Annotated in this window: 50 protein-coding genes (1 of these 50 only partly in view); 26 read left to right on the top strand and 24 right to left on the bottom strand. The window is 59.5% G+C overall.

All coding sequences use genetic code 11. The annotated features are described in order from the left end of the window. Positions 1-58: 58 nt before the first annotated feature. Together MRBLMR1_RS00485 and MRBLMR1_RS00480 are read left to right on the top strand one after the other, a co-directional pair. On the top strand, positions 59-1,879 hold the full coding sequence (locus MRBLMR1_RS00485; protein WP_148145167.1) for a sensor histidine kinase: 1,821 nt from the start codon (positions 59-61) through the stop codon (positions 1,877-1,879). Between the two features lie 174 nt (positions 1,880-2,053). After that, a complete protein-coding gene (locus tag MRBLMR1_RS00480) occupies positions 2,054-3,865 on the top strand; it encodes a carbon starvation CstA family protein (protein ID WP_148145168.1) in 1,812 nt (603 codons plus the stop codon). Between the two features lie 110 nt (positions 3,866-3,975). Here the strand turns inward: MRBLMR1_RS00480 and btsR are convergent, their stop codons facing one another. From btsR to MRBLMR1_RS00450, 6 genes are all read right to left on the bottom strand, one after another. Then, complete coding sequence (gene btsR / locus MRBLMR1_RS00475; RefSeq protein WP_148145169.1) at positions 3,976-4,692, bottom strand: two-component system response regulator BtsR; 717 nt, start codon at positions 4,690-4,692, stop codon at positions 3,976-3,978. Between the two features lie 9 nt (positions 4,693-4,701). Continuing rightward, the gene (locus tag MRBLMR1_RS00470; RefSeq protein ID WP_148145170.1) at positions 4,702-4,995 is read right to left on the bottom strand and encodes a hypothetical protein; all 294 of its coding nucleotides are present in this window, start codon (positions 4,993-4,995) and stop codon (positions 4,702-4,704) included. Further along, positions 4,971-6,488: a UxaA family hydrolase gene (locus MRBLMR1_RS00465; protein ID WP_148145171.1), complete on the bottom strand. Its 1,518-nt coding sequence runs from the start codon at positions 6,486-6,488 to the stop codon at positions 4,971-4,973. The genes MRBLMR1_RS00470 and MRBLMR1_RS00465 overlap by 25 nt, the downstream gene beginning before the upstream one ends. Before the next feature lie 114 nt (positions 6,489-6,602). After that, complete coding sequence (locus MRBLMR1_RS00460; RefSeq protein WP_148145172.1) at positions 6,603-7,313, bottom strand: GntR family transcriptional regulator; 711 nt, start codon at positions 7,311-7,313, stop codon at positions 6,603-6,605. A gap of 112 nt (positions 7,314-7,425) precedes the next feature. Further along, positions 7,426-8,616, bottom strand: coding sequence for a mannonate dehydratase (gene uxuA, locus MRBLMR1_RS00455; protein WP_148145173.1), 1,191 nt, complete (start codon positions 8,614-8,616; stop codon positions 7,426-7,428). Positions 8,617-8,662: 46 nt separating this feature from the next. Then, positions 8,663-10,180, bottom strand: a complete 1,518-nt coding sequence (locus tag MRBLMR1_RS00450) for a mannitol dehydrogenase family protein (protein WP_148145174.1) — start codon at positions 10,178-10,180, stop codon at positions 8,663-8,665. Between the two features lie 976 nt (positions 10,181-11,156). Between MRBLMR1_RS00450 and uxaC the strand changes: the two genes are divergently transcribed. From uxaC to MRBLMR1_RS00430, 4 genes are all read left to right on the top strand, one after another. Beyond that, entirely contained in the window at positions 11,157-12,566 is a 1,410-nt protein-coding gene (gene uxaC / locus MRBLMR1_RS00445; protein ID WP_183685288.1) for a glucuronate isomerase, read from the top strand. A 142-nt stretch (positions 12,567-12,708) separates the two neighbouring features. Further along, positions 12,709-13,695, top strand: a complete 987-nt coding sequence (locus MRBLMR1_RS00440; protein ID WP_148145176.1) for a TRAP transporter substrate-binding protein — start codon at positions 12,709-12,711, stop codon at positions 13,693-13,695. A gap of 155 nt (positions 13,696-13,850) precedes the next feature. Next, the gene (locus MRBLMR1_RS00435; protein WP_148145177.1) at positions 13,851-14,390 is read left to right on the top strand and encodes a TRAP transporter small permease; all 540 of its coding nucleotides are present in this window, start codon (positions 13,851-13,853) and stop codon (positions 14,388-14,390) included. Beyond that, positions 14,381-15,664 carry a TRAP transporter large permease gene (locus MRBLMR1_RS00430; RefSeq protein ID WP_148145178.1) on the top strand — a complete coding sequence of 428 codons (1,284 nt, stop codon included), beginning with the start codon at positions 14,381-14,383 and terminating at the stop codon, positions 15,662-15,664. The genes MRBLMR1_RS00435 and MRBLMR1_RS00430 overlap by 10 nt, the downstream gene beginning before the upstream one ends. 176 nt (positions 15,665-15,840) lie before the next feature. On the opposite strand, the gene MRBLMR1_RS00425 is transcribed toward MRBLMR1_RS00430, so the two are convergent. Beyond that, complete coding sequence (locus MRBLMR1_RS00425; RefSeq protein ID WP_148145179.1) at positions 15,841-16,179, bottom strand: cupin domain-containing protein; 339 nt, start codon at positions 16,177-16,179, stop codon at positions 15,841-15,843. Positions 16,180-16,522: 343 nt separating this feature from the next. On the opposite strand from MRBLMR1_RS00425, the gene MRBLMR1_RS00420 reads away from it, so the two are divergent. The 7 genes from MRBLMR1_RS00420 to MRBLMR1_RS00390 all read left to right on the top strand — a co-directional run bounded on the left by MRBLMR1_RS00420 (position 16,523) and on the right by MRBLMR1_RS00390 (position 24,456). After that, on the top strand, positions 16,523-17,620 hold the full coding sequence (locus tag MRBLMR1_RS00420; RefSeq protein ID WP_148145180.1) for an ABC transporter ATP-binding protein: 1,098 nt from the start codon (positions 16,523-16,525) through the stop codon (positions 17,618-17,620). A gap of 4 nt (positions 17,621-17,624) precedes the next feature. Next, positions 17,625-18,548 (top strand): ABC transporter permease, encoded by a 924-nt coding sequence (locus MRBLMR1_RS00415; protein ID WP_500063398.1) that lies wholly within the window; start codon positions 17,625-17,627, stop codon positions 18,546-18,548. After that, a complete protein-coding gene (locus MRBLMR1_RS00410) occupies positions 18,541-19,350 on the top strand; it encodes an ABC transporter permease (RefSeq protein WP_148145182.1) in 810 nt (269 codons plus the stop codon). The genes MRBLMR1_RS00415 and MRBLMR1_RS00410 overlap by 8 nt, the downstream gene beginning before the upstream one ends. 15 nt (positions 19,351-19,365) lie before the next feature. Next, positions 19,366-20,400, top strand: a complete 1,035-nt coding sequence (locus MRBLMR1_RS00405; protein WP_148145183.1) for an extracellular solute-binding protein — start codon at positions 19,366-19,368, stop codon at positions 20,398-20,400. Between the two features lie 76 nt (positions 20,401-20,476). After that, the gene (locus tag MRBLMR1_RS00400; protein ID WP_500063396.1) at positions 20,477-21,637 is read left to right on the top strand and encodes a serine hydrolase domain-containing protein; all 1,161 of its coding nucleotides are present in this window, start codon (positions 20,477-20,479) and stop codon (positions 21,635-21,637) included. Between the two features lie 9 nt (positions 21,638-21,646). Next, entirely contained in the window at positions 21,647-23,326 is a 1,680-nt protein-coding gene (locus MRBLMR1_RS00395) for an amidohydrolase (protein ID WP_148145185.1), read from the top strand. A gap of 110 nt (positions 23,327-23,436) precedes the next feature. Then, positions 23,437-24,456 (top strand): Ldh family oxidoreductase, encoded by a 1,020-nt coding sequence (locus MRBLMR1_RS00390; RefSeq protein ID WP_148145186.1) that lies wholly within the window; start codon positions 23,437-23,439, stop codon positions 24,454-24,456. 115 nt (positions 24,457-24,571) lie between these two features. Here the strand turns inward: MRBLMR1_RS00390 and MRBLMR1_RS00385 are convergent, their stop codons facing one another. From MRBLMR1_RS00385 to MRBLMR1_RS00360, 6 genes are all read right to left on the bottom strand, one after another. After that, positions 24,572-26,218 carry an ABC transporter ATP-binding protein gene (locus MRBLMR1_RS00385; RefSeq protein WP_148145187.1) on the bottom strand — a complete coding sequence of 549 codons (1,647 nt, stop codon included), beginning with the start codon at positions 26,216-26,218 and terminating at the stop codon, positions 24,572-24,574. Next, complete coding sequence (locus tag MRBLMR1_RS00380) at positions 26,215-27,150, bottom strand: ABC transporter permease (protein WP_500063393.1); 936 nt, start codon at positions 27,148-27,150, stop codon at positions 26,215-26,217. Before MRBLMR1_RS00380 ends, MRBLMR1_RS00385 begins: the two co-directional genes overlap by 4 nt. Beyond that, positions 27,150-28,157 carry an ABC transporter permease gene (locus MRBLMR1_RS00375; RefSeq protein ID WP_148145188.1) on the bottom strand — a complete coding sequence of 336 codons (1,008 nt, stop codon included), beginning with the start codon at positions 28,155-28,157 and terminating at the stop codon, positions 27,150-27,152. The genes MRBLMR1_RS00380 and MRBLMR1_RS00375 overlap by 1 nt, the downstream gene beginning before the upstream one ends. Before the next feature lie 97 nt (positions 28,158-28,254). Next, positions 28,255-29,847 (bottom strand): ABC transporter substrate-binding protein, encoded by a 1,593-nt coding sequence (locus tag MRBLMR1_RS00370; protein ID WP_148145189.1) that lies wholly within the window; start codon positions 29,845-29,847, stop codon positions 28,255-28,257. Positions 29,848-29,898: 51 nt separating this feature from the next. Further along, a complete protein-coding gene (locus MRBLMR1_RS00365; protein WP_183685290.1) occupies positions 29,899-30,579 on the bottom strand; it encodes an AroM family protein in 681 nt (226 codons plus the stop codon). Positions 30,580-30,754: 175 nt separating this feature from the next. Further along, positions 30,755-31,711 carry an AroM family protein gene (locus MRBLMR1_RS00360; protein ID WP_500063390.1) on the bottom strand — a complete coding sequence of 319 codons (957 nt, stop codon included), beginning with the start codon at positions 31,709-31,711 and terminating at the stop codon, positions 30,755-30,757. A gap of 145 nt (positions 31,712-31,856) precedes the next feature. On the opposite strand from MRBLMR1_RS00360, the gene MRBLMR1_RS00355 reads away from it, so the two are divergent. The 3 genes from MRBLMR1_RS00355 to MRBLMR1_RS00345 all read left to right on the top strand — a co-directional run bounded on the left by MRBLMR1_RS00355 (position 31,857) and on the right by MRBLMR1_RS00345 (position 35,630). After that, complete coding sequence (locus MRBLMR1_RS00355; RefSeq protein ID WP_148145191.1) at positions 31,857-32,936, top strand: S-methyl thiohydantoin desulfurase family protein; 1,080 nt, start codon at positions 31,857-31,859, stop codon at positions 32,934-32,936. Continuing rightward, on the top strand, positions 32,933-34,495 hold the full coding sequence (locus MRBLMR1_RS00350) for a hydantoinase/oxoprolinase family protein (protein ID WP_148145192.1): 1,563 nt from the start codon (positions 32,933-32,935) through the stop codon (positions 34,493-34,495). The genes MRBLMR1_RS00355 and MRBLMR1_RS00350 overlap by 4 nt, the downstream gene beginning before the upstream one ends. Before the next feature lie 94 nt (positions 34,496-34,589). After that, a complete protein-coding gene (locus MRBLMR1_RS00345; protein ID WP_148145193.1) occupies positions 34,590-35,630 on the top strand; it encodes a zinc-dependent alcohol dehydrogenase family protein in 1,041 nt (346 codons plus the stop codon). A gap of 90 nt (positions 35,631-35,720) precedes the next feature. On the opposite strand, the gene MRBLMR1_RS00340 is transcribed toward MRBLMR1_RS00345, so the two are convergent. Beyond that, a complete protein-coding gene (locus tag MRBLMR1_RS00340) occupies positions 35,721-36,629 on the bottom strand; it encodes a LysR family transcriptional regulator (protein ID WP_148145194.1) in 909 nt (302 codons plus the stop codon). Positions 36,630-36,815: 186 nt separating this feature from the next. Between MRBLMR1_RS00340 and MRBLMR1_RS00335 the strand changes: the two genes are divergently transcribed. The 7 genes from MRBLMR1_RS00335 to mmsB all read left to right on the top strand — a co-directional run bounded on the left by MRBLMR1_RS00335 (position 36,816) and on the right by mmsB (position 44,320). Beyond that, complete coding sequence (locus MRBLMR1_RS00335; RefSeq protein WP_148145195.1) at positions 36,816-38,018, top strand: ABC transporter substrate-binding protein; 1,203 nt, start codon at positions 36,816-36,818, stop codon at positions 38,016-38,018. Continuing rightward, entirely contained in the window at positions 38,018-38,800 is a 783-nt protein-coding gene (locus MRBLMR1_RS00330; protein WP_148145196.1) for an ABC transporter ATP-binding protein, read from the top strand. Before MRBLMR1_RS00335 ends, MRBLMR1_RS00330 begins: the two co-directional genes overlap by 1 nt. Continuing rightward, positions 38,800-39,504, top strand: coding sequence for an ABC transporter ATP-binding protein (locus tag MRBLMR1_RS00325; RefSeq protein ID WP_148145197.1), 705 nt, complete (start codon positions 38,800-38,802; stop codon positions 39,502-39,504). Before MRBLMR1_RS00330 ends, MRBLMR1_RS00325 begins: the two co-directional genes overlap by 1 nt. A gap of 377 nt (positions 39,505-39,881) precedes the next feature. Continuing rightward, positions 39,882-40,769, top strand: coding sequence for a branched-chain amino acid ABC transporter permease (locus MRBLMR1_RS00320; protein ID WP_148145198.1), 888 nt, complete (start codon positions 39,882-39,884; stop codon positions 40,767-40,769). A gap of 13 nt (positions 40,770-40,782) precedes the next feature. Further along, a complete protein-coding gene (locus MRBLMR1_RS00315) occupies positions 40,783-41,790 on the top strand; it encodes a branched-chain amino acid ABC transporter permease (RefSeq protein WP_148145199.1) in 1,008 nt (335 codons plus the stop codon). 12 nt (positions 41,791-41,802) lie between these two features. Further along, a complete protein-coding gene (locus tag MRBLMR1_RS00310; protein WP_148145200.1) occupies positions 41,803-43,398 on the top strand; it encodes a GMC family oxidoreductase N-terminal domain-containing protein in 1,596 nt (531 codons plus the stop codon). 34 nt (positions 43,399-43,432) lie between these two features. Further along, positions 43,433-44,320 carry a 3-hydroxyisobutyrate dehydrogenase gene (gene mmsB, locus MRBLMR1_RS00305; RefSeq protein WP_148145201.1) on the top strand — a complete coding sequence of 296 codons (888 nt, stop codon included), beginning with the start codon at positions 43,433-43,435 and terminating at the stop codon, positions 44,318-44,320. Positions 44,321-44,382: 62 nt separating this feature from the next. Here mmsB and MRBLMR1_RS00300 read toward each other — a convergent pair whose 3' ends face one another. From MRBLMR1_RS00300 to MRBLMR1_RS00260, 9 genes are all read right to left on the bottom strand, one after another. Continuing rightward, positions 44,383-45,987, bottom strand: coding sequence for a fucose isomerase (locus MRBLMR1_RS00300; protein WP_183685291.1), 1,605 nt, complete (start codon positions 45,985-45,987; stop codon positions 44,383-44,385). Between the two features lie 17 nt (positions 45,988-46,004). Beyond that, on the bottom strand, positions 46,005-47,639 hold the full coding sequence (locus MRBLMR1_RS00295; protein WP_148145203.1) for an FGGY-family carbohydrate kinase: 1,635 nt from the start codon (positions 47,637-47,639) through the stop codon (positions 46,005-46,007). Between the two features lie 116 nt (positions 47,640-47,755). Continuing rightward, positions 47,756-48,817 (bottom strand): sn-glycerol-3-phosphate ABC transporter ATP-binding protein UgpC, encoded by a 1,062-nt coding sequence (locus MRBLMR1_RS00290; protein ID WP_148145204.1) that lies wholly within the window; start codon positions 48,815-48,817, stop codon positions 47,756-47,758. A 40-nt stretch (positions 48,818-48,857) separates the two neighbouring features. Then, a complete protein-coding gene (locus tag MRBLMR1_RS00285) occupies positions 48,858-49,679 on the bottom strand; it encodes a carbohydrate ABC transporter permease (protein WP_183685316.1) in 822 nt (273 codons plus the stop codon). A gap of 11 nt (positions 49,680-49,690) precedes the next feature. Then, complete coding sequence (locus MRBLMR1_RS00280; RefSeq protein ID WP_148145206.1) at positions 49,691-50,629, bottom strand: carbohydrate ABC transporter permease; 939 nt, start codon at positions 50,627-50,629, stop codon at positions 49,691-49,693. Continuing rightward, positions 50,629-51,960 (bottom strand): ABC transporter substrate-binding protein, encoded by a 1,332-nt coding sequence (locus MRBLMR1_RS00275; RefSeq protein ID WP_148145207.1) that lies wholly within the window; start codon positions 51,958-51,960, stop codon positions 50,629-50,631. Before MRBLMR1_RS00275 ends, MRBLMR1_RS00280 begins: the two co-directional genes overlap by 1 nt. Positions 51,961-52,013: 53 nt before the next feature. Next, positions 52,014-52,688 carry a GntR family transcriptional regulator gene (locus tag MRBLMR1_RS00270; RefSeq protein WP_148145208.1) on the bottom strand — a complete coding sequence of 225 codons (675 nt, stop codon included), beginning with the start codon at positions 52,686-52,688 and terminating at the stop codon, positions 52,014-52,016. A 31-nt stretch (positions 52,689-52,719) separates the two neighbouring features. Continuing rightward, positions 52,720-53,601, bottom strand: coding sequence for a dihydrodipicolinate synthase family protein (locus MRBLMR1_RS00265; protein ID WP_148145209.1), 882 nt, complete (start codon positions 53,599-53,601; stop codon positions 52,720-52,722). A 202-nt stretch (positions 53,602-53,803) separates the two neighbouring features. Beyond that, positions 53,804-54,817: a zinc-binding alcohol dehydrogenase family protein gene (locus tag MRBLMR1_RS00260; RefSeq protein ID WP_148145210.1), complete on the bottom strand. Its 1,014-nt coding sequence runs from the start codon at positions 54,815-54,817 to the stop codon at positions 53,804-53,806. 116 nt (positions 54,818-54,933) lie between these two features. Between MRBLMR1_RS00260 and MRBLMR1_RS00255 the strand changes: the two genes are divergently transcribed. Further along, on the top strand, positions 54,934-55,326 hold the full coding sequence (locus tag MRBLMR1_RS00255) for a winged helix-turn-helix transcriptional regulator (protein ID WP_148145211.1): 393 nt from the start codon (positions 54,934-54,936) through the stop codon (positions 55,324-55,326). A 13-nt stretch (positions 55,327-55,339) separates the two neighbouring features. Here MRBLMR1_RS00255 and MRBLMR1_RS00250 read toward each other — a convergent pair whose 3' ends face one another. Further along, complete coding sequence (locus MRBLMR1_RS00250; protein ID WP_148145212.1) at positions 55,340-56,254, bottom strand: AraC family transcriptional regulator; 915 nt, start codon at positions 56,252-56,254, stop codon at positions 55,340-55,342. A 212-nt stretch (positions 56,255-56,466) separates the two neighbouring features. Here MRBLMR1_RS00250 and MRBLMR1_RS00245 point away from each other — a divergent pair, with 212 nt between their 5' ends. Then, the gene (locus MRBLMR1_RS00245; RefSeq protein ID WP_148145213.1) at positions 56,467-57,348 is read left to right on the top strand and encodes a carbohydrate ABC transporter permease; all 882 of its coding nucleotides are present in this window, start codon (positions 56,467-56,469) and stop codon (positions 57,346-57,348) included. A 3-nt stretch (positions 57,349-57,351) separates the two neighbouring features. Continuing rightward, positions 57,352-57,671, top strand: the 5' portion of a protein-coding gene (locus tag MRBLMR1_RS00240) for a carbohydrate ABC transporter permease (protein WP_183685292.1). 586 nt of this gene lie beyond the right edge of the window; the window shows 320 of its 906 coding nt (coding positions 1-320); its start codon is at positions 57,352-57,354; its stop codon lies off the right edge, out of view.

Below are 57,671 nucleotides of genomic sequence, written 5' to 3'. Positions count from 1 at the left end.
TCTCGGTGCGGTGATCGAACGCCTCATCCACTGGCGAAGATAGAACGAAGGACATTTCATGTTCGGCTGGACGAACCTTGTCATCGGCCTTTTGCAGCAGACCTGCGTCTATCTCGTCATCGCCTACCTGTTCAGCAAGACGCCCCTGTTTCTGCCGCTGATGCAGGTTACCGTCCGGCCATCGCGCAAGATCGCCTGCTACGTCATCTTCTCGATGTTCTGCATCATGGGCACCTATTTCGGCCTGCATATCGACGAGGCGATTGCCAATACGCGCGCGATCGGCGCCGTGCTCGGCGGCATTTTAGGCGGCCCGTTGGTCGGTCTTGCAGTCGGCCTCACCGGCGGCATGCACCGCTATTCGCTCGGCGGTTTCACAGCACTTGCCTGCGCGATTGCGACGACGGCCGAAGGCCTGATTGGCGGGCTGGTTCACAGCTATCTCATGCGCCGCAAAAGGACCGATCTCCTCTTCTGGCCTCCCCTGATCGCCGGCGTCACGCTTGTTGCCGAAATCGTCCAGATGTCGATCATCCTGATCGTCGCCAGACCCTTTGTCGATTCAGCCCATGTCGTCGAGACGATCGTTTTGCCGATGACGGTGGCAAATACCATCGGTGCCGCGATGTTCATGAACATCCTTGGCGACCGGCGCAAACTTTTCGAAACTCACTCGACGGTCTTCTCCGGCAAGGCGCTGAAGATCGCAGAACGCGCCGAAGGCGTTTTGCGCAACGGCTTCAATGCCGAAAACAGCACCAAGGTCGCCCGCATCCTTTACGAGGAAGCCAATGTCGGCGCGGTTGCGATCACCGACCGCGAAAAGATCCTGGCCTTCATCGGCATTGGCGCCGATCACCATCTGCCCGGCCGCGCCATTACGTCCGCCCAAACCATGGAAGCGATTGCCGAAAACAAGGTCATGTATGCCGATGGCGACGAGGTCAGCTATCAGTGCTCGATCCACCCGAATTGTCCGCTCGGATCGTCACTCGTCATTCCGCTGAAAGGCGAAGACAACGCGGTCATCGGCACGATCAAGCTTTATGAACCGAAGACCAAACTGTTTTCGACCTTCAACCGCTCACTCGGCGAAGGTGTCGCGCGCCTGCTCTCTGCCCAGATCCTCGCCGGGCGCTACGAACGCCAGAAGCAGATGCTGGTCGAATCCGAAATCAAGCTCTTGCACGCGCAGGTCAATCCGCACTTTCTGTTCAACACGCTCAACACGCTATCGGCCATCATCCGGATCGATCCGGGCGAAGCGCGCAATCTCGTGCAGAACCTTTCAACCTTCTTCCGCAAGAACCTGAAGCGGACGAACGACATCGTTACACTGTCTGACGAGATCGAACATGTGAATGCCTATCTGCAGATCGAAAAGGCGCGTTTCCGCGAACATCTGCAGATCGAGATCGATGTTCCGGACGACCTGGCAGAGGTCCGTCTCCCGGCTTTTTCGCTCCAGCCGCTGGTGGAAAATGCCATCAAGCACGGCACGTCACAGCTGATCGGAGAAGGTCGGATCACGATATCGGCAAATCCGGATGGCGATGATCTGCTGATCTCGGTGACCGACAATGCCGGCCTGTTTGTCCGCAAACCGTCCGTCGATGGCGGGCTTGGCATGAATATCGTCGACCGCCGCACCAAGGGGCATTTCGGTGACGCCTATGGCATTGATGTGAAATGGGAACCGGAAGTGTTCACTACCGTAAACCTGCGCGTGCCGATGGGTGAGCCCGTACACGACCATAGCCACCACCATGATGGCCGGCATGACCATCATCACGATCATTCACATGATGACGTTATACCCGCACGCACACCTCTTCGCGGCCGCCTGAAGGTCGCTCGCCTGTGGTCGGCAGCAAAGTAGCCGACCTTCAGGAAACGGTCTCCCGCGCCGCGGCCTTCAAAAAGCAAAAACCTCTCCACCGCTTAAGGTTCATTCTCCGCCGCTCGCGCCGCGATGGCGCCGCTGGCCGAAACGCCCACTCCCGCTTCTTACACGCGCGTGTAAGCGTGACGTCATTCTTACGGAGGACGTACCATGAGCAATGCTTTATCGATTGTCATCGGGTCGGCCTGCATCCTTGCCATCTGCTACCGCTTCTACGGTATCTTCTTTGTCCGCAAGGTGCTTGGCATCAACGACGCCGAAACCACTCCATCACACTCGCTGGCGGATGGACGCAATTACGTGCCCACCAAGAAGTGGGTGAATGCCGGCCAGCACTTTGCGGCCATCGCCGCCGCCGGCCCGCTTGTCGGCCCGGTTCTCGCCGCCCAATACGGTTACCTGCCCGGCCTGATCTGGCTTCTCGTCGGCTGCGTCATCGGTGGCGCGGTGCATGACACGGTCGTGCTTTTCGCCTCGATGAAGCACAAGGGCTCGTCGCTGTCGGAAGTCGCCAAGGCGGAACTTGGCCCGGTCGCCGGCTGGTGCACCGGTCTTGCGATGCTGTTCATCATCACCATCACCATGGCAGGCCTTTCGATGGTCGTGGTCCATGCGCTGGAACGGAACCCCTGGGGCACGTTCGCCGTCTTCATGACCATCCCGATCGCCATGATCGTCGGCCTTTATGAGAAGATGGGCGGCAACGGCAAGATCGCAACCTATGTCGGCCTTGCCGCCATTCTCGCCTCGGTCTTCGCCGGCCCCTATGTCCAGGAATCGGCACTCGGCCAGTGGTTCACCTTCCACTACGATACGCTCGGCATCATGCTGCCGATCTATGCCTTCCTCGCCAGCGCCCTGCCGGTCTGGCTGCTCCTGACCCCGCGCGGTTATCTCTCGAGCTTCCTCAAGATCGGCGTCTTCGCCGCTCTCGTCGTCGGTGTTGTCATCATCAACCCTGAAATCAAGATGCCGGCCCTGACCGAATTCATCCATGGCGGCGGCCCGGTTCTGGCCGGCCCGGTATGGCCCTTCATCTCGATCACCATTGCATGTGGCGCGATCTCGGGCTTCCACGCCTTCATCGGCTCGGGCACCACGCCCAAGCTGGTTGACAAGTGGAGCGACATCCGCCCCGTCGCCTTCGGCATGATGCTGGTCGAATGCCTGGTTGCCGTGCTCGCCCTGATCGCCGCAACAGCACTTCCGATGGCCGACTACTTCGCCATCAATGCCTCGCCGGAAGTCTTCGCCAAGCTCGGCATGACCGTTCAGGACTTGCCTCGCCTCGAACAGTCGATCGGCATGGACCTCGCCGGCCGTACCGGTGGCGCCGTGACGCTCGCCGTCGGCATGACGGAGATTTTCACCAGCATTCCCTGGTTCAAGACACTGGCTGCCTACTTCTTCCAGTTCGTCATCATGTTCGAAGCCGTCTTCATCCTGACCGCGATCGACTCGGGAACCCGTGTTGCCCGCTATCTGATCCAGGACATTCTCGGTGACCTCTGGGCTCCGATGAAGCAGATCAACTGGTTGCCCGGCTCGATCTTCGCCAGCGTCGTCGCCTGCCTTCTCTGGGGTTATCTCCTCAATTCGGGCGACATCAACTCGGTATGGGCTCTGTTTGGCGTGTCGAACCAGATGATGGCCTCGCTGGGTCTCACCATCGGCGCAACCATCATCCTGCGGCTCTCGGCCAAGCGGATCTATGTGCTGACCTGCCTCATCCCGCTCGCCTACCTGTTCGTGACAGTGAACTATGCAGGCTATTGGATGATCGCCAATGTCTATCTCAACGAAGCAGCCAAGGGCTACAACCCCATCAACGCCGTCCTTTCGATGATCATGATGGCGCTGGGTGTCATCATCCTCGTCACCGCGATCTTCAAGTGGAAGGACATGCTTCGCACCAACAGAGCGGGTGGAACCGAGAAATATCTCGGTACACCGGCCGAATAAACGGCTCTCCAAAATTCCTCCCGAGCCGGAACCGGGCGCATGTGAGACCCACATGCGCCCGGTTCGAATTTTTAGGACGTGCAGAATATAAAGTATCGGGATCGTCAGCGTCAGAGGATGCCGAGCTGTTCCTTCAGCGGCCCGAGAAAACGCCGGCTGACAGGAATGGAGCGCCCACCAAGGGTCAGGATATTGGCAACGCCGTTTTCGCCAAGCGCGATATCCTTGATATGCTCCGGATTGACCATGTACTGGCGATGACAGCGGATAAGCCGCGTCCGCTCCTCCAGCGTCCGAAGGGTCAATTCGGTGAAATGCTCATGCCCGTCATTGCCAAGCACATAGATACCGCCGGGCTTTGAGAAAATCGCCTCGACCTCTTCGAGCTTCATCAGCCGTATCCGGTTAAGGCCGGTGCACGGGATATGGCGCAGCGGCGGCGCAACATCGAGCAGCTTTTCCCGCTGGTCCGAAGTGGTCTTGCGAAGACGCGCCAGCGTCTTCTGCAGCCGCTCCTCCTGGATCGGCTTCAACAGGTAATCGAAGGCATTCTCCTCGAAGGCCCGCACCGCATATTCCTCATAGGCGGTGAGAAACACGACACGCGGCATCCTTTCGGGATCGATCATCCTGAGCATTTCCAGCCCGGTGACCTGCGGCATGTGAATGTCGAGAAACATGATCTCCGGCGACAGCCGGTTGATCGCCGCAATCCCTTCGATCGCATTGGCGCATTCGCCGACGATTTCGATATCGCTCTCTTCCGCGATGAGCGATTTCAGCTCGTCGCGTGCCAGGGTTTCGTCGTCTACGATCAGAACTCTCATGCGCTCAAATCATCCAGCGGGAAAGAACATGCTCTTAACTGACACCGCCGGTGTACGGAATGTCGCAGCAAAGTCGTAATCGGCCGCAAGCATGTCAACCTTGCGGCAGATCAACGACCGGCGATCCGCCAAAGCCTGTCCAAAAACCACCATGCCTCCGCTTGTCGGCAGGAACGGAAAATGGCCCGATGAAATGAACACCGAGCCATTCAATTCACCAGTAGCAACGGGCGGCGTTGTTTTTGAGAACCACCACCTCTGCCGGCCTGATAAAACCGTTACATCACGGCGCCGATCTGCCACGGCACGAATTCCGCACCGCCATAACCCAGCTCCTCGCTCTTGGTCTGTTCGCCCGATGCAACCCGGATGATCAGCTCGAAAAGCTCCTTGCCCTTTTCCTCGATCGTCACCCCCTGCGTGACGATATCGCCGCAGTTGAGGTCCATGTCGTCCTTCATCCGCTCATACATCTCGGAATTGGTCGAGATCTTGATGCAGGGTGTAGGCTTGTAGCCGGAAACCGAACCGCGACCGGTGGTGAAGACGATCAGGTTGGCACCCGATGCGACCTGTCCGGTCACCGAGCACGGATCGAAACCGGGGCTGTCCATGAACACGAAGCCCTTGCGGTCGATCTTCTCGCCGAACTTGTAGACACCGAGCAACGGCGCCGTACCGCCCTTGGCGACAGCACCGAGCGATTTTTCAAGGATCGTCGTCAACCCGCCCTTCTTGTTGCCGGGGGATGGATTGTTGTCCATCTCACCGCCGTTGCGGGCGCAATAGTCTTCCCACCACTTCAGCCGCTCGATCAGCTTGTTGCCGATCTCCGCCGTTTCGGCTCGGCGCGTAAGAAGATGTTCGGCGCCATAGACTTCGGACGTCTCGGAAAGAATGGTCGTACCGCCATGCCGGACCAGAAGATCCGAGGCATAACCGAGCGCCGGGTTGGCGGTGATGCCGGAATACCCGTCCGAGCCGCCGCACTGCATGCCGATGGTGATTTCCGAAACCGGAGCAGGCGTGCGCGTCGTGCGATTGGCGAACTCGGCAACACCGCGCAATTCTTCCAAACCTCTTTCGATCGTCTTGCGCGTACCGCCTTCCTGCTGGATCGTCATGTAGCGCAGCATACCGTCCTGGCGGATGCGACGGCCACCGACCAGATCCGGGATCTGCATCACTTCACAGCCGAGACCGACGAGAAGGATGCCGCCGAAATTGGGGTTCTGCGCATAACCGGAAAGCGTGCGAAACAGCGTGGCATAGCCTTCGCCATCGGTCGACATGCCGCAACCGGTACCATGCGAGATCGGCACGATACCGTCGACATTCGGAAACGCATCGAGAAAACCCGATTTCTCGGCCGCTTCCGTGATGAAACGGGCGACCGAACCGGAACAGTTAACCGTGGTCAGGATACCGATATAGTTGCGGGTACCAACCTTGCCGTCCGCCCGCTTGTAACCCATAAACGTCCGCGCTTCGGTGGCAGCCGGCAAAGGCGTGTTGGCGCTGGCGAACGCGTAATCCTGCGCATGCTCGCCCATACCCAGATTGTGGACATGAATATGATCGCCGGCGGCGATGTCGACCTTGGCCTGGCCGATGATCTGTCCGTAGCGCAATACATTGCCGCCGGCGGGAATTGCAGCGGTCGCAATCTTGTGTCCGCGCGCAATGGCCTGGCCGGTCGCGACACCGCTTGTCGTCAGGATGTCGCCAGCTTTGAGATCGCGCAATGCGATCTCGATATTGTCGGCGGGATGAAGGCAAATGCTGTTCTTGATCATAGCTATCTTTCTCCTGATCCGGCTTCCATGCCGGGTGCATTGCCGGCCGGTCTCCAGGCCATGCATCGAAGTCTTTGAATTGTCGCCTGCCTCAGCCTTCAGGCTGAGATTGCATCAGGCGTCCTGTGCTGCCGAATTGCCTCTGCCACCGCGCTTGCGGGACGGCAGGCGAGGCCGGGGATCGTCCAGCCCGAGGCCGTCGAGATGCCCGAAAACGGTTCTAAGGTGAGAACGCATGTGGGCCACCGTAACATCGACATCACCTGCAATCATCGCGTCTGCGATCATCTGGTGTTCGATCAGGGTGACGGCCATCCGGTCGCTGTCCTGCGTCGTCAGATATCGCACGCGATCAAGCTGTGTCTTGGCCCGCAAGATCGCATTCCACGCACCCGCATAGCCGCTGAGTTCGGCGATGAGGGAATGGAAGACGTTGTCGAGCCTGTAGAACGCGTCACCGTTTCCGACCACTGCAGCCTGCTCTCGCAAGTTGGCACGAATGCGTTCGCGCCCATCGTCATCCATGCGTTTGATCGCATCCTCGACAAGTGCGCATTCCAGCTTCTCGCGAATATACTGCCCAACAGTGACGGCTTCGAGCGAAATCGGCGCAACGAACGTCCCGAAATGCGGATAGATAACGACCAGCTCTTCTTCGGCAAGCTTGATAAGTGCCTCGCGCACAGGCGTCCGGCTCACTTCCAGCTGCTGGCAAAGGTCTGCCTCGGACAAGGGGGCGTCCGGAGCAAGACGGCCGCATACGATATCTTCCCGGATCTTGTCGAACACCTGGCTCGTCAAACGGGAACGGCTGCGATCCACCATTCAGTCACTCATCTTCTTTGTTGCAGTCAGGGCGAGTTATCCTCTTTTGCGAGATTTCCGACGTATCGGCAACATTGATGCGGTTGCATGCTGCGAAACTATACTCTGTCTGTTATGCCACGCGTCCCTCCCTGAAAGCCTGCACGGTCTGCATGACGCCCCGAAGCTCCGCCAATCCCTTGAGACGGCCGACAAAAGAGTAACCGGGATTGGATTTCTGGCCGATATCGTCACCCAGAAGATGTCCGTGATCAGGGCGCATCGGAATCTGCGGCACCGGATGACCAATCGAAGCACGACGGTCTTCTTCCGCCATCAGAGCCGCCGTCACTGCAACGAGATCCGTATCGCCACCGAGATGATCCGCCTCGTAGAATGATCCATCCGGCTCGCGGGTCGTATTGCGCAAATGAGCAAAATGGATGCGCGGCGCGAATTCCTTCGTCATGGCCACCAGATCATTCTTCGGGTTGGACCCGAAAGAGCCGGTGCACAAAGTCAGGCCGCAAGCATCCTGGGGAACGCCTCTGAATAACGCGCGCACATCATCCGCAGTGGACAGAACACGCGGAAGACCGAAAATCGGGAAAGCCGGATCGTCGGGATGGATGCACAGCCGTGCGCCTTCCTCTTCCGCCACCGGCGTGATCTCACGCAGGAATTCGATCAGATTGGCGCGAAGATCCTCGACCCCGATCTGCTGATAGAGTTCGAGCATCTCCTTGAACGTCGAGCGCGTATAGGCAAAGTCGCGCGCCGGCAGCCAGTCGATAAGGTTACGTTCCAGTTCCGAAATCTTCGCCTCGTCCATGGCCTCGAACCGAGCCTTGGCGGCAGCGAATTGTTCAGCCGAATAGGATGCCTCGGCCCCGGTTCGGCCAAGAACGAAGAGATCATAGGCGGCAAAATCGACGCTGTCGTAACGAAGCGCATAACCGCCATTCGGCAGCCGGTACATCAGATTGGTACGGCTCCAGTCGGTGATCACCATGAAATTGTAGCAGATCACCTTCACGCCGGAACGGGCGACATTGCGGATCGATTGCTTGTAGTTGTCGATCTTCTCCCGGTAATTGCCGCTGCGGGTCTTGATCTCTTCACCGACCCCGATGCTTTCCACTACCGACCACGTCAGGCCCGCGGCCTCGACTTCGGCCTTGCGCTTGGCGATTTCGTCAGACGGCCAGACGCCACCCTGGTTCATGTGATGAAGAGCAGTGACGATGCCGGTTGCACCCGCCTGGCGAATCTTTTCCAGGCTCACCGGATCATCCGGGCCGAACCAACGCCATGTCTGTTCCATTTGGTATTCTCCTACCCTAATTATGTATCGCCCTAAGCTGCACGCTTCAGGCTTCAGCTTCGCCCAGGAAAGCTCTCAGGGTTTTGCGGACCCCACGGCTCATCAGGCTCGATAAATGTTTGGTGACTTCGGCTCGGAAATGCGCATTGGCGGGCAGCACGTCTCCGAAGATTTCGCGAATGTCGAAAAGGGCATTGGCCAGCTTGACGGCATCAGCGCCGGCATCCTTGGCAATGCTTGTCAACCGCGCCGCATGCGGATCGGTGACGACATAATCCAGTCCAAGCTCATTCCTGCCCGACAGAAACTTCATCCACGCCGCAACGGTCAGCGGAATGACCTTCGGCTCTCGACCGGAAGAATAAAGTTCGACGGCGGCTTCCAGCAGTCGCGGCGGAAGCTTTTGCGATCCATCCCAGGAAATCTGCAGGGTTAGATGGCGTACGCCCGTATTACGGAACCGTGCTTCAAGGTCATGGGTGTAAGCCACGACATCGGTCCCCGGAACCGGCGGCAGGGTGCGGATCAGATCCTCGTCCCACAATCGGCGGATCACCTTGGGCAGATCCTCGTCTATCATGGCGTCAGCGATCGCTTCGATACCGGCGATCACCGAGAGATAGGCAAGCGTCGAATGAGACCCGTTGAGGCAGCGCAGCTTCATCAACTCATAGGGCAGAACATCCTCGGCCATGATTGCACCGGCTCTTTCCCAATCCGGTCTTCCCAGCGGAAAATGATCCTCCACGACCCACTGGCGGAAAGGCTCGGTAACAACCGGCCAAGCATCCACGATCCCAAGACCATTCGCGACCTTCTGCCGATCGGCGTCCTGCGTAGCGGGCGTGATCCGGTCAACCATCGTGCAAGGAAAGGCAACGTTCTGCGAGATGAACTGCCCCAGCTCTTCATCGCGGAGCGAGGCAAAGCGGGTTACCGCGTTGCGAACTTTGATTCCATTCTGCGCCAGATTATCACAAACCAGAACCGTAAAAGGCGCCTGCCCTGCCGCACGCCGCAGGCGAAGCGCTTCAGTCAGGAAGCCGGGAACACTTCGCGGATTTGTGGGATTGGCGAGATCCGCAACGACTGCCGGATGTGTTTCATCAAGGCCGCCGGTCGCACCGTCCAGGCAATATCCCTTTTCCGTGACCGTCAGCGTCACGATACGAATCTCCGGCCTGCAGAGCAGCTCGAAAACTTCGGACTTCTGCTCCGCCGTCACCATGACATCAAGGACGGACCCGATGATGCGCAGCACATCCGTGTCATTGTCACGGCTTAGCAGCGTGTAAAGTCCATCCTGTGGTTTCAGGGCGTCCCGCATGGCGGGCGACATGAGGCACACTCCGACAATACCCCAGTCCGTCGCCCCGGCCTGCAGAACGTCATCCGTGTAGACCATGGCATGGGCACGGCAGAAAGCTCCAAGACCGATATGCACGATGCCGGGGGAGACCGCCTCGCGGTCATAGGTCGGACGCTCGACTGCATCCGGAAGGCCGGCCAGCGCGGCATTGCCCAGACGTTTCGGGACAACATCATTCCTCAAATCGCTAGTCATGAAAAATCCTCGAATATCTCAGGAGGAGATACGGGGCGTCAAACGTAACTCAATGTCTTTCGGCAGTCCTTGCAGACACAATAAAGCCTCGGGTTTTCCGCATCAAAATTGCACTTTTTACGTGTATTTCATCTAGCAGACAAATCGCCCGACTACACGGCACGACGCCCCTGCAAGCTTCGACCTTCACTCAAAATGAACCAATGGATAAAGAGCCATCGTGACCTGACACCTTACCGAACGAAGCACGGCAGCAACCACTATCTTCTCGCTGATCATGTCGATGGTCAGCCGACGCATATGCCGGTGGACCAGGCCTCAAAACCAGCAGCTTCTATATTTTCTGACCTCGAAATCCATGCACTGCCGTAGTCACACCAGCCGCGTTTTCCTCATCCTCGATCCTCACTACCATATACGTATACTACCATATGGGTGAACTTGAATAGCAAAATTCATAACGAGCGTGCGACATTTTGAATGCACCCAGAAATTGACGTTTGTCACGGCCAGTGAGATTTAATTATAAATATCAATTAGATGAATAAAATCGCCGTTCGCTGCCGCCTGATTTTTCATGGGACCGACGCGAGAGCCACCTCAACACCTGTCCAATTCGCCAAATGATGTTTCCGCGAACCAGCTGTGAAAAAATCCCCTCAACTCGAATTTCCGAACGCAGGAAAACCAATCTCCGGCCCCAGGGAAAAGCTGCGACACCTTCGACTGGACACGGCAAGTACCTGCGACAATTTCGCACACCCAATCTGGCATGAAACCGATTTTCGCGATTTTTTAGACACCGCCGATAGTGATTTTATGACCATGATTCAATGCGGATTTCCCGCAAAAAAGACGTTCGCAAGAATTGACGAAAATCAAGAAATGCGGCCTCTACATTGCTGCAACGAGATCATTGACATCCCAATTCACAGCAATCTAGCGTTGATGTTGTCGAAAGGAGGTCGGCTCCCCAATGAAATCACTTATACATTCTGACGTTTTATTTCCGGCCGAAAACAGTATTCGCTCTATTGCTCAAGCACTTTACAAAACTGTCTCGGATCTTCCGATCATAAGCCCTCATGGCCATACCGATCCCAAATGGTATGCACTGGATGAACCATTTCCGGATCCGGCTCAGCTTCTGATCGTTCCGGATCATTACATTTTCCGGATGCTCTTCAGCCAGGGTATCCGCCTTGAGGATCTTGGCGTACGCCGCCTCGACGGCGCGACCGTGGAAACCGATGGTCGCCGGATCTGGCGGCTTTTCGCTGAAAACTATTATCTTTTCCGCGGTACGCCGACGCGTCAGTGGATGGACTTCGTCCTTTCCAACCTGTTTGGCATCGATGAACCGCTCACGGCAAAGACTGCCGACAAGAGCTACGACCAGATCGCCGAGAAACTCGCCCTGCCGGAATATCGGCCTCGTGCACTCTTCAAGCGGTTCAACATCGAAGTCATCGCAACCACCGAAGGCGCTCTCGACGACCTCCGCTGGCACAAGGCGATCCGCGACAGCGGCTGGGACGGGCGTGTGGTTACCGCCTATCGGCCTGATGCCGTGGTCGACCCGGACTTCGAGGGCTTCTCCGCCAATCTCGACCAGCTGGGCGACATGACGGGCGAAGACACCGGCTCGTGGACGGGTTATCTCGCCGCACACCGCAAACGCCGGGCCTATTTCAAGTCTTTCGGCGCTACGTCGTCGGACCATGGTCACGCTACAGCCGATACCGCCAACCTGTCGGACCAGGAAGCTGCAGCGCTGTTCAACCGGATCCGCGCGGGCAAATCCGATGCGGAGGATCACAAGCTGTTCCGCGGCCAGATGCTGACGGAAATGGCCAAGATGAGCCTGGACGACGGGCTTGTGCTGCAAATCCATCCGGGTTCCAGGCGCAATCATTCGCCGACCGTGTTCGCCAACCATGGCCGCGACATGGGCTTCGATATTCCGGGCCGCACCGACTATGTCAGCGCCCTGAAGCCGTTGCTCGATGCCGTCGGCGCGGAGCGCGACCTGACCGTCGTGCTCTTCACGCTCGACGAAACGTCCTATGCCCGCGAACTGGCTCCGCTTGCAGGCGCCTATCCGGCACTGAGGCTTGGCCCCGCATGGTGGTTCCACGACAGTCCGGAAGGCATGCGGCGCTTCCGCGAGATGACCACCGAAACCGCCGGTTTCTACAACACCGTCGGCTTCAATGACGATACGCGCGCCTTCCCGTCCATACCGGCGCGCCACGACGTTGCTCGACGGGTGGATTGCGCTTTCCTGGCGCGACTCGTCAGCGAACACAGGCTCCGGGAAGAAGAAGCTTTCGAGCTTGCCACGGAGCTTGCCTATACGCTTGCGAAAAAGGCGTATCGGCTCTGACCGACGCTTAAAGGCGTCGGCTTGAGGAGACTATCAAAACTGGCTTCCGGAAAGCCGGGAATGGAGCAACGCATCCATTTCCGGCACCGGATCCGGCTGGCCAGATTTCTGATTAAATCATTTATTAATGGAGGAAATACGAATGAAACCAACTTTCAAGGCGATCCGCACGATGCTCCTGGCTGCCGGGGCAGCAGGTGTCCTTCTTGCGTCTCCGGCTATGTCTCGCGACTTCAGGTCGGCCGACATTCACCCGAATGACTATCCGACAGTTCAGGGCGCCATGTATATGGGCAAGATCCTGTCCGAGCGCACCAACGGTCGCCTCGGCGTCAAGGTTTTCCCGAACGGCGCACTGGGTGACGAACGCGGCACCATCGAACAGCTGCGCATCGGCGGCCTCGACATGCTGCGCATCAGCGCCGCCGTGGTCAACAACATGGTGCCGGAAACCATCGTCATCTCGATGCCTTTCATCTTCCGCTCGACGGCCCATGAACGCGCCGTGCTTGATGGCCCGATCGGTGAACAAGTCCTGAAGGCACTCGAGAAGCAGGGCATGGTCGGCCTTGCCTTCTATGACAGCGGCGCACGCTCGATGTACACCAAAAAGCCGATCAAAACGCTTGCCGACCTTCACAACATGAAGATCCGCGTCCAGCAGTCCGACATGTTCGTCGCAATGGTTCAGGCTCTCGGTGCCAACGCAACGCCGATGCCGATGGGCGAAGTCTATACCGGCCTGAAGACCGGCATCATCGATGCCGCCGAGAACAACTACCCGTCCTATGAATCGTCCCACCATTACGAAGCAGCCAAGTATTACACCCGTACCGAACATGCCATGGTGCCGGAACTGCTGCTCTTCTCCAAGCCGATTTGGGACAAGCTGCCGCCGGAAGACCAGGCTCTGATCCGTCAGGCAGCCAAGGACTCGGTGGTTGAACAGCGCCGTCTCTGGGATGCACGCGAAGCCACTTCGAAGGAAATCGTCGAAAAGGCCGGCAGCATTATCGAGGACGTCAATGATAAGCAGGAATTCGTCGATGCTATGAAGCCTGTCTACGACCAGTTCGCCAAGACGCCTGAACTTCAGGACCTCGTCAAGCGGATCCAGGCAACCAAGTAAACCATGAAGGAAGCAGCTTCAGACCGGAGCTGCTTCCTCCTCCAAAGCCTGCACGCCGGATAAGAGGCGCCGGGCACTACAAACCTCAAGACACCGCGCATCGTACATTCCGAAGACCGAGCCAGGTATTCGGGCGGGTGCGCCCGGGGGATAATATGAACACTCACAGCAAATCTGAAGCCGCTCATCCACCTGCGATGACTGGCTGGCTGACGAGCATCAACGCACCGCTTGCCAAGATCGGCATGATCCTGGCCATTTCCGGTCTGCTGACGCTTGTGGCCGTCGTTTTTTACCAGGTCTTCGGCCGTTACGTGCTGAACGACTCGCCCAGCTGGACGGAAAACCTCGCAATCGTACTCATACTCTATGTCACCATGATCGGGGCCGCCGTTGGCGTTCGCGATGCCGGTCACATTGCTCTCGACTCGCTGACCGTCCTTCTGCCGCAATATATGCAGCGCTACGTGGAACTGGTCATCTACATCGCCATCTGCCTGTTCGGTGCCGCCATGGCTTATAATGGCTGGATCCTCGGCTGGTCGGTCGCTCCCTACCTGATGCCCAATCTCCATGTGACGGAAGCCGTGCGCTACATTCCGCTCGCGGTCTCGGGCGTCCTGATCATCATGTTTTCAATCGAACATATCCTGGCCATTTTCCGTAAGGCGGAGGTCGTACCGTCATGGCACTAACCATTCTTTGTATCACTTTTGTCGGCTTCCTCATTGCGGGGATCCCGGTTGCTTTTGCGATCGGCCTGTCGGCGCTTTGCACCATTCTTTACGAAGGTCTTCCGATCGCCGTCGGCTTCCAGCAGATGATGGCGGGCATGAACGTATTTTCGTTTCTCGCCATTCCTTTCTTCATTTTCTCCGGTGAATTGATGCTGCATGGCGGCGTTGCCGACAAGATCGTCAATGCAGCCAAGGCCATGGTCGGCCATGTTCGCGGCGGCCTCGGCATGTCGAACGTCGTTGCCTGCACCCTCTTCGGCGGTGTCGCCGGCTCCCCCGTTGCCGACGTGTCGGCCATGGGCGCCGTCATGATCCCGATGATGAAGAAGGAAGGTTATGACGCCGACTACGCGGTCAACGTCACGACGCACGCCGCTCTGGTTGGCGCACTGATGCCGACCAGCCATAACATGATCATCTATGCACTGGCCGCCAGCGGCAAGGCATCGATCGGCGCCCTGATCGCAGCCGGCATCATGCCTGCACTGCTTCTGATGGTCTGTAACCTCGGTGCAGCCTATTACGTCGCAAGAAAACGCGGTTACCCGGCAGGCACTTTCCCCGGCTGGCACATCGTCATGCGCTCGCTTGCAGCAGCGGCACCCGGCATGTTGATCGTGGTGATCATCCTCGGCGGTATCATCTCGGGCATCTTTACCGCAACGGAATCCGCTTCCATCGCCGTGATCTACACGATGCTTCTGACCTTCTTCATCTATAGGACGATGACCTGGGAAGCATTCCTTGCGGCAGCAGCCAAAACGGTCAAGACGACCGGTATCGTTCTGCTGCTGATCGGCGTGTCGACAATGTTCCAGTATCTCATGGGTCTTTACGGCGTTGCCGATATGACCGGTGAGCTGATGAGCCACATTTCGACCAACCCGATCGTCATCTTCCTGATGATCAACATCATCCTGTTCCTGCTCGGCACGTTCATGGACATGGCCTCGACCATCCTGATCTGCACGCCGATCTTCCTGCCGATTGCCATGCAGTATGGCATGGACCCGGTGCAGTTCGGCATGGTGATGCTGCTCAACTGCGCACTTGGTCTCAACACGCCGCCGGTCGGCACCACGCAGTTCATCGGCTGCGCCATCGGTGAAATTTCGGTCGGCGAGGTGATGAAGTCCATTCTGCCCTTCTACAGCGCACTCTTCCTCGCCATGGCATTGGTCACCTATGTGCCGATGTTCTCCATGTGGCTGCCACGCCTGCTGATGCACTAAAAGCAACAGCCCGCAGTTCGAAAATCCAGCGCCCGGCTTCCACCGGGCGCTTTTTCGTTCAATCTGGTCCCGACCGGAACGCTCGTGAAGGCTCAGACATCACCGCCAAACAAAAGCCGGCCGCGACGATGCGACCGGCTTTTATTGGCTTCAACCGCAACCGCGACCGAGAAACATTACTTCAGAAATTCGGCACGATGCGGGTTGAAAACATCGATCAAACGACCGGCCTCCAGCGCCTTGACGCCATGGACCAAATCCGGCGGCACGATGAAGCTGCCGCCCTTGTTCAGCACTTCCGTCCGACCATCGATCGTGACTTCGAAACTGCCCTCTGCGACATAGCTTGCCTGGATATGCGGATGAGAATGTTTCGAGCCGATCGCCCCCTTCTCGAACACAACCTCCACCATCATCATCTCCGGCAGATAGGTCATGATACGGCGCCTAACGCCGGGCTCCGGGTTTACCCAATCGGCTTTGTCCGCCGAAACAAAAAAATCGCTCGCTACCATTATTGTCCTCACCTGAAAATGCACTTTTGCCTTGCGATAATACATGTCGCAGAGCCTACAACAACCGCTGCCCCGACTAGAAATGACGAAACACAAGCCATTGTTTTAATATGGCTATATCCGTTTCCATCGATCGCTCTCGCGCGTCTTTCAAGCCATCTCCCGCAGACCTCTCTCATTTCTATCGCACAGAAAGATCGGCCGATTTCCAACTCGCGTCCGACCGCTGGCATGTGGTTTGCTTGATTCTTTCCCGAGTGTCGCAAACGCGGCTTGCCCGCGACAATTTGACATGAAATGCTGTCTGGAGTTGCAATGACGAGCAACGAAATGTGAGGCGTGCTTGAGAAAACAGCAGGAACTTGCAATCGAAGTCAGAGGCGTGGGCCGTGTTTATGGTGACGGCGCCGGTCAGGTCACCGCCCTCAGCAACATTTTCCTGAATATAAGGCAAAACGAGTTTTTCACCCTTCTGGGACCATCGGGCTGCGGCAAGACAACGCTTCTGCGGCTGATCGCCGGTTTCGACTTTCCGACAGACGGCGAAATCCTGCTTTATGGTGAGGATATAGCCCCGCTGCCGCCCTTCAAGCGCCCAGTCAACACGGTTTTCCAGAACTACGCCCTCTTTCCGCATATGACGGTTGCACAGAATATCGGGTTCGGGCTGGAAATGCTGGGCAAGCCAAAGCACGAGATCGCCGCTCGCGTCGAAGAAATGCTGGCGCTGGTTCACATGGAAGCGATGCGCAACCGCAAGGTCATGCAAATCTCCGGTGGCCAGCAGCAGCGCGTGGCGCTTGCCCGCGCGCTCGCCCCCAAACCGAAGGTCCTGCTTCTCGACGAGCCATTGTCGGCACTCGACTACAAGCTGCGCAAGGAAATGCAGGTCGAACTGAAGCGGGTACAGGCAGAAACCGGCATCACCTTCATCTTCGTCACTCACGATCAGGAAGAAGCGCTCGCCATGTCCGACCGGATTGCCGTCATGTCCCATGGCGAAGTCCGGCAGGTCGGGGCGCCCTGGGAAATCTATGATCGCCCGGCAGAACGCTTCGTCGCCGACTTCATCGGAGAGACCAACTTCCTCGCCGCCGACGTGATTTCCATCGATGGCCCCAGGACCAGAGTTCGCCTGTTCAATGGCACCCTGCTGGACGCCACCTACCCCGTGGACCTCATGCCGGAAGGTAAGGTGACGATCGTCATTCGGCCCGAACATGCGCAGCTCGACACACCGTCCAGCACGGCAATGCTCAATGGCCAAATCGAAGATCTCACCTATCTCGGCACCGACACCCATATCCGCGTCAGGCTGCCCGACACATCGCTCTTCACCATAAGACAGCAGAACAATCGGGTCGGGCCGATCGGCTTTTCCGCCGGCGACCCCGTGTCCCTGAATATCAGCGAAGGCGCAGCACAGATCCTGAAGGATTGAGACGATGACCGAGCGGGCGAGACAGGCCGCTTCGGCGGCGCAGAAGAAGGAGATTACCAATCGCTGGCTGCTCAGCGCTCCGGCCCTTGTCTTAATTGCCGTCGCCTCCGTCGGCCCTCTCCTGATCGTGCTGCTTTATTCGGTGCTGGCGTCCGGCTCCTATGGCGACGTGAAATGGGAGCTTTCAGGCCAGGGCTGGTTCAATGTCTTTCTTTCGCGTGACATATTCGATGACACGATCTCATTGGCAGATGCCCATGTGATGATCCTCTGGCGCAGCGCCAAGCTCGCTGTCATCACCACGGTGCTTTGCCTGATCGTCGGCTTTCCGACGGCCTATTTCATCGCCAGCCGCGCACCGCATAACCGATCGATCTGGCTCTTCCTGATCACCATCCCCTTCTGGACCAACATGCTGATCCGAGGCTTTGCTATCCAGGAGATGATCCGCAACGAAGGTCTGGCCAATACGATCCTGATGAAGCTCGGCATCATCTCGACCCCGATCCAGATGCTCTACACCGATTTCGCCATCCTGCTCGGCATGGTCTACGTACACCTGCCGCTGATGGTGCTGCCGCTTTATGCCAGCCTCGAAAAACTCGACTTCCGCCTCGTCGAGGCGGGTTACGATCTCTATGCGACGCGGCTGAAAGTCCTGTGGCGGATCATCATCCCGCTGGTCAAACCCGGCATCATCGCCGGCTCCATTCTCGTCTTCATTCCGGCTCTGTCATCTTATGTCATTCCGCGCATTCTCGGCGGCGGCAAGAACCTGATGGTCGGCAATCTGATCGAGCTGCAGTTCGGGCAGGGCCGCAACTGGCCGCTTGGAGCAGCACTCTCCATCACCCTCGTCATCATCGTCCTCTTCGCCATGCTGTATTACGTGAAGAATGCCGGAAAGACCGGAGGCGGCCATGCGTAAACGCTTCGACATCCGCGTCCAGCCCGGCTTTGCGATGATCGCGATGTTCTGCTTTTTCCTGCTTTACGTGCCGATCTTCACGCTGGTCGTCTATGCCTTCAACTCGGGCATCTCGATCGCCCGCTGGGAAGGTTTTTCGTTCCGCTGGTTCGTCGCCGCCTGGAACAACAACCTCGTCATCGAGGCGGCTATCCGCTCGGTCCAGATAGCAGCCATCGCCGCCATCATCGCCACGGCCGTCGCCACGCTTGCCGCCATCGCCACCACGCGAACGGCCGGTTATCGCGGCCTCACCTTCAAATATTCCTTCATCAACATGCCGCTGATGGTGCCGGAAATCGTCACCGCCGTAGCCCTGCTCATCCTCTTCTCGCGCATAAAGGTCTGGACTGGTTATTCCGGCCTCGGCTACCTCATCCTGGCGCATACCGCCTTCTGCATCCCGTTTGCCTATCTGCCGATAAGAGCACGGCTGGAGAACATGGATCTGGCGCTGGAACGGGCGGCGGCCGATCTCTACGCCACGCCCTTCAAGGTGTTCCGCTACATCACCTTGCCGCTTCTCTGGCCCGGCATCCTTGCCGGCCTGATGCTCGCCTTCGTCATCTCCCTGGATGACATCGTCATCACCGAATTCGTCAAGTCAGCCGGCCAGGAGACTCTTCCGACCTACATGCTCGGCCAGCTGCGCCGCGCCATCACACCCGAAATGAACGCCATCTCGACAGTGTTTCTGCTGCTGTCGCTGGCGATAGTGACGATCTTCTTCTTCCTCAGCAGATCCAACGAAAAATCCGATTAAACAGGAGTGGGAACAATGAAGAATGTCTTGAAACTTACCGCCGGTCTGGCAGCGCTCTTTGCCTCGACCACGCTTGCCCATGCAGAGGGCGAACTCAACATCTTCAACTGGGGCAATTACACCAATCCCGAACTGATCAAGAAGTTCGAGGAAGCCTACAAGGTCAAGGTTACGCTGACCGACTACGATAGCAACGACACCGCGCTCGCCAAAATCCGTCAGGGCGGCCACGGCTTCGATATCGTCGTGCCGTCCGCCAGCGCCATGCCGGTCTTCATCAAGGAAGGGCTGCTCATGGAATCGCGCCCTGACCAGATGGAGAACTTCAAGAACATGGACCCGCAATGGGTGGATGTCGCCTATGATCCGGGCCGCCATTATTCGGTTCCGTGGCAGTGGGGCACGACCGGCGTGACCGTCGACAAGTCCATCTATTCCGGCGATCCGAACACGTCCGCGATCTTCCTCGACCCGCCGCCGGAGCTGGTCGGCAAAGTCAATGTAGTACCGGAAATGTCGGACGTCATGCACATGGTCGTCACCTATGCCGGCGGCGAGCCCTGCACGGGCGATCTGACGATCCTGAAAAAAGCTCGCGACATCCTCGTCGCCGCCAAACCGAAATGGATCTCGATGGATTACGGCACGGTGGAAAAATACACCAAGGGCGATCTTGCAGCCAGCGTCGACTGGAACGGCGCCGCCTTCCGGGGAAGACTCGCCAACAAGAACATCGTCTACGGCTATCCGAAAGAGGGATATCCGGTCTGGATGGACAATGCCGCCATCCTTGCCGATGCAAAGAATGTTGAGAACGCAAAACTCTTCATCAACTTCATCATGGTGCCGGAAAACGCGGCCCTGATCTCCGCCTTTGCCCGCTATTCGAATGGCATCAAGGGCTCTGAAGCCTTCATGCCGGAAGACATGAAGACGGCACCCGAGGTGAACATCCCGGAAGCCTCGAAAGCGGCCGGCAAATTCAACCTCGCTTGCCCACCAGAAGTGCAGGAACTCTACACCAAGATCTGGACCGAGTTGCAGAAGTAAGCCGAACAAGGGAGGCCGGCAGCGTAGGCACTTCCTGCGCTGTCGCGACCACAAGGATATGGACAGCATCAAAGACATGACCACCGTTGACCGGGCATCGGTGACGCTTGCCAATTGGCGCGAGACACCCTTCAGCCGCTGGAGTTTCCAGAATGTCCGCGAACTGGTGCCGACCTCGGAAATTTCCTGCGGCACCGAACAGCCGGAAGAGGCCCTCCCCTCACCGCAATTCGTCGCCCGCGAAATCGAAACCGGACTGGATGGCATCTCGACCATCGAAGGCTTTCTGAAATACGCCCATACCGATGCCTTCCTGCTGATGAAGCGCGGCAAGATCATCGGCGAATATTACGCGCCGCATGCAGATGTGAACGCCAAACATCTCGTCTTCTCGATCAGCAAGTCGCTCACCGCCATCCTTTCCGGCATTCTCGAACAACAGGGACTGATCGATCCGGAAAAAACGGTCTCAATCTATCTGCCGGAAGCCAGGGGCAGCGCCTATGAGGACTGCCGTTATCGGGATGTGCTGGACATGCGCGTCAGTCTCGATTTCGAGGAAACCTATCTCGACAGGAACGGCCCCTTCGCGCGCTATCGCCGCGCCATGTTGTGGAACCCGGTCGAACCGAACTTCGAGGTCGAGACACTCGCCTCCTTCCTGATGACGTTGAAAAAGGCCGCCCGCCCGCATGGCGGCGGACATGCCTATCTCTCGCCCAATGCCGATCTTCTTGGCGTCGTCATCGAGCGCGTTACCGGCCGCCGCTATGGTGAACTGCTGTCGGAGCTTTTGTGGAAACCGATGTGTGCCAGAAACCATGCCTATGTCACGGTCGATAGTATCGGCACAGCCCGCACCGCCGGCGGCGTCTGCCTGACGGCACGCGATTTGGCCCGCGTCGGCGAACTGATCCGCATTGGTGGCGCAACGGACGGACGGCAAGTTCTCCCGAAAAGTTGGATCGCGGACATGCTGACCAACGGCGATCCCGAGGCATGGAAGGCATCCAACAGCACCACCATGCCGAACGGCCGTTACCGCAGCCAGTGGTACCAGACCGGCGAGCCGGACGGCGCCTATTGCGCCATCGGCATCCACGGCCAGTGGCTTTACGTCGATCCCGAAAACGAGGCCGTAATCGTCAAACTCTCGTCCCAGCCAAACCCGCTCGACGACGAGCTAAAACAGGACAATCTCGCCTTCTTCCGAACCCTTAGTCGCCTGGCACTGTGAGGACGCAAGATGCAGACTTTCGCCGACATCATCATCGTCAACGCCCGTGTGCTGACAATGGACGATACTGCACCGAAAGCCGAAGCCCTTGCGATCTCCGGCAACAGGATCGTGGCGGTCGGCTCTACAGCCGAGATAGAGCCCCTCAAAGGACCGGCGACGCGGGTGATCGATGCGGCGCAAGGCACGGTCCTGCCGGGCTTCAATGAAGCCCATATGCATATCTTCATGGGCTCGGTCGGCCTGCGTCAGCTGTCGCTCTACAAGGTCAAAGGCTTTGACGAGTTGAAGGCCAAGGTCGAGGACTATGCGGCGAGGAACCTCGACCTGAAGCTGCTTCTCGCCCGTTCCGCCGACTACACGATCCTGTCGGAAACCGAACGCACCACCCGCCATGATCTCGACCGGGTTATATCCGACCGGCCTTTCGCGATGATTTCTCCGGACCACCACACCGCCTGGGCCAATACCAGGGCGCTCGAACTCGCCGGCCTTCTGCACGGCAGGCAAGTCGGCGTCGGCAACGAGGTTGTCATGGGTGAGGATGGCCTTGCCTCCGGCGAGTTGCGCGAGGCCGATGCCATGCAGCCGGTCTTCGACCTGAGCGAAACCGGCGGTCGCGAGGGCCTGGGCATTGGCACCGGTGGCGAACCGGACAGCCTGACGCCGCAGGAGCGCGCGATCGACCTCAATATCATCAGGAATGGCCTCGCCTATTGCGCCTCGCTGGGCATAACCTCGATTCAGAACATGGACGGCAATTTCTATCAGCTGGAAATTCTGGACGAGATAGAGAAGACCTCCGGCCTGCCGGTGCGGGTGCGCATGCCCTATCACATGAAGAATTTCATGCCGCTCTCGGACCTTAAAGAAAAGGCCGCCGCATGGCACGACCGTTTCGACACCGACCGGCTGCGCTGCGATTTCGTCAAAATGTTCATCGATGGCGTGACCGAAGGCGAAAGTGCCGTTTTCCTCGACGACTACGCCCACCGTCCCGGCTGGAAGGGCGATCCACTGTTCAGCCAGCAACATCTCAACGACATCGTCACCGAAGCAGACCGGCTGAAACTTCCGGTCGCCGTCCATGCGATCGGCGACGGCGCGGTGCGCATGGTGCTCGACGCCTACGAGGCCGCATCGGAGGCGAACGGCAAGCGCGATGCGCGCAACCGTATCGAACATATCGAGGTCATCCACGAAGATGACATTCCGCGTTTCAAAGAGCTTGGCGTCATAGCCTCGATGCAGCCGACCCATCCACCCGGTAATGCCGGCCTGCCGCTAGAACCCTATCTCTCCTTCATCGGCCGCGATCGCTGGCCGCTCGCCTTTGCCTGGAGAACGCTCGCCGATGCCGGAGCAGAGATTGTCTTCGCCACCGACTGGCCGGTCTCGCCACTCGACCCGATGGGTTGCATCCACGATGCCATGACGAGAAAACGCTGGGCCGACGACCTGCCGGACCAGCGGCTGACACTCACAGAGACACTCGCCGCCTATACCAGCACCGGCGCGCACGTGGAGTTCATGGAAGACCGCAAAGGCAGGCTGAAACCCGGTTACCTCGCCGATGTCGTCGTTCTCTCTGGTGATGTCGAAGCAACGGCGGCGGAAGATCTCGATGCTATCCGGCCGGTGTTCACCATCTGCGACGGCAGGGTCACCTACGAGAAGGTCCTCACCTGAGCCAAACTCGCCGCAAAAATGCGCTGCAAAGTTGGTTGAACACGGCCTCTTTGTTTGTATCTTCGTGCGGCCGCAAATCAGCGCCTTACCGGCGACGCAAGGAGAATGACATGAGCAAAGCCACCGACATCCATCTCTCCTATGCCGATCTCGTGGCGCTGTTGCAGAAGATCTTCGTCAAGAATGGTGTGTCCGAAAACAACGCGAAGATTCTGGCGGAAAACTGCGCGTCCTGCGAACGCGACGGCTCGATCAGCCACGGCATTTTCCGCATGGCCGGTTATGTTTCGTCGCTAAACAGCGGCTGGGTCGATGGCAAGGCGGTGCCGGAAGTCGACGATGTCGGGCCAGCCTTCGTTCGTGTCGATGCCAAAGGCGGCTTCACCCAGCCGGCCATGCTCGCCGCGCGCCCTCTGCTGATCGAGAAGGTGAAGGAGAACGGCGTCGCTGTTCTCGCCATCCGCCGCTCGCATCATTTCAGCGCACTCTGGCCGGATGTCGAACCCTTTGCCGACGAGGGATTGGTGGCCTTGAGCGTGGTCAACAGCATGGCCTGCGTCGTGCCGCATGGCGGCAAGAAGGCGGTGTTCGGCACCAACCCGGTCGCCTTCGCATCACCGCGTGCAGGGGCTGCCCCCTTCGTCTTCGACCAGGCCTCAAGCGCGGTTGCCCATGGTGATGTGCAGATCGCCGCCCGCGCCGGCCATGAGCTGAAACCGGGCATGGGGGTCGATCGCGATGGCCAGCCGACCAATGATCCGAAAGCCATCCTCGATGGCGGCGCGCTCCTGCCCTTCGGCGGCCATAAGGGCAATTCCATCGCCCTGATGGTCGAGATCCTCAGTGCCGCGCTGACCGGCGGTTATTTCTCGGGCGAGTTCGACTGGAGCGGTCACAAGGGGGCGCAGACGCCGTTCACCGGCCAGTTCTTCATCGTCATCGATCCCGCCCGCGGCGGCAACGACGTCTTTGCAGAACGTGTCGCCGGCATCTGCGATCTCGTGCTGGAAGCCGGCCAGGAACGCCTGCCCGGCGACCGCCGACACGTCACTCGCGCCAAGGCGGAGAAGGACGGCATTCCCCTGTCCGCCGAGAACTACGAGAAGCTGAAGGCCCTGGCCGACACCTGAGCTGAAAGACACCGCCCTTCATCTGGCGCCAGCCGTGCCTCCACTATCCGGAAAAGACAAAACCCTGCGCCATATGTTGCACAGGGTTTCTTATCCGTCCGCTTCAGCAATCGGCCTACACCTGAAGATTCGCCGCTTGCGACGTCTTCCGACCGCTCTCGATCAGAGACTTGGTGTATTCCTCGCGCGGCGCGAGGAAGATCTGCTCGGTATCGCCCTGTTCAACGATCTCGCCGCGTTTCATCACGATCGTATGGTCGCAGATCTGCCGGATGACGGCGAGATTGTGCGAGATGAACACGTAAGTGAGGTTCAGCTCGGAGCGCAGTTCCTGCAGGAAGTCGAGCACCTGCGCCTGAACCGAGATGTCGAGAGCCGAAGTCGGCTCGTCGAGGATCAGGAGACGCGGGTTGAGCGCAATCGCACGGGCAATGCAGACACGCTGCTTCTGGCCGCCGGAAAGCTCGTGCGGGTAGCGATACTTGAACATTGTAGGCAGTTGCACGATGTCGAGCAACGCTTCCGCGCGTGCCTCGATATCCCGACGGCTCATGTCCGTCTGGATGCGCAACGGTTCCCCGATCGCATCGCCGATCGTGTGACGACCGTTGAGTGCCGAATGCGGGTTTTGGAAGACGAACTGCATGTGCCGGCGCATCTGCCGCAGCGGCTCGCCAGACAGGCCGGAAATGTTCTGCCCATCGAAGATGATATCGCCGGATGTCGGTTCGATCAGCCGCATCAGCATGCGTGCGAGCGTCGACTTGCCCGATCCGCTTTCGCCCACCACGCCAAAAATCTCGCCGGTCTTCACCGCAAGACTGATCGAGTTGACCGCCGTGAAATCGGTGCCGGACTGGCTGCGATAGACCTTCTTCAGATCGATGGCTTCGAGAAGATTGCCGCGCTTGCCCGGCTTTGCTTCCGAGACTTCGGCTGCAACCCGTTCCGGCGCGACATCGATATCCGGCACGGCGGCAAGCAGGCGCTGCGTATATTCGTGCTGCGGACGGTTGAGGATGTCCTGCGTCATCCCCTGCTCGACGATTTCGCCCTTGTACATCACGGCACAGCGCTTCGCGACGGTGGCGATCGCGCCGATATCGTGGCTGATCATGATCACGGTGAGGTTGAGCTTTTCGACCAGCGAATTGATCAGGTCGAGCACCTGCGCCTGAACAGTGACGTCGAGCGCCGTCGTCGGTTCGTCGGCGATCAGGATGTCCGGCTTGCCAGCCAGCGCCATGGCGATCAGGATGCGCTGGCGCATGCCACCGGAGAGCTGGTGCGGATATTGAGAGAACAGCATCGACGGGTTCGGCAGGCCGACCTGATCGAGCAGTTCCTCGGTGCGGGCACGCCGTGCCGCTTTGGAAGAGACGCCCTGCCCCGCCGCCTTCTCATGTGCCGCGATGACATCGGAAATCTGTCGCCCGATCGTAAACAGCGGGTTGAGATAGGTCATCGGGTCCTGGAAGATCATCGAGATGCGGATACCGCGGATCTTCGTCCAGTCCTTCTCCGGCAGGTTGGTTATGTCCTGCCCGTCAAACGAGATCGAGCCCTCAACGACCTTCGAGTTGCGCGGACCGATGCCGAGTACCGAGCGAACCAGGACGGTCTTGCCCGAACCGCTCTCGCCGACGATACCGACGGTGTCTCCGCGGTTGACGGTTAGATTGATGCCTTTCAGCACATGCACCGGACCGTCGAACGTGCCGATATCGAGCCGATAATTTTTGATGTCGAGCAGAGCTGTCATCGGTCGCGGCTCCTTGGATCGAGAATGTCACGCAGGCCGTCGCCCAGAAGATTGAAACCGAGCACGGTGAGGAAGATCGCGGCGCCCGGAAAGAGCGAATACCACCACCAGTCGGGCATATAGGTGCGGGCGACCGAGATCATCGAACCCCATTCCGGCGACGGCGGCTGGGCACCAAGCCCGATGAAGCCGAGACTGGCGGCAGAGAGAATTGCCATGCCCATGTCCATGCTCATCTTGACGATGATCGGCGACATGCAGTTCGGCAGGATATGGTGCCAGAGGATCCACGGTGTCTTCGCCCCGATCGAACGGGCGGATTCGATGAACAGCTCTTCCTTGATCGACAGCGTTTTTGCCTCGACCAGGCGCACATAACCGGGCCACCAGACGATCGCGAGCGCCAGTACGCAATTGGTGATGCCGGGACCGAGCGCGGCAACGATTGCAAGCGCCAGCGCCAGACCGGGAACGGCCAGAAACAGTTCGGTGACGCGCATGATGACAGCACGAACCCAGCCGCCGCGATAACCGGCAATGATGCCGAGCGTGATGCCGATTATCGCCGCGATGCCGGTGATGACGACACCGATCCACAGCGACGTCCGCGCGCCGATGATGACGCGCGAAAAGATATCCGCGCCCATTTCATCCGTGCCGAACCAGTAGGTGCTGCTCGGCGGCTGCAGCTTGGCCGACATGTTGATCGCACCGCTTGCCGCTTCCGGGTAAGGCACGATCAGCGGTCCGATGGCGGCAAGCACGAGAAACAGCACGACGAGCGAGAGGCCGAGCATCGATGAAAAGCTCTTGCGGAACATGTGCGCATAGAGCCGCCACTGGCGGATCTGGCTCGCGTGGCGTTCGCGGAAGGTCAGCGGACGTGTGTCTTCCACGGAAGTATCGATAGGGGTCATGGGATGAGCCGTCATCACGCTTTCCTGAGACGCGGGTCGATCCAGGCATAGGCCAGATCAACGAGGGTGTTGGCGACGATAAAGAAGAAACCGATCATCAGCGTCACGCCGACAACGGGCTTGAAGTCCGACGACAGCGCAGACGAAACCGCATAGAGCCCGATGCCCGGCCAGTCGAACACGGTTTCGACGAGAACGGTCGAACCGAGCATCCAGCCGAAACGCAGGCCGATCATCGCAAGCGTCGGCAGCATGGCATTCTTCAGCGCATAAAGCGCGACGATGCGGAAGGACGAGATGCCGTGGGCGCGGGCAGCCACGATATAATCCGACTGCAGCACTTCGATCATTTCTGCGCGGTTGACGCGCAGGATCGAGGCGAGACAGGGGAAGGAGAGCACGATCGCCGGCAGGATGATATGTTGCAGCGAGGTCCAGAAGGTTGCGAAATTGCCGGCAATCAGGCTGTCGACCAGAAGCAGGCCGGTGACGAATTCCGGCGGGCGGGTGACGAGCGGCAGGCGCCCGGAGACAGGCAACCATTCCAGATCGACGGAAAACACCAGCTGCAGCAGGATACCGAACCAGAAGGCCGGGATCGCCACGCCGGAAATCGAGAAGATGCGCGTCACCTGGTCGAGTGGCCCATCCTTGTACACGGCCGACAGCATGCCGAGCGGAACGCCGATGACAATGCCGAGGAACATCGCGACGAAGACGAGTTCCAGCGTCGCCGGCGCATAGCGCATCACTTCTTCAAGCACCGGCCGTGTGGTAACGATCGAGGTGCCGAGATCACCGCGAACAAGCTCACCCATATAGACGATGAACTGTTCCGGCAGTGACTTGTCGAGACCATATTCCGTGCGGATCGTCGCGACCATGTCCTCAGTCGCATTGGGACCGGCCACGAGACGGGCCGGATCGCCGGGCGCGACATTGGTGATGAGGAATGTCAGCGCGGCTATGCCGATCATCGTGCCGACCAGCGTCAGCAACTTGCGGAAGGCGAATGTCAGCATCGTCTTCTCCGTTTGTTATGATTTGCGCATGGCCCGCGGTTGGGGAAGCGGACCATGCGCACCATTCTGGCTTACTTGAGGGGACTTCAGCCAGTGTTTATTCGGACTTCACCCACAGCGGGTAGATGTCGACTTCGCCGGTGAAACGGACCGGGCTGAACTGGAAGCCCTGCAGGTAGTCACGGCGTGCCCAGCGACGGTTCTGCAGCATGCCGAACACTTCAGGCTGGTCTGCGACGATCTGGGTCTGGATGTCGGCATAGAGCTTGGCACGCTCATCCCAGTTCGACGAGGACCGGGCCTTGTCGATCATCTCGGTGACCTTCGGATTGTCGTAGAACATCATCGCGAAATACTGGCCCCAGCTGTTCTTGTGATACTGGTAGGCGACAGCGTCCGGATCGGTCGAAACCGGCGTCGTGTAGACCGAGGTCATCGACGGCGACGTCTCGACCTTGGAACCGTTGGCGACCATGTTCGGCCACTGTTCCGGCTTGATCTCGACATTGATGTTGAGCGGCTTCAGGCTGTCGAGTAGCACAAGACCGATGCGGCGGGCTTCTTCGAGGCCGGCAACGTGAACATAAGGCAGGGTGATGCCGCCGTTCGGATAACCGGACTTCGCCAGATATTCCTTGGCCTTGGCAAGGTCCTGACGCGGAATGCCGGGCACATCGATATGGCCCTTCATCGCATCCGGGATCGGGCTCGTTTCGAGAGACGCAGCACCGTTATAGACCTGGATCAGCGCATCATAGTCCATCGCATAGGCGATTGCCTTGCGCAGGTTGATGTCGGCGGTCGGCCCCTGCTGGGTGTTGAACTTGATGCCGAAGGTGGTCATGCCCTTGTGGTCTTCAATCGCGATGCCCTTGGCACGCGCGATCTGGACATAGTCGTCCGGCGTCAGGCCTTCGACGATATCGGCTTCGCCGCGCTGCAGAGCAGCCTTCTGGGCGGCAGGCTCGCGGATGATCTTGTAGATCACGCCGGCCGGACGGTTTGCATCGCCCTGCGGCCAGCCCTTCCAGTAATCGGCAACGGCTTCGGCTTCATAAAGAACATTCGGTTCCCAGCGGCCGAGCTTGAACGGGCCGGAACCGGCTTCGTGATCGGTCAGCCACTTCTGGCCATAGTCGCCGTCAACTTCGTTGGCCTTAACCTGAGCCGGGTTGACGATGTACCACCAGGGCAGGAAGGAGAGGAAAGGCGTGTAGGGAGCCTTCAGCTCGAACTTGACGGTATAATCGTCAACGACGCTGATACCTTCCGGCGCCAGAAAATCCTTGAGCATCCAGGCGACGCCCTTGTTGAGCTTCAGGCCGCGCTCGAAGGAATATCGGATGGCTTCGGCAGTGACCGGATCGCCATTGTGGAATTTTGCGTTCTTGACCAGGTGGAAGGTCCAGGTCTTGCCGTCTTCGCTGGTTTCCCACTTTTCGGCGAGCCAAGGCTTGATGACGGCCGGATCGCCTTCATACTTGACGAGACCGTCATAAACGGCCTGCTGCATCATGCGGGTCGACCAGTCGTAGCGGATATGCGGATCGAGAACCGGAATGGCCTGACGGCCGCCGAACACAATGACATTGCCCTTGTCGGTGCGCTCGAAAGCGCTGGCAGGGGTGGCAAGAACCGACGAGGCGAGAAGCCCCGCGATTGCGATATTCCTGATGATTTTGCCGAACATGTAGTTCCCTCTCTTATTAGACGGCTTTTAGATCAGACTGACTTTCAACCCTTAAAGCATCTGGCGAACGACGCCCGCCACCAAACGGCGCGACAGAAGCACCGGCGCATCGATGGATTTACGCACTTCCTCATGCATCTCGGCCGAATAGCCCATGCAATGCATGACGATGAGATCGCAGCCTGCGAGCAGCTTCGCCCGCTCTCCCATCTCGTCACCGGCATAAGGCGACGCGGAAACGAGGCTCGGATTGCCAGGCAGCACATGGCGCTCTTCGAAATCCTGGATCTGCCGTTCAAGCGGCACGATGACACCGAGCTTGCGGGCGGATGCGGCAAGCGCCTCGACAGTGGAATCGACGATCCGCTGCGCTTCGACCACGAGCGTATTCTTCAAAGGCTCGATCTTCGTGCCGGTGCAGAGAAGAACGATCAGATCGAAACCTTCGCCATCGATCTTCCGTAGAAGCACATTCAGCTTCTCTTCCGTCAGAGCCTTGGAAGAGACTATCTCCTCGCCGCTCGCAAGACGGGTCGCAAACGAATGTTCGCCATCCCTGGCGCGCATCGCATCCAGTTCCGCCGGGCTCATGCCATCCAGCACACCGAACTCTTCATGTACGATACGGCCTTCCGGAAGACCGACGGTAATCTCGACCATCATTTCAGGTACCAGGTCGACGCGAGGCGTCTGACCGATAGTCACGAAGGCAATCTTGGATGTGGAAGGCATGCTCTCGTTCATTCCCTGCTTTATCTTGTTGGCAGGGAGCCTAGCGCTCGAATGCGCGACTTCACTATAGGGTAATGCCCCTAGTGGGTAACAATTCGGAAAGATCTTTTACGATCATTTTTTAGGCAAATCGCCATTTTCACGCAATTTTCTTACGCATTTGAGATTATTTTTGTTATGGATGGCCCGCAGCGACGACCATGCGGATAAGCGCATTAGAGGACGTCACTTCCATTTTCGCCATCACGTTGGAGCGGTGAATCTCGACCGTTTTCGGGCTGATGCCGAGCTGGCGCGCAATCGCCTTGTTCGACAGACCTTCCGCCACCAGCGAAAGCACCTGCCGCTCGCGCGGCGTCAGACGCTGCAGCTTTTCCGAAAACTCCGCCGGAACGCCCGGCAAAGCCACCGGATGCGTGCCGTGCAAAAGAAGGCGTATGGCACTGACGACGATGCGGCGGGCCAGCACCACCGGCTTGCCGCTCGCCTTGGCGACGGTCTGCCTGTCGGCCTCGGTAAAACTCACCGAATTCAGCACGATGATCTCCGCATCGGCGAGATCGAGCAGCGCGCCCGCCAGCAACCGCTTGTCGCCGTCCGCGGCATAGCTTGCAGTGATCTTGTAGGGCGAAAGTGCAGGAATATCGAGCTCGTCGATCTGCTGTTCCAGCGGCTGGATCAGGCCGACGGCAGACCCGTGCGCAGCAAGCGAAATCACCGTCGATTCCATGGCGCGCTGGGCATTTACGGTCGGACATGTACTCTCGAAATCCCGGAACAATCCGGTCGACAGGATCACCACCAGATCGAATTCGTTCGGCTGAAAGGCGGCTGCGATCTTTGCCATCCGCTCGGCAATCCGCGGCTTGGACACGACGATACTGCTGCCATCGGCCAACCGGGTGACGATACTGGTCTCACCCGGCCGCACCTTGAGGTCGTTGATCTCGGCAGGCGACAGGCCGTCCAGAGCGCCGATTTCCAGCGCTTCTATCGGCAGATCGAGGTTCTCCAGCATGTCGTCGATAATGTCCGAACGCGGCGACTGGCCAACGCTTAGGAACATCACGCGATGGGGTGGTTCCGCTGCTTCCGCGATGGTCGAAGACGGAGTTTGAGGATGCTTCGTCACGGGCAGGGAATCGGTCCTTCTGATCGTATCGCTATAGCCGTTCTAGACATGCACAAATTAAAGGCAAGCCCATTCTAGGGGCAGTCCCCTATAGGCATTCTTCGTCGCACATGGCTAGGTTCTAGCACATTATTCGGAGGCAAACATGATCCGTGATTTCGAAGCAAGTGAGATCGACCCGCTTGCCGTTGGTGCCTGGATTCTCGGGACCGGCGGTGGTGGCAGTCCTTATCTGGCGCAGCTCAACCTGAAAAAGCTCTACAAGGACGGAAAGCGCGTCAAGCTTATCGATCCGAACGCTCTGGACGATGGCGATGCCGTCGCAGTCGTGTCGAAGATGGGCGCCCCTTTGGTGGGCCAGGAACGTCTGGTCGACCCGGCTCATCTTGCCCGCGCCATGCAGCTGATGGAAGAATATACCGGCCGCAAGTTCCGCGCCGTGATGAGCGTTGAGATCGGCGGCGGTAATGCGCTATCGCCCTTCCTCGCAGCCGCCATGCTGGATATCCCGGTCGTTGACGCCGATGCGATGGGCCGTGCCTATCCGGAAGCGCAGATGACCAGCTTCGCTATCGGCGACCTGCCGATGTACCCGCTGACGCTGGTCGATTGCCGCGACAACGAGGCGATCGTTGCCAAGGCCGCGTCGTGGAAATGGATGGAGCGCATCTCGCGCAAGATCTGCACCGAGGTCGGCTCGACCTCTGCCACCTGCAAGGCCCCGCGCACCGGCAAGGAAGTCAAGGAATGGGGCGTGCTCCACACGGTCACCAAGGCCGTCAGCCTCGGCCGTGCGGTTCTTGAAGCCCGCGCCGCCCATACAGATCCGATCGCAGCAGTTCTCGCTCACGAAGGCGGCAAGGTTCTGTTCAAGGGCAAGGTTGCAGACGTGGATCGCACCACGACCGGCGGCTTCCTGCGCGGTGCAGCCATGATCGACGGCCTTGACGACGATCGCGGCGCACGTGTCGAACTCGCCTTCCAGAACGAATGGGCAGTCGCCTTCCGCGACGGCCAGCCGATCGCCATGACGCCGGATCTGATCTGCCTGCTCGACACCGTTTCGGGCGAAGCGATCGGCACGGAAACCGTGCGTTACGGCCAGCGCGTCACGGTTGTCGCCCTGCCGGCGCCGGATGTTCTGACCAGCCCCAAGGGCCTGGAACATGTAGGCCCCCGCGCCTTCGGGTATGATCTTGATTTCAAATCGGTGTTTGCAGCATGAAGCGGATCGGAATTGACGTCGGCGGCACAAATACGGATGCCGTGCTCATCGATGGCGAGAAAGTCGTCTCTGCCATCAAGTTTCCCACAACCGCGGATGTGATGCAGGGCGTCGTCAACGCTATTGGCCACGTCGTATCCTCGCAGGCGCCGGGCGCCTCGCCGATCGACGCCGTGATGATCGGCACGACGCATTTCACCAATGCCGTCGTCGAGCGTGCCCGCCTTGAGCGCATCGCCGCGATCCGCATCGCCATGCCGGCCGGCGCTTCGCTGCCGCCGATGATCGACTGGCCGGATGACCTGCGCGAAAGCGTCGATCCTCTGTCCTTCATGGTCCATGGCGGCCACGAATATGACGGCCGTCCGCTGGTACCGCTTGCCCGCGACGAAATCCGCGACGCGGCAATGAAGATCCGCGACGCCGGCATCACCTCCGTCGGCATCACCGCGCTCTTTTCGCCGCTGACTGCCGAATGCGAGCTGGAAGCAGCCGAGATCGTTCGTTCGGTCATCCCGGATGCGCGCATCACGCTCTCCCATACTCTGGGCCGTATCGGTCTTCTGGAACGCGAAAACGTCACGCTGCTGAACGCCGCCCTTCAGGGTCTCGGCCGCAAGACGATCGATGCCTTCAAGGACGCGCTCGTCAAGGCTGGCGTCAACGCGCCCTTCTACCTCACCCAGAATGACGGCACCGTGGTTCTGGCGGATGTTGCAGCGGCAAACCCGGTCTACAGCTTTGCCTCCGGCCCGACCAACTCCATGCGCGGCGCGGCCTTCCTCACCGGCCTGAAGGAAGCCATGGTCATCGATGTCGGCGGCACCACGTCGGATGTCGGCTGCCTCGTCGGCGGTTTCCCGCGCGAAGCCAACAACGTCGTCGAAGTCGGCGGTGTGCGCACCCTGTTCCGCATGCCCGACCTTCTGCCGATGGCACTCGGCGGCGGCACGATCATCGATCCGGAAACCCGCAAAATCGGCCCGCGCTCGGTCGGTTACCGCATCACCGAAAAGGCGCTCGTCTTCGGCGGCGATACGCTGACCACCACTGACGTTGCCGTCGCTGCCGGCCTCGTCGAAATCGGCGACCGTGACCGCGTAAAACATCTCGACAAAGCGATGGTTGCCGATCTCCTGAAGCGCATCGAAGCCATGGTCGAAGACGGCGTGGACCGGATGAAGACCTCGGCCGAAGGTGTGAGCCTGATCGCCGTCGGCGGCGGTGCCTTCCTCATCCCGGAAAAGCTGAAGGGCGCCAGCGAAGTGCTCCGCGTCGAACATGCCGGCGTTGCCAACGCACTCGGTGCGGCGATGGCGCAGGTTTCCGGCGAAGTCGACCAGGTATTCTCCGACATGTCGCGCGACAAGGCAATTGCCGAAGCCGACCGTATCGCCCGCGAACGCGCGATTGAGGCCGGTGCCGATCCGAAGTCGATCACCACGCTGGATACGGAAGACATTCCGATCGCCTATCTGCCGGGTGATGCCCGCCGCGTGCGCGTGCGCGTCGTAGGCGACATCGCCTTCATGAAAGACCAGCAGAAACAGGCTTCGTAAACGCAGGATACCGCGCTACGGTAACACAAAATCATTGTCCCCGGTCCGAAAGCGGATCGGGGACTTTTCCATATTGAACAGGCGAGGATGCGTCATGAAGGCCATGTATTACGAAGCGTTCGAACAGATGCCCGAGATCAGGACACTTCCCGATCCCGAGCCGACATTCGGCGGTGTCGTGATCAAGGTCGGCGCGACCGGCCTTTGCCGCAGCGACTGGCACGGCTGGAAAGGTCACGACCCGGATATCAGGCTGCCCCATGTTCCCGGCCACGAACTGGCCGGGAAGGTAGTGGCGACCGGCAAGGGCGTGATGCGCTTCAAGGTCGGCGATCGCGTAACCGTGCCCTTCGTCTCCGGCTGTGGCCATTGCTCTGAGTGCCATTCCGGCAACCAGCAGGTCTGCCCCGACCAGTTCCAGCCCGGCTTCACCCATTGGGGTTCCTTCGCCGAATATGTCGCGATCGATTATGCCGACACCAACCTCGTGCATCTGCCGGAGGAAATCGATGACGCGACGGCCGCAAGCCTCGGCTGCCGTTTCGCCACCTCCTTCCGCGCCGTTGCCGATCAGGCGCGCACCGGCCCCGGCGACTGGGTGGCCGTTCACGGCTGCGGCGGCGTTGGCCTTTCGGCAATCATGATCGCGACGGCCCTCGGTGCAAACGTCATCGGCATCGACCTGACCGAAGACAAGCTGGCGATGGCGCGCCAATGCGGCGCCGTCGCCACCATCAATGGCAGTTCGGTGCCGGACGTTGTCGAGGCCGTGCGGGAAATCACCAAGGGTGGCGCGCATGTCTCGATCGATGCGCTCGGCCACCCGACAACCTGCTTCAACTCGATCAAGAACCTGCGCCGCCGTGGCCGCCACGTTCAGGTCGGCCTGATGCTCGGCGCGCATTCGACCCCGCAGATCCCGATGGCGCAGGTCATCGGCCACGAGCTGGAAATTTACGGCAGCCACGGCATGCAGGCCTGGCGCTACGACGCAATGCTCTCGATGCTGACTGCGGGCAGAATGAAACCGCAGCAGCTGATCTCGAAGCGTATAAGCCTCACCGAAGGCGTGTCCGAGCTGGTCAATCTCGACAAGGCCGAGACGCCCGGCATCGCCGTCATCACCAGCTTCTGAAGCTCGAGCAATTCCAGCAGAAGTGGCAATCGGTTTTGCATCCGGAATTGCGTAAAACAAAAAAATGCAATTGGCAGGGAGGCCGAGACATCAGCCTCCCACAAACGCATCCTGATTGTCCTGCACCAGCGCCGTCAGATAATCAGCAACCGCCCGCACCCGCGGAACCCGGCTCATGTCACGATGGCGCACGATGTAGTAATGCCGCGTCAGTTGCACCTCGCGCGGCAAAACGATCTCCAGTTCGGGCTGCCGGCTGGCGATGAAATGCGGCAGGATGCAGAGCCCCAGCCCATTCAACGTTGCGGTCAATTGCGCGAAAATGCTGGAGCTCTGGAATTTCGGCTTGATGCCGGGATGCACGTCGCCGAGATAATCCAGCCCCGGCGCGAAGATCATGTCTTCGATATAACCGATGAACGGATGGTCGAGCAGATCCTCCCGCCGCTTTAGCGGGGCTGCACCTGCCAGATAGCGCTTGGATCCATAGATGTTGAGCTTGTAGTCGGTGATCTTCTCGATCAGGTAAGGCCCGGCCTTCGGCGGATCGAGCGCCACCGCGATATCCGCCTCCTTGCGTGACAGCGACATGATCTGCTGGATCGTCACCAGTTCCAGCGAAAGGCTCGGATGCCGCGTGGTAAAATCTCCGAGATGATGGGCGAGAAAGAAGTTCGAAAAACCTTCCGGCGCACTTAACCGCACGACACCCTGATGGGCCGCATTGCCTGACGTGATCTCCGCCTGCAACCGGTCGGCCTCCCCCTCCATCCGCTCCGCCGTCTCGACGAACCGTTGCCCAACCGCTGTCAGCACGTAACCACGCGGATTGCGCTCGAAAAGCTTGACCTTGAGGGCAAATTCCAGCCGGTCGATCCGGCGCGAGACGGTGGCATGGCTGGTGCGCAGGTGGCGCGCCGCCGTTGACAATTGTCCCGTGCGGGCAACCGCCAGAAAATACTGCAGGTCATCCCAGGTGAAAATGGGATTGCCGCTCATAAACCCTCCCCGGTCCGAGCCGATCTGTTCAAAAATGCACAGATGCTGTTTGCAATTAATAGTGGCGAGCTTCTTGCGTCAACGGCTGTTTTCCTCAACCATGTGCTTATGGAAGTGCTGCTTTGAGGAGGGCGGCCTGCCAATTTTGAACAGATAGCGCTCTGCAATCTCTTGGGAGGAGACCTTATGCGTAAGACGTTCCTGACGTCGCTAGCCGTGCTGCTGGCGAGCGGCACTGCATTTGCTCAATCCGCATCCGACGGCAAGGTTAAGATCGGCATCCTGAACGACCAATCGGGCGTCTATGCCGATTTCGGCGGAAAATCGTCGGTCGAGGCTGCCAAGATGGCGATCGAGGATTACGGCGGGAAGGTGCTGGGTGTCCCGGTCGAACTCGTAAACGCCGACCACCAGAACAAGCCGGACGTCGCCTCCAACATTGCTCGCCAGTGGTATGACACCGAGCAGGTCGATGCGATCATGGACCTGACTACCTCGTCGGTCGGTCTTGCCGTTCAGGCGTTGTCCAAGGAAAAGAAAAAGATCACCATCAATACCGGTGCAGCCACCGTCGATCTCACAGGCAAGGCCTGCACCCCCTACGGTTTCCACTGGGCCTATGACACCCATGCGCTCGCGGTCGGCACAGGTGGTGCGATGGTCAAACAGGGCGGCGACAGCTGGTTCTTCCTGACCGCCGACTATGCCTTCGGCTATTCGCTGGAGCAGCAGACGAGCGATTACGTGAAGGCCAATGGCGGCAAGGTGCTCGGCTCGGTGCGCCATCCGCTCTCCAGCCAGGATTTCTCGTCCTTCCTGCTGCAGGCACAGTCTTCCGGTGCAAAGGTGGTTGGCCTTGCCAATGCCGGCCTCGACACCGCCAACTCAATCAAGCAGGCCGCCGAATTCGGCATCACACAGGGCGGCCAGAACCTCGCGGCACTGCTCTTCACCCTCGCAGAAGTGCATGGCCTCGGCCTTGAAGCCGCGCAGGGCCTGACGCTGACCGAGGGCTACTACTGGAACCTCGACGACAAGAGCCGCGAATTCGGCAAGAAATTCTTCGCCAAGACACAGAGAATGCCGAACATGGTTCATGCCGGCACCTATTCGGCGGTGACCCATTATCTGAAAGCGGTTGAAAAAGCCGGTTCCGACGATGCGGATGCGGTGGCCAAGGCCATGCGCGACATGCCCGTCGACGACTTTTTCGGCCGCGGCGGCACAGTCGCAGCCAATGGCCGCATGATCCACGACATGTATCTTCTGCAGGTCAAGAAACCGGCCGACAGCAAGGAACCCTTCGACTATTACAACGTGCTCGCCACGATCCCCGGCAAGGATGCCTATCTCGATCCTGCCAAGGCCGGTTGCGAGCTGGTGAAATAATGGCAGTGCCTGTTCAGGAACTGCACGAGGAGCCGCGGGTGGTCTTGTCCGCCCGCGGTCTCTCCAAGAGTTTTGGCGCTTTTGCGGCGGTAAGGGATGTCGATCTCGATATCCACGACGCCCGCGTCCACGCGCTGATCGGCCCGAATGGTGCGGGCAAGACGACTGTGTTCAATCTACTCACCAAATTCCTGCAGCCGACCGCAGGCTCGATCACGCTTCTGGGAACCGACATCACCAAAACCCCGCCGGACAAGGTGGCCCGCATGGGTCTGGTCCGCTCGTTCCAGATTTCCGCGGTTTTTCCGCATCTGACCGTCCTCGACAATATCCGCGTGGCGCTGCAGCGTCCGAACGGCCTTTCCACCCAGTTCTGGCTGCCGACCTCCGCGCTCGACCGGCTGAACGACCGGGCAGACGAACTGATCGAAACCGTCGGGCTGAAACGCGAACGCAATGCGATCGCCGCCGATCTTTCCTACGGTCGCAAACGTGTGCTCGAAATCGCCACCACGCTGGCGCTCGACCCGAAAGTGCTGCTGCTCGACGAACCGATGGCCGGCATGGGCCAAGAGGATATCGGCACCGTCTCCAACATCATCCGCGAGGTGGCAAAGACCCGCGCCGTGCTGATGGTGGAACACAATCTCTCGGTCGTGGCCGACATCTGTCACCACGTCACGGTTCTGCAGCGCGGCGAAATCCTTGCGGAAGGCGACTATGCTGCGGTCTCGCAGGATGAACGCGTAAGGCTCGCCTATATGGGCACGGAGGACGCGTGATGGCAAAACCGCTTCTCGAAGTCTCCAACCTCAATGCCTGGTATGGCGAAAGCCACATCCTGCACGGCGTCAACATGACTGTCGGCGAAGGCGAAACGATCACCATTTTGGGCCGCAACGGCGTCGGCAAGACGACGACGCTTCGAACCATCATGGGCATCATCCGCGAGCGCAAGGGCGAAATCCGCTTTGCCGGCAAGGATATGCTCGGCGTGCCCTTGCACCGGACCGCCCATGCGGGCCTTGGTTTCGTGCCCGAGGAGCGCGGCATCTTCTCGACGCTGACCGTGGACGAGAACCTGATGCTGCCGCCGGTCGTCGCCGAAGGCGGCATGCCGCTCGACGAGATTTACGCGCTCTTTCCGAACCTCCACGAACGGCGATCCAGCCCCGGCACCAAGCTTTCCGGCGGCGAACAGCAGATGCTCGCCATCGCCCGCATCCTGCGCACCGGCGTCAAACTCCTGATCCTCGACGAACCGACGGAAGGGCTGGCCCCGGTCATCGTCCAGCGCATCGGTGAGGTTCTGAAGACGCTAAAGCAGCGCGGCATGACGGTGTTGATGGTCGAACAGAACTTCCGCTTCGCCAGCCGCGTGGCGGATCGCTTCTACCTGATGGACCACGGCAAGATGGTGGCTGATTTTCCGGTCGGGGAACTGCCGCAGCGCATGGATACGCTGCACAAGGTTTTGGGGGTGTGAGGGATGGTTGGGTTTCTTAAACATGTGACTGCGGCTCCACATACGAAAACAAGCCGCCCGTCATCCGCCTGCCGGCACCTTCTCCCCGTTATCACGGGGAGAAGGACACGAGCCGCGACGTTTCCGCCCCTCTCCAGCATTGTGCGGGGCACGTCCCCTCTCCCCGCTCGCGGGGAGAGGGCTAGGGTGAGGGGCAGTCTCTCAACTTCAGCGGCAGCGTGTGATGCTAGACGAGGCCTATCCTCACCCTCACTCATCCCTGTGCTCGTCACAGGGATCCAGCAGCGCCGCGTCTGCGGCGCGGGGGAGACCTTTCACGCGAAAGACTTCGCGTGGCTGGATTCCTGTGACGAGCACAGGAATGAGGAGGTAAAATCATGACCATGATCTTCGGCATCCCTCTCCAAGCCTTCATGGGCCAGCTCCTTATCGGCCTGATCAACGGCTCCTTCTACGCGCTCCTGAGCCTCGGCCTCGCGGTCATCTTCGGCCTGCTGCGCGTCATCAACTTCGCCCATGGCGCGCAATATATGCTCGGCGCCTTCGTCGCGATGCTGATGCTGCAATATTTCGGTATCAACTACTGGTTCGCGCTTCTGCTGGCGCCGATCGTCGTCGGCCTGTTCGGCGCAGTCATCGAGCGGCTGCTCCTGTCGCGGCTCTACAAGCTCGATCATCTCTATGGCCTGCTCTTCACCTTCGGCCTAGCGCTGACGATCGAGGGCACGTTCCGTTATCTCTACGGCTCGTCCGGCCAGCCCTACGCCCCGCCGCCGGCACTCACCGGCGCCACCAATCTCGGCTTCATGTTCCTGCCCAACTATCGCGGCTGGGTGGTCGTCGTGTCGCTGATCGCCTGTATCGGCACGTGGCTGCTGATCGAGAAGACCAAGCTCGGAGCCTATCTGCGGGCCGCCACCGAAAACCCGACACTGGTCCAGGCTTTTGGCGTCAACGTGCCGATGCTTTTGACGCTGACCTATGCGCTCGGTGCCGGCCTTGCAGCCTTTGCCGGCGTGCTGGCCGCTCCCATCTACCAGGTCTCGCCGCTGATGGGATCCAACATCATCATCGTCGTTTTTGCCGTGGTCGTGGTCGGCGGCATGGGCTCGATCATGGGCGCCATCGTCACCGGCTACATGCTCGGTATCGCCGAGGGCCTGACCAAGGTCTTTTATCCGGAAGCCTCGAATATCGTGATCTTCGTGATCATGGCGATCGTGCTTCTCATCCGCCCTGCCGGCCTTTTCGGCCGCGATGCCTGAGCGAGGCGAACCCATGAGCCATGTCGTCCATTCGACCACCACCGCAAAGGCCGCCCGCACGGAGCGTTCGGCAACCGCCTCGAAAGCCTATGCGGCCTTTCTCGGCATCGGCCTTGTCCTCTTGATCGTGGCCCCTCTGTTTTTCTACCCGATCTTTCTGATGAAGCTCCTGTGCTTCGCGCTTTTTGCCTGCGCCTTCAATCTTCTGCTCGGTTACACCGGGCTTCTCTCCTTCGGCCACGCGACCTTCTTCGGGGGGGCCGCCTATTTCACAGCCCATGTGGTGAAGGAATGGGGCGTCACGCCGGAGATCGGCATCCTTATCGGCGTTGCGGGTGCAGCAATGCTCGGCCTGGTCATGGGCTTTTTCGCCATCCGCCGGCAGGGAATCTATTTCGCCATGATCACGCTGGCACTGTCGCAGATGTTCTTCTTTTTCTGCCTGCAGGCATCCTTCACCCATGGAGAAGACGGCATCCAGTCCGTGCCGCGCGGCCATCTCTTCGGATTTATCGATCTCAACAACACGACCAGCATGTATTACTTCGTGCTTGCCGTATTCCTGATCGGCATGATCGTCATCTGGCGCTTCATCAACTCGCCCTTCGGCATGATCCTCAAATCGATCCGCGAAAATGAACAGCGCGCCATTTCGCTCGGTTATTCGGTGGCCCGCTACAAGCTCGGCGCCTTCGTCATGTCGGCAGCGCTGGCGGGGATGGCCGGCGGCACCAAGGCGCTGGTCTTCCAGTTCGCCACGCTCACCGATGTCGGCTGGCAGATGTCCGGCGAAGTTATCCTCATGACGCTTCTCGGCGGTATCGGCACCCTGATCGGCCCGATCTTCGGCGCAGGCCTCGTCGTGACATTGCAGAACTATCTGGCCACCTCGCAATTCCCGGTCACCATCATCACCGGCGTCGTCTTCATGGTCTGCGTCCTCCTCTTCCGCCGCGGCATTATCGGCGAATTCTATGCCTCGAGGCTGGGACGGAAACTCGGCTTCGAGCACAGGCGCTGATCGGCGAGCAACATGGAAACCTACGATTACATCATTATCGGTGCAGGCAGCGCCGGCTGCGTGCTCGCCAACCGTCTGTCGGATGACAGCCGCAATCGCGTCCTGCTGCTGGAAGCCGGTGGCAATGACAATTACCACTGGGTCCATATCCCGGTCGGTTACCTCTACTGCATCAACAACCCGCGCACCGACTGGTGTTTTGCGACCGAGAAGGAAGATGGCCTGAACGGCCGCTCACTCTCTTATCCGCGCGGAAAACTGCTCGGCGGATGCTCGTCGATCAACGGCATGATCTATATGCGCGGCCAGGCACGCGACTATGATCTCTGGCGACAAATGGGCTGTACCGGCTGGGGCTGGGATGATGTTCTGCCGCTCTTCAAGAAGAGCCAGGATTTCTACAAGGGCGCCGATCAGATGCATGGTGCCGGCGGCGAATGGCGGGTGGAAAAGGCACGGGTCCGCTGGGCCGTGCTCGACGCCTTCCAGAAAGCGGCCGAAGAAGCCGGCATCCCCGCCATCGACGATTTCAACCGCGGCGATAACGAAGGCTCCAGCTATTTCGACGTCAACCAGCGCTCAGGCATCCGCTGGAACACATCGAAAGCCTTTTTGCGCCCGGCGATGAAACGCCCGAACCTCAACGTCCTGACCAAGGCGCATGTGCGAAAACTGATCGTCGAGACCGGCGAAGTGAAGGGCGTTGAATTCCAGCATGACGGCATCACAAAGACCGCACATGCCCGTCGCGAGACCATCCTCTCCGCCGGTGCGATCGGCACGCCGCATGTGCTGGAGCTCTCCGGCATTGGCCGCGGCGACATACTCTCCGAGGCCGGCATCGAGACGGTGAAAGAGGTCAAAGGCGTCGGAGAAAACCTGCAGGACCACCTTCAGCTTCGCCTCGTCTACAAGGTCACCGGTGTCCCGACGCTGAACGAAAAGGCATCCCGGCTGCTCGGAAAGGCGGCAATCGGGCTGGAATATGCGCTTAAACGCTCCGGCCCGATGTCAATGGCCCCGAGCCAGCTCGGCATCTTCACCAAGTCCGGGCCGGACAAGGAAACCGCCGATCTCGAATATCACGTCCAGCCGGTCTCGCTCGACCGGTTCGGAGAACCCGTCCACGCCTTCCCGGCGATGACGGCGAGTGTCTGCAATCTGAGGCCCGAAAGCCGCGGCTCGGTACATCTGAAAGGCCCGGATTTTTCTGCTGCACCGGCCATCCGCCCCAACTATCTCTCGACGGCAGCCGACCGTAATGTCGCGGTAAGGTCGATCCGCCTCACCCGCGAGATCGTCAAAAAACCGGCCTTTGCCCGCTACGCCCCCCAGGAATACAGGCCCGGCCCGGCATACGAGACCGATGCGGATCTGGAGCGCGCCGCCGGCGAGATCAGCACGACGATCTTTCACCCGGTCGGCACCGCCCGCATGGGCGCTGATCCCGACAGCGTCGTCGATCCGCGGCTGAAACTTCGCGCACTCGGGCGGCTGCGCATCGCCGATGCCTCGATCATGCCGAATATCACCTCCGGCAACACCAATTCGCCGACGATCATGATCGCCGAAAAGGCAGCCGAGATGATCCTCGCGGACAATCGCTGACGACAATCGGCGCAAGATAAAAGGGAGAGAAGACATGACCCGGATCGCATTCATCGGCCTCGGAAACATGGGCGGCCCGATGGCCGCAAACCTGGTGAAATCAGGGCATGCGGTCTCCGGCTTCGATCTCTCCGAAGCTTCAGTGAAAGCTGCCGCCGAAGCCGGTGTCTATCCGGCCGTATCGCTCACTGAGGCGGTAAGGGACGCCGAATGCGTTATCACCATGCTGCCCAAGGGCCAGCACGTCGTCTCCGTCTGGACCGATCTCGCCACGCTGGTGGAGGAAGGCACCCTTCTCATCGATTGCTCGACCGTGGATGTGGACAGCGCAAGGCAAGCTCACGGTCTCGCCGGCGCCATGAACTGCCCCTCGCTCGACGCTCCCGTCTCCGGTGGCACGACGGGTGCTGCGGCGGGCACGCTCACCTTCATGGTCGGCGGTTCGGATGACGCCTTTGCCTCGGGGAAACCGATCCTCGAAGCCATGGGCAAAAAAATTGTCCATTGCGGCGGCAACGGCTCCGGCCAGGCAGCAAAGATCTGCAACAACATGATCCTCGGCATTTCGATGATCGGCGTCGCAGAAGCCTTCGTTCTGGCCGAAAAGCTCGGCCTGTCGCATCAGGCCTTGTTCGACGTGGCCTCCACCTCGTCCGGCCAATGCTGGTCGCTGACGACCTATTGCCCCGTCCCCGGCCCGGTGCCGACCTCACCGGCAAACAACGATTACAAACCGGGATTTGCTGCCGCATTGATGCTCAAGGACCTGATGCTGTCACAGGAAGCAGCCAGTCATTCCGGTGCCAGAACCCCGCTCGGCGCACATGCCGCCGAGATTTACGCGGAATTCGACCGCTACGGCCACGGCACGGAGGACTTTTCAGCCATCATCCGCATGCTGCGGCAAACGCAGGCATTTTAACCTCAACAGAAAGGAGGGCGAATGCATCGCCCTCCCCCGAAATTCGATCGCCAGCAAATCGCTCAGCCCAGATCGATGCCGCAGAAATTCACTTCAAGCCCGAGCTCGGCCGCAAGTGCGGCCTTGGCAAGTGCGGCCCGATCCGCTTCCGCCGTCGAATTCGCGTAGACAACCTGGATATGATTGGCCTTGTGACGTGCCATCATCTGGTCGCGGGAAACACCCGTCAGCACCGCATGCATCATCGGCCACTGCTCGTTGGTGGACTTCCACCGGCGCTCGGTCTCTTCCTTCGGCAAGGACACGGCCTGGCCGCGGCCGATATCCATCTTCAGCCGGTTATCCTCGACGAAAATGCGCGACCACACGATCTCGCCGGGTTTTGCAATGCCACGCAAGGTCCCGCCGCCTGCGGGGAAGAACATCGGCGGCTGGCGCATACTGTCCGATCCGGCCCAGCCGCCTTCGTGATGGGCAGGCGGGGCCGCACCGGAAATCTCGAACACCCAGACAAACCCATCGACCGTACCGGTCGGGTCGACGCCGCCCCAGCGCAGATCATGCAGGGTGTTTTCCACCGGCTGACCGAGCGCCCGATGCAGCCGGTTGGTCATCAGCCCGTCGAGACCGGCGCACTCATCCACCTCGTTGAAATGCACGATCGCCTTGCCCTGCCGGATGACCTTGCCGTCCCGGCCTTTGACATCCGGACGCCCGTCATCGTTGAGAATGCCCTCCACCAGATCGGATGCCGGCAGCAGATCCTTGAGGCCCTGCTGATACTGGATGCCGATCGCCTCGCAGCCGAAATCCTCGGCAATGCGCACGGCCGCGATATACATCCGGCACTGGTCGATCACCTGATCCTCGGTCAGTTCCTGCTTCGGATCGGTCCCGAGATGGAACGTCATGCCCTTGGTGAGCAGGTCCTGATAGACGGCGCGGCCTTCCTCTACCGGAACCTGATTGGTGGCGAAATAAAGCGCCGACTGCGACAGGCGCTCCTTGAAGATGCCAAGCGGCATCAGGAGTTCATCCGGCACTATGGCATTATACATGCCCATGCAGCCCTCGTCGAAAATGCCGAGGATGACCTTGTTGGCGCGGAAATCTTGCGCGATCTCCTTCGCCAGATCCTTGAGATCCTGCGGCACGTTGCCGGCCTTGAACGGAGTCACATGGCTCGTGTCATGGTCAACCGTGCCTTCCGACAGCCATTGGGAAAGACCGCTACGGAAGAAATAATCGTCAAAGGTCTCGCTCCATAGCGAGGAATAGATAACACCCGCCTTGGTCAGCGAGCCGTTGAGATTGAGCAAGCCGACCAGACCCGGCCATTGGCCGGACCAGTTGGCGACCGTCAGGATCGGTCCCTTGTGGCTGGTGAGACCGGCAAGCACATGGTGCGAATATTGCCAGACGGATTCCGCCACGATCACCGGCACATTGGGATCTATCTTCGCAAACGCATCCATGCCTTCGCGCTGCGAGGCGAGAAAACCGTGGCCTTCTTCCGGCTTGTAGGCGTGAGCGCGCTTCACCGTATAGCCGAGGCTGGCAAGCACTTCTCCGAGTTTCTTCTCCATCGCATCCTGCGTCGCCCAGCATTGCTGGTTGGCGGACAGGCGAAGGTCGCCGCTGGCGAAAAGTGCAATTTCCTTGGTCATGTTCCTCATCCCTTAAATCAATGATCAGCGCCGGCCATCAGCTCGGCATAGGCAACAAAGTCCTCCTGCATGCGGCGGAAGACGTGATATTTGCGGTCGTGATAGGTGGCGATCTCGCCCCCACGCGGAGAAATTCGGCTGCCGGGGCCACTCATGGCACGCATGGCGGCAGGCAGGTCGGCATAATGGCCGCTCGCCACAGCGCCCAGCATGGCGCTGCCGACCAGAACCGGCTCGCGCTGGTCCGGCACCACGATCGCGCAGCCCGTCGCATCCGCATGCTCGCGTAGGAAAAGCCTGTTCTGGGCCAGACCGCCGCTGACGACCAGCGTATCGACGGTGACGCCATTGGCGCGCATCTCCGCGATGATATGGCGTGTGCCGTAAGCCAGCGCCTGCAGCGTCGCCAGATAATCGAGCGCCAGATCGTCCAGCCCGCGGTCAAGCGACAGGCCGGTAATCCCGCCCTTGCGCAACGGGTCCGCAAGCGGCGAACGGTTGCCGTGGAAATCCGGCTGCACATGCCGCGATTTCGTCAGTGTCGCCGTCTCGCCGTCTTCGGCCATCGCCTCGAGCCGGCGATCGAACAGGGCAAACACCGAAATGCCTTCCGCCTTCGCCATCTCCCGCGCTTCATGGATCGCCGCATGGCCATCGATCACCCGGTCGATCAGCGCGCCGGCAGCCGATTGTCCCGCCTCGTTAGCCCAGAGACCCGGCAGCAGGACGGAGAAATAAGGCCCCCAGACACCCGGCACGAAGGCCGGCTTTTCGCTGACGGTGATGTGGCAGGAAGACGTGCCGGCGATCAGCGCTAACCGGTCATCGAGCGCGCCGTCGCCAAGATCCACACCCATCGTGCCGAGCGCACCGGAATAGGCATCGATCAGGCTGGCGGCAACCGCCGTTCCCGGCGCAAGCCCGAGGTCTGCGGCTGCTGCATCCGAAAGCGATCCGACCTTGTTGCCGGGTGCGGCAAACCGGTTGCCGATCGCGCGAAAATTGTCGGCCGCAAGTTCGGCAATCCCGGCGCTTTCGAAATAGGCCTTGTCCCAGCCCTCGCCGGCCAAACCGTTCTGGCCGAGATAGGTCCACTTGCACACGGTGCTGCACAGCGAACGGATATCTTCACCTGTCGCCTTGTGGACCAGCCAGTCGGGCAGGTCGAAAAACGCATGCGCGCGGGCAAAACTCTGCGGCATCTCGCGTTTCAGCCAGCGCAGTTTCGGCGTCTCCATCTCGGGCGAGATGACACCGCCGACATAATCGAGAACCGGGCTTTTCAGCGCGTTGATCTGCTCTGCATCGCCGATCGCGCGGTGGTCCATCCACACGATGATGTTCCAGTCGTCATCACCGCCGGGGCTGACGGTCACCGGCTCGCCGTTGCCGTCCAGCACGACCAGCGAGCAGGTGGCGTCGAACCCGATGCCAGCGATATCGGAGGCGGCAAGCCCGGCATCCGCCATCGCCTTCTTCACGCAGGTGCATATCGCCGCCCAGATGTCGCGCGAGGATTGATTGACGAAATCCTGCTTCGGCTTTTCGGTCGCGATCGCCTGCGAATGCGCCGCGAGCAAAGTCCCTTGCGCATCAAAAATCCCGGCACGGGCGCTTCCGGTGCCGACGTCAATTCCGATGAATGAGGTCATGTCAGTTATCCGCAATGGCAGGACCAGAAAGCGCATGGCGCGCTCTGCAGTCCATCTCTTTGAAAAGAGTTCCTGAAAGATGTAAGGGGCGGCAATCACACCGCCCCTCATTTGTCTCAGAGCCGCTGGCCGCTCACCTTGTCGAACAGATGCGCCTTGCTCGGATCGACAGCCAATCCGATCTCGTCGCCGAAATGGATGCTCAGGCGTTCACGGAATAGGCAGGAGATCTGCTCGCCATGGCCGGCCACACGGGCAAAAATTTCCGAACCCGTCCCTTCGACGATCTCGACACGTCCCTGCACACCGCCGGCATTGTCGGCGCGGATATGTTCGGGGCGAATGCCGTAGACCAGCGATTTGCCGCCGAGCTTTGCCGGATCGGCGCCGGCCGGCAGCGGCAGGACGAGACCCTTGTCGCTACGGAACACGCCTTCTTCTATTTTGCCTTCGACGAAGTTCATCGCCGGCGAGCCGATGAAACCGGCGACGAACAGGTTTGCGGGACGATCGTAGAGATCGAGCGGCGCACCGACCTGCTCGATATTGCCTTCCTGCAGCACGACGATCTTGTCGGCCATGGTCATGGCTTCGATCTGGTCGTGGGTGACATAGATGATCGTCGTGCCGATCCGCTGGTGCAGCGCCTTGATCTCGGCGCGCATCTGCACACGGAGCTTGGCATCGAGGTTGGAAAGCGGCTCGTCGAACAGAAACACCTGCGGATCGCGCACCAGCGCACGGCCCATGGCGACACGCTGGCGCTGGCCGCCGGAAAGCTGGCGCGGATACCGGTCAAGCAGCTTGCCCAGCCCGAGAATGCCGGCGGCATTCTCGACCTTCCTGCGCGTCTCGTTGACATCGGCCTTCTTGAGCTTCAGCGCGAAGGCCATGTTTTCCGCCACCGTCATATGCGGATAAAGCGCGTAGTTCTGGAACACCATGGCGATGTCGCGGTCGCGCGCCGGAAGATGAGAAACCTCCCGCGGCCCGATGCGGATCGCGCCGCCGGTAACGTCTTCGAGACCCGCCACCATGCGCAAAAGCGTGGATTTGCCGCAGCCGGACGGGCCGACCAGCACGACGAACTCGCCGTCGGCAATATCGACGCTCAGGTCGCGAATGATCTCGACTGCTCCGTAGCGTTTCTGGATGTTCTGGATATTGACTGTTGCCATTTGAAAATCCTCCCGATTTTCGGGTCGTTATCTATTGCTCTCAGCCGCCCTTGACCGCACCGGCGGTCAGGCCCGCGACGATCTGCTTCTGGGCAAACATGGTCAGCACCAGAACCGGCAGGGTGACGATCAGGGCGGCAGCGGCCAGCGGCCCCCAGCTGACCTGCTCGAAGGAGAGCATGTTGTAGACGGCCACCGGCAGGGTTCGCGTTTCGCGGCTGGCGAGCACGATGCCGAAGACAAAGTTGTTCCAGGAGAAGATCACCGCCAGGATGAAGGCGACGACGATGCCGGGCTTGGCAATCGGCAGCGCCACCAGGCGAAACACCTGCCAGGATGTCGCACCATCGATGCTTGCAGCCTCCTCGAGCTCCTTGGGGGTCGTCTCGAAATACCCGATCATGATCCACACGACGATCGGCACGGTGACGACCAGATGGATGATGATCTGCGGCCACAAGGTTCCAAGCAGGTTCATCCATTGGAACAGCAGGAAGAGCGGGATCAGGAATGACAGGCCGGGCGTCATGCGGGCGATCATGATCACCATCGCCGCCTTTTCAGCCTTCAGCCGCGCGATCCCGTAACCGGCGGGAACGCCGATCACGAGGGCAAGAATGGTTGCAGCGCCGGTCACAAGGATCGAGTTCCAGAAATAGAGGAGGAAATTGTTCTCCTCGAACACTTTCGCATAGTTGGACCAGGCGATGTTTTCCGGGATCAGGATCGGCGGATAGGCGCCGTTGTCGATCTCATACTTGAGCGACAGCGAGATCATCCAGACGAAGAACAGGATGACCGGCGAAATCATCACCAGGGCCACGAAGAACAGGCCGAGACGGTTCCACATCCTATGTGTCATTTTGGGGATCATCAGCGTTCCTCCATGTCCGACCAGTTGGTGCGCGCACGAACCATCATCAGAACGAAGGAGAGCGCGATGATGACGAAGAAGAAGACAACCGCCATGGCCGAGCCGTAACCGATGTCATAGTAGGAGAAGGCGGTGTTGTAGAGATAGATGTTGATCGTCTCCGAAGCCGTACCCGGCCCGCCCTGCGTCATCGCATAGATGATGTCAAAGCTTTTGACCGCATCGATACTACGGATAATGACACCAATCATCAGGAAGGGCGCGATCATCGGCAGCGTCAGGTAGCGGAACTTCTGCCAGGCATTGGCGCCGTCGATCTCGGCGCTCTCATAGGGTTCGCGCGGAACGGCAGCCAGACCGCCGAGAACGATCAGCATGATCAGCGGCGTCCATTGCCAGGTCTCCACCAGAACCAGTGCCGGAATGACGGTCGACTGGTTGTAGATCCATTCCTGCGCGCCGATGCCGACCAGCGACAGAAGATAGTTGAGCACACCGAGCTGCGGGTGGAACATCATCGTCCAGACAAGCGCGATAGCCACCGGCGTCGCCATCATCGGCATGACGAAGACCCCGCGCAGGAAGCCGCGCAACGGGAATTCACCGTCGAAGATCAGGGCTGCGAGCGTTCCGAGGATCAGCGGCGCGATAACCGACAGCGCCGTATAGACCAACGTATGCCACATGGATTCCCAGAACCGCATGTCGCCGGCAAGCCGGATGTAGTTGTCCAGGCCTGCAAATGTCTGCTCCTGCCCGAGCGTCCATGAATTGACGCTCATCCAGAGGGTAAACACCCAGGGGAAAACGATGACCGCGCCGATGACCACCAGGGCGGGCACCACAAAGGGCCAGTAGTTGGGAGCAAGCCTTTGCGGCTTGCCCCCCTTTGCGGCCAGATCCCTGGCCGCGGTGGGTTCTATGGTCACGGACGCCATTATCCCTCGCTTCGGGCAAGCACCGGCTCGAATTGAGCGGTTGCCGATTCCAGTTCCTTCGCGGGATCGGCACCGCCGATCATGTTGGTGAGGCCCACCCCGTAAATGTCGCGGAATTCCGTGACCGGGATGATGACCGGGAGCGCGAGCTGCGAGATCTTGCCGGAGGCAACGACCGCATCCACCCATGCTGCCGGCATCTTCACGCCTTCACGTACCTTTGCGTCCTCGAGGATCGACTGACGGAACGGCACGCCGGCACCGGCCTGCAACAGGCGGGCACCCATTTCATGGGAAATCGCCCACTGGCAGAAGAGGTAGGCGGCTTCCTTGTTCTTGCTGGCAGCGGTCACACCGATACCGTCACCGGTCGTCGCTGCAGCCTGAGCCTTCGGGCCTGCCGGCATCACGCCGTAACCGACCTTGCCGACGACACGCGACTTCTGCGGATCTTCGATCGGCGGTGCGAAACCGACGCCATCGAACCACATGCCGATCTTGCCCTGCAGGAATGCAGACTGTGCTTCGGCCCAGTTGAAGCCCGAAACACCGACCGGCGCCGACTTGGACATCAGCCGCTGATAGAGCTTGGCCGCCTCGACAGCACCTTCCGATGTCGTATTGAGCTTGCCGCTGGCATCAATCGGAGTTGCACCGTAACCCAGCATGAACGAGGTCCAGACCGGCGTATTGGCATTCTTCAGGCCGCGGGCAACAAAACCGTAGGTGCCTTCGGACTTGTCGGTCAGCGCTTCGGCAGCGGTCACCATTTCATCAAAGGTCGTCGGATATTTCAGGCCCTTCTTTTCGAAGAGTTCCTTGTTCCAGTAGACGATCCAGTAATCCACCGAGAATGGCAGCGTGCGCAGCTTGCCATCGGCATCCTTGGCGAATTTCAGCGCAGCTTCGGCGAAATCGCCCTCGACCAGCGACGGATCGGTGAGCGACGGGTCCTTGAAGTAACCGGAAAGGTCAGCCAGCCAGCCGCCCTTTTCGAACTGCCGCTTCTGCACGTGATAGCTCAGGTGCACGACGTCGAAGCTCGGGCGACCGGAAGACAGTTCGATCGTCGTCTTCTGGCGCTGCTGCTGTTCAGGCGTCGCCTCGGCATTGACCTTGATACCGGTCAGGGCCTCGAACTCGCTGATATATTTCAGGATGGTCTCGCCGCGCGGGCTCTTGACCAGGTTCACTTCCAGCGTGGTGCCGGCAAAGCGCTTCCAGTCGACGGCGGCGGATGCCGGCCGCGATCCGATCAGCCCGGCGGCGCCAAGGGCTGCCGATCCCGCCAGAAAACTCCGGCGTGTCGGTGTAAAGAACGAAGATGTCATATATTCCTCCTCCAGGTTTCGCCGGGGTCTCCTCACCCCGGCTTCGCGTGTATTTAAAGTCTCAAGGCACGATCCCTTGCATGGCCGATATGCTTGACGAGCGCCTCGACGGCACCGTCGGCAGAACGACACTTGATTGCTTCGAGCACGGCCATATGCTCGCCCATGACGGGTGCGACACGGCCGTTGATACGGAAACGTTCCTGATTGATCAGGCGCATCTTGATCGAGTTGACCCGATAGACGTTCCAGATGATGGCATTGTCGAGTGCAGCGACGAAGGCATCATGCATGCCCCAGTCGACAGCCTGCGCATGAGCATCGAGTTCGGGCGTTTCATTGCCCGCAGCGATGGCATCCGAGATTTCCCGGTGTTGCCGGATAAGTTTTTCCACCGCGTCATCCGAAGCCGTCTGGACGAACAGCGCAACCGCTTCCTTCTCGAGGAAAAGACGCAGCTGAAAGGCTTCGCGGATCAGGTTCAGGTCGATATGGGCAATCTGCAGACCGCGCTGGGGCACGGTCTTGATCAGCCCCTCTGCCTCCAGCCGCGGTATAAGTTCGCGGATGGCGCCGAGTGTCAGCCCGGTCAGCTCGACCAGATGACGTTGGGAAACGAACTGCCCCGGGCGCACGTCGCGCGCCAGAAGGTGCCGGGTAAAGCTCTCATAAGCCTTTTCCCTGAGCGTCGGCTCTTCCGTCTGCTGGTCGTGGCGCTGGTCTATCATCGTCCTGTTCCTGGCATTTGCCCATACGGCCTCAGGCCGCTTTCGTCCGGAACAGGCCGTCGAAGACAAGGCCGAGCTGCTTCTGTCCGTCCTTCGATATAGAAAGCAGCGGAGCGCGAACCGCAAGCCAGTTTTCGTCACCAAGCTGACGCGCCACCATGGCCTTCACCGCCGGCGTGACCGGGTATTTCAAAAGCTCGGCAACGAAATCCACCACGCGGACATCGTCGCGACCTTCATTGGCCATCGCGCCGACCTCTTGCGGGGCGAAATTCGCCATGCCGGAGATTGCACCCTGCCCACCCAAGCGGACACCCTCTGCCAGATGACGCTCGTCGCCGATCAGGATGATCAGGTCCGAATGCGCCTTGAGCAGTTCCTGCGTGTAAGGCCAGTCGCCGGAAGAATCCTTGACGCCCGTCACGATGCCCGGGAAAGCCTGCTTCAATCGGCCGACAAGCGAAACGCTGAGCGGCACCATTGTGACAGACGGAATGTTGTAGACGATGATATCGCGCGCCAGCTTGCCGAGATCCTTGAAGACTTTGGCATACCAGCCGAAAAGCCCGTCATCGCTGACATTCTTGAAGTAGGACGGCGGCGCCAGAAGGATGTTGCGAACGCCTCGCGAGAGCGCCTGCGACGATTGAAGCGCCGCGTCTTCGGCAGCATCCACCAGAACGCCGACAACGATCTGCTCGGGCGCGATACCCGCATCGATAAAGGCCGCAAGCACGCGTTCGCGCTCCTGCGTGCCGATCGACGAACCTTCGCCGGTCGTGCCGAACAGCGTGCAGCTTGCACAGCCGGCATCGAGGCTGCGCTTGGCCTGCGCGATCATGATGTCGATAAGTATCTCGCCGTCCTCACCAAACGGCGTAGTCAAAGCGACGGAAAGTCCGAAGCGTGTCATTAGTCATCCTCCACTGATTTCTCAACGCTAACGCACTAACATGTCAGTCGTCAATGGAGAATTTTTAACCAGTCAAAACCCGGTTTCGCGGGTGAGATCGCGTGAAGGAAAAGCACGGAAGGATCGGTCGCGATCCGGCATTCAGGAAAAGCCGAAAGGAGGCTGGCGTACCAGCAGAAAACCGGCACGCCATCCAACAAACTTAGAAACCTTCAAGCACGACCTTGCCTCTGGTCTTTCCGCTTTCGATTGCCGCATGCGCCTTCTTCAGATTGGCGGCATTGATCGGTGAAAGCGTCTCGGTCACCGTCGTGCGGATCTTGCCCTCATCGACCAGTTGCGAGACTTCGTTGAGCAGCTTGCCCTGTTCGGCAATGTCGGCGGTCTCGAAAATCGAGCGGGTAAACATCAGCTCCCAGTGAATGGAAACGGCCTTGCGCTTGAAGCCGAGCACATCGAGGCTTTCGGGATCGTCGATCAACCCGAACCGCCCCTGCGGCGCGATCAGCTCGATCACCTCCTTCAGGTGCCGATGGGTTTCTGTCGTGGAAAACACGAAGGCGGGCGCACCGATCCCAAGCGCTTCGACCTGCTCTGCGATCGGCTTCGAATGGTCGATCACATGATGAGCGCCGAGCGCCTTCACCCATTCCTGTGTTTCCGGCCGCGATGCGGTGGCGATCACCGTCACATCGCTCAGCGCCCGTACGAGCTGGATGGCGATCGAGCCGACACCGCCGGCACCGCCGATGATGACGATCGCATTGGCCGCACCCGGCACCGGCTTGCCGATATCCAGCCGGTCGAACAGCATTTCCCAGGCCGTGATCGCCGTCAGCGGAAGGGCCGCGGCCTCGGCATTGGAAAGGGTCTTCGGCTTCCGCCCCACGATGCGCTCATCGACCAGATGAAACTGGCTGTTGGCCCCGGGGCGGATCAGCGAACCGGCATAAAACACCTCGTCGCCGATCTTGAAATTCGTCGCATCGGGTCCGGCCTCCACCACCTTGCCGACCGCATCCCAACCGAGAATTTTCCACTCACCCGCTTCCGGAGAAACGCCTTTGCGAACCTTAGTATCGACCGGATTGACGGAAATCGCTTCGACCTCGACGAGAATATCCCGGCCCTTCGGCACCGGCCGGGGAAGCTCGATGTCCTTTAACGCCTCGTCGCGCTCGATTGCGCCCGCTTCTCTGTAACCGATGGCCTTCATGATCTGCTCCTTTTGATGACGAATGCGGTGTCGATTGATGTGTCACCAAAATGGGCTATATTCAAAAGCGTGCAATACGCACAAAAAAAGCACGTAGTATCAAAAAGGATACTGTTATGGCCAAGGCTCGCCACTCCCGTTTCGATTGCTCTCCCGGCTGCTCGGTGGAAGCGGCAATTGGTCTCATCGATGGCAAGTGGAAGTCCGTCGTGCTGTACCATCTTCTGTCGGGAACCCTGCGCTTCAACGAAATCCGCAGGCATATCGTCAATGTAACCCCGCGCATGCTGACAAACCAGTTGCGCGAGTTGGAAGACGATGGCCTGATCGAGCGCAAGGTCTATGCCCAGGTGCCCCCGAAGGTGGAATACAGCCTGTCCGAACTCGGCCGCAGCATGGAACCGATCCTGCTTGCGCTAAAGCTCTGGGGCGACGCCAATATCGGCCTCTATGGCAAGCCGCGCGGCATGGAGCCGCGCGAGCCCAAGACGGACGATATCGCCGCATAACCCCTGACACGCATCAGCCAGGATCGATGCTCATCAATCTGATCTGTTCGGCCTCGTCGAAACGGAGCAAGCCGCCATTCCGGTTGCGCTTCACCCGTTCGACATGCGCACGCGGGCTGACCCCGAAGACACGCTTGAACATGCGTGAGAAATAATAGGGATCGCCGTAACCGACGTCCGCCGCCGCATTGGCAACCGGCATCCCCGCCTCCAGCAGATGCATGGCGCGCTCCATGCGCTTCTGCTCCTGGTATTTGCGCGGCGTGTGGCCTACCCGCTTCTTGAACTCGCGCAGAAAATAGTCAGCATTGAAGGGCGAGGCATCGACTGCCTGTTCCGCGATATCCGGATCGAGAGGATTGGCCGAGATCATCGCCGCAGCCTTCATTACCGCCAGATCAAGGGCGTCGGTTCCTTCGGTCTGATATGTCGCACTGTCGTTCCAGCCGATGAACGCGTCCTCGATATAGGCGATCAGCAGATACATGAAGAGATGATGCTGGCTGAGCGTCAGGGAAGAAGGCGGCGCCGTCTGGCGATATTGTCGCACCAGCGGCTCCAGTAGCGGCCACTTCTTAAGCCGGACATGAGGTCGCAGTTGCATCTGCGCAATCAGGTCATGCTTGCCGTAGATGTCCAAGGAGAAATGCTGGGCAATTCCCCTATAGATTGTCGTTCCGCGGTTCCAGCCGCGAAAGCGCTGCCCACGCCGGATAAGCATTGCGTCACCAGGCTCCATCACCCGGCGTTCCCCCTCGATGACATAGTGGCCGCAGCCTTCCAGGCAGATGACGAAATCTTCGACGGGGTTTGTCTTGTCAATGCGCCACGTCTTGGAATGCTCCATCTTGATCGTCGCTCGAGTGAGTTTCAACGACAGCGCAGAGGGCGCGATGCTGGAGAGAATTCCACCTTCGATTTCGTCCATCTTTTTTTCCGTGTTTGTTCATTCATTCTCGACTGAAAATGAAATTATGTCACGCTAAATACTGGAGGGGGAACAGAATTGATGAATGTTCAGTCTTTCAGCTAAGCCACTGACGCATAACAGCCTTGCACCTATTGGCTGGAGGAGGAATTTGATTTGCACAAAAATGTATTTCTCATAACCGGGTGTGATTTGCCCGTTGGAGGCGCCTCATGAGGTCTCAGCGCTTCCTGGGATATGCCTATCTGACCCCATATTTGATTGGCCTCGTCATATTCACGGCCATCCCTTTTTTGACTTCGCTTTATCTGAGCTTCACCAGCTACGACCTGATGAGCAGCCCGCAATGGACCGGGCTGTCGAACTATGAGCGCCTTTTCACCCGCGACCGGACTTTCGACAAGTCGCTGACTGTCACGCTTATTTACGTATTTTCCACCGTGCCGCTGAAGCTTGCCTTCGCGCTCTTCATCGCCGCCATACTCAACTACAAGCTTAAATTCATTAATTTCTTCCGGACGGCTTTTTATGTCCCGTCCATCCTCGGCGGATCGATCGCCATCGCCGTTCTGTGGCGTTACCTCTTCTCGGCCGAAGGCCTCGTCAACATGGCGATCGGCGCTGTCGGCTTTGCGCCGGTAGACTGGTTCGGCGATCCGACAAATGCACTTTTCACCATCACGCTTCTGCGCTGCTGGCAGTTCGGTTCGGCCATGGTGATCTTCCTTGCCGCCCTCCAGTCGATCGACAAGTCGCTTTATGAAGCGGCCTCGATAGATGGCGCCGGCAAGGTCACGACCTTCTTCTTCGTAACACTGCCGCTGCTGACACCGGTCATTTTCTTCAACCTCGTCATGCAGATGGTCCAGGCATTCCAGGAGTTCAACGGCCCTTACATCATCACGCAAGGCGGCCCGCTGAAATCCACCTATCTCCTGCCCCTCTACATCTACGAGGAGGCCTTCAAGAAGTTCAACATGGGCTACGCCTCGGCGATCGCCTGGGTGCTCTTCGCCATCATCATGATCCTCACCATCGTGGCCTTCTGGTCCTCGAAGAAGTGGGTCTACTACGCCGGCGACAAGAGGAGCTGAGCCATGGCCGATATTACTATGCCCAAAACTGCGGCCCGCATCTCGGATGAAGCAGCAGCAGCAAAACGCGCCCGCATGGACCTGATCTCTGCGGTCGTCCGTTACTCGCTGCTCTTCGGTGTCGGCTTCCTGATGCTCTACCCGCTGATCTGGCTGGTCGGTGCAAGCTTCAAGACCAATTCGGAGATCTTTGCCGGCGCCGGTTTCCTGCCGGAAAGCCCGACAGTCGAAGGTTATGTCCAAGGCTGGCAGACCTCGACGCCCTATACATTCGGCCGGTTCTTCTGGAATTCGTTCCTGATCATCCTGCCAAAGGTCATCGG

Source organism: Neorhizobium sp. LMR1-1-1.1 (genome assembly GCF_040675795.1).
GTDB lineage: Bacteria > Pseudomonadota > Alphaproteobacteria > Rhizobiales > Rhizobiaceae > Neorhizobium > Neorhizobium cellulosilyticum.
The sequence above is the reverse complement of the archived record's forward strand: the minus strand, read 5'-3'. Positions and strand labels throughout refer to the sequence as shown.

What these genes read in the sequence shown, in the direction of transcription:
- MRBLMR1_RS00440 (WP_148145176.1), top strand. Translation starts at nt 12,709, where the DNA reads ATGAAACCAACTTTCAAGGCGATCCGCACGATGCTCCTGGCTGCCGGG.
- MRBLMR1_RS00425 (WP_148145179.1), bottom strand. Translation starts at nt 16,179, where the DNA reads ATGGTAGCGAGCGATTTTTTTGTTTCGGCGGACAAAGCCGATTGGGTA.
- MRBLMR1_RS00380 (WP_500063393.1), bottom strand. Translation starts at nt 27,150, where the DNA reads ATGACGGCTCATCCCATGACCCCTATCGATACTTCCGTGGAAGACACA.
- MRBLMR1_RS00290 (WP_148145204.1), bottom strand. Translation starts at nt 48,817, where the DNA reads ATGGCAACAGTCAATATCCAGAACATCCAGAAACGCTACGGAGCAGTC.
- MRBLMR1_RS00300 (WP_183685291.1), bottom strand. Translation starts at nt 45,987, where the DNA reads ATGACCAAGGAAATTGCACTTTTCGCCAGCGGCGACCTTCGCCTGTCC.
- MRBLMR1_RS00335 (WP_148145195.1), top strand. Translation starts at nt 36,816, where the DNA reads ATGCGTAAGACGTTCCTGACGTCGCTAGCCGTGCTGCTGGCGAGCGGC.
- MRBLMR1_RS00400 (WP_500063396.1), top strand. Translation starts at nt 20,477, where the DNA reads ATGACCACCGTTGACCGGGCATCGGTGACGCTTGCCAATTGGCGCGAG.
- MRBLMR1_RS00410 (WP_148145182.1), top strand. Translation starts at nt 18,541, where the DNA reads ATGCGTAAACGCTTCGACATCCGCGTCCAGCCCGGCTTTGCGATGATC.
- MRBLMR1_RS00265 (WP_148145209.1), bottom strand. Translation starts at nt 53,601, where the DNA reads ATGACACGCTTCGGACTTTCCGTCGCTTTGACTACGCCGTTTGGTGAG.
- MRBLMR1_RS00270 (WP_148145208.1), bottom strand. Translation starts at nt 52,688, where the DNA reads ATGATAGACCAGCGCCACGACCAGCAGACGGAAGAGCCGACGCTCAGG.
- MRBLMR1_RS00320 (WP_148145198.1), top strand. Translation starts at nt 39,882, where the DNA reads ATGACCATGATCTTCGGCATCCCTCTCCAAGCCTTCATGGGCCAGCTC.
- MRBLMR1_RS00365 (WP_183685290.1), bottom strand. Translation starts at nt 30,579, where the DNA reads ATGCCTTCCACATCCAAGATTGCCTTCGTGACTATCGGTCAGACGCCT.
- MRBLMR1_RS00330 (WP_148145196.1), top strand. Translation starts at nt 38,018, where the DNA reads ATGGCAGTGCCTGTTCAGGAACTGCACGAGGAGCCGCGGGTGGTCTTG.
- MRBLMR1_RS00340 (WP_148145194.1), bottom strand. Translation starts at nt 36,629, where the DNA reads ATGAGCGGCAATCCCATTTTCACCTGGGATGACCTGCAGTATTTTCTG.
- MRBLMR1_RS00480 (WP_148145168.1), top strand. Translation starts at nt 2,054, where the DNA reads ATGAGCAATGCTTTATCGATTGTCATCGGGTCGGCCTGCATCCTTGCC.
- uxuA (WP_148145173.1), bottom strand. Translation starts at nt 8,616, where the DNA reads ATGGAACAGACATGGCGTTGGTTCGGCCCGGATGATCCGGTGAGCCTG.
- uxaC (WP_183685288.1), top strand. Translation starts at nt 11,157, where the DNA reads ATGAAATCACTTATACATTCTGACGTTTTATTTCCGGCCGAAAACAGT.
- MRBLMR1_RS00345 (WP_148145193.1), top strand. Translation starts at nt 34,590, where the DNA reads ATGAAGGCCATGTATTACGAAGCGTTCGAACAGATGCCCGAGATCAGG.
- MRBLMR1_RS00405 (WP_148145183.1), top strand. Translation starts at nt 19,366, where the DNA reads ATGAAGAATGTCTTGAAACTTACCGCCGGTCTGGCAGCGCTCTTTGCC.
- MRBLMR1_RS00450 (WP_148145174.1), bottom strand. Translation starts at nt 10,180, where the DNA reads ATGACTAGCGATTTGAGGAATGATGTTGTCCCGAAACGTCTGGGCAAT.
- MRBLMR1_RS00325 (WP_148145197.1), top strand. Translation starts at nt 38,800, where the DNA reads ATGGCAAAACCGCTTCTCGAAGTCTCCAACCTCAATGCCTGGTATGGC.
- MRBLMR1_RS00245 (WP_148145213.1), top strand. Translation starts at nt 56,467, where the DNA reads ATGAGGTCTCAGCGCTTCCTGGGATATGCCTATCTGACCCCATATTTG.
- MRBLMR1_RS00355 (WP_148145191.1), top strand. Translation starts at nt 31,857, where the DNA reads ATGATCCGTGATTTCGAAGCAAGTGAGATCGACCCGCTTGCCGTTGGT.
- MRBLMR1_RS00435 (WP_148145177.1), top strand. Translation starts at nt 13,851, where the DNA reads ATGAACACTCACAGCAAATCTGAAGCCGCTCATCCACCTGCGATGACT.
- MRBLMR1_RS00430 (WP_148145178.1), top strand. Translation starts at nt 14,381, where the DNA reads ATGGCACTAACCATTCTTTGTATCACTTTTGTCGGCTTCCTCATTGCG.
- MRBLMR1_RS00255 (WP_148145211.1), top strand. Translation starts at nt 54,934, where the DNA reads ATGGCCAAGGCTCGCCACTCCCGTTTCGATTGCTCTCCCGGCTGCTCG.
- MRBLMR1_RS00375 (WP_148145188.1), bottom strand. Translation starts at nt 28,157, where the DNA reads ATGCTGACATTCGCCTTCCGCAAGTTGCTGACGCTGGTCGGCACGATG.
- MRBLMR1_RS00415 (WP_500063398.1), top strand. Translation starts at nt 17,625, where the DNA reads ATGACCGAGCGGGCGAGACAGGCCGCTTCGGCGGCGCAGAAGAAGGAG.
- MRBLMR1_RS00350 (WP_148145192.1), top strand. Translation starts at nt 32,933, where the DNA reads ATGAAGCGGATCGGAATTGACGTCGGCGGCACAAATACGGATGCCGTG.
- MRBLMR1_RS00260 (WP_148145210.1), bottom strand. Translation starts at nt 54,817, where the DNA reads ATGAAGGCCATCGGTTACAGAGAAGCGGGCGCAATCGAGCGCGACGAG.
- MRBLMR1_RS00315 (WP_148145199.1), top strand. Translation starts at nt 40,783, where the DNA reads ATGAGCCATGTCGTCCATTCGACCACCACCGCAAAGGCCGCCCGCACG.
- MRBLMR1_RS00395 (WP_148145185.1), top strand. Translation starts at nt 21,647, where the DNA reads ATGCAGACTTTCGCCGACATCATCATCGTCAACGCCCGTGTGCTGACA.
- MRBLMR1_RS00280 (WP_148145206.1), bottom strand. Translation starts at nt 50,629, where the DNA reads ATGGCGTCCGTGACCATAGAACCCACCGCGGCCAGGGATCTGGCCGCA.
- MRBLMR1_RS00250 (WP_148145212.1), bottom strand. Translation starts at nt 56,254, where the DNA reads ATGGACGAAATCGAAGGTGGAATTCTCTCCAGCATCGCGCCCTCTGCG.
- mmsB (WP_148145201.1), top strand. Translation starts at nt 43,433, where the DNA reads ATGACCCGGATCGCATTCATCGGCCTCGGAAACATGGGCGGCCCGATG.
- MRBLMR1_RS00370 (WP_148145189.1), bottom strand. Translation starts at nt 29,847, where the DNA reads ATGTTCGGCAAAATCATCAGGAATATCGCAATCGCGGGGCTTCTCGCC.
- MRBLMR1_RS00385 (WP_148145187.1), bottom strand. Translation starts at nt 26,218, where the DNA reads ATGACAGCTCTGCTCGACATCAAAAATTATCGGCTCGATATCGGCACG.
- MRBLMR1_RS00485 (WP_148145167.1), top strand. Translation starts at nt 59, where the DNA reads ATGTTCGGCTGGACGAACCTTGTCATCGGCCTTTTGCAGCAGACCTGC.
- MRBLMR1_RS00310 (WP_148145200.1), top strand. Translation starts at nt 41,803, where the DNA reads ATGGAAACCTACGATTACATCATTATCGGTGCAGGCAGCGCCGGCTGC.
- MRBLMR1_RS00460 (WP_148145172.1), bottom strand. Translation starts at nt 7,313, where the DNA reads ATGGTGGATCGCAGCCGTTCCCGTTTGACGAGCCAGGTGTTCGACAAG.
- MRBLMR1_RS00390 (WP_148145186.1), top strand. Translation starts at nt 23,437, where the DNA reads ATGAGCAAAGCCACCGACATCCATCTCTCCTATGCCGATCTCGTGGCG.
- MRBLMR1_RS00465 (WP_148145171.1), bottom strand. Translation starts at nt 6,488, where the DNA reads ATGATCAAGAACAGCATTTGCCTTCATCCCGCCGACAATATCGAGATC.
- btsR (WP_148145169.1), bottom strand. Translation starts at nt 4,692, where the DNA reads ATGAGAGTTCTGATCGTAGACGACGAAACCCTGGCACGCGACGAGCTG.
- MRBLMR1_RS00295 (WP_148145203.1), bottom strand. Translation starts at nt 47,639, where the DNA reads ATGACCTCATTCATCGGAATTGACGTCGGCACCGGAAGCGCCCGTGCC.
- MRBLMR1_RS00285 (WP_183685316.1), bottom strand. Translation starts at nt 49,679, where the DNA reads ATGACACATAGGATGTGGAACCGTCTCGGCCTGTTCTTCGTGGCCCTG.
- MRBLMR1_RS00275 (WP_148145207.1), bottom strand. Translation starts at nt 51,960, where the DNA reads ATGACATCTTCGTTCTTTACACCGACACGCCGGAGTTTTCTGGCGGGA.